This window comes from Klebsiella indica, from assembly GCF_005860775.1.
GTDB classification, from domain to species: Bacteria; Pseudomonadota; Gammaproteobacteria; order Enterobacterales; family Enterobacteriaceae; genus Klebsiella; species Klebsiella indica.
This window is the reverse complement of the sequence record NZ_VCHQ01000003.1, coordinates 114801-171467: the sequence shown is the minus strand read 5'-3', so window position 1 is coordinate 171467 and position 56667 is coordinate 114801. Positions and strand designations below refer to the sequence as shown.

Here is a 56667-nt window from a genome sequence, read left to right as displayed (position 1 = left end):
CGGTCTTTTGACTGATTTGTGAAATGGAGAGCAGCGGACGCTGCGGCGTAAACGCCTGGATCACTTCCAGCCCGCGCGCCAGCGACGCCATGAAGTTCGGATCGCCCTTAAACGGTTCGCTATCGCCCGTCAGTAAATCGCCTGGATGTTTCGCCATTTTCGTCTCCGTATTTGCCGCCGATCACATTCTTTCGCTAAAGATACACGATGTTCGATTATCGCACCATATTTCGATTATCGCCCTTGACCGGCATCGTTAAGCGGGTCACATTTTGTGCGAACAACGAATAAAAGTGCGATTACCGCACATACAGGAGCGACCTGATGATTGATAAAAGCGTGTCGACATTATGTGATGCCATTGCCGGGATCCACGATGGCGCGACCATTATGATTGGTGGTTTTGGCCCTGCCGGTCAGCCGACATACCTGATAGATGCCCTGATTGAACAGGGAGCCCGCGACTTAACCATTATCAACAACAATGCGGGTAATGGCGAAGTCGGCCTTGCGGCGCTGCTGAAAGCCGGGCGGGTGCGCAAAATGATCTGCTCTTTCCCGCGTCAGGTCGACTCACAGATTTTTGACGACCTGTATCGTCGCGGCAAAGTGGCGCTGGAACTGGTCCCGCAGGGCAATCTCGCCGCGCGTATTCAGGCGGCAGGCGCGGGGCTTGGCGGGATATTTACCCCCACCGGTTACGGGACGCCGCTGGCTGAGGGCAAAGAAACCCGCCAGATCGATGGCCGTCATTACGTTCTCGAATATCCGATCAAAGCCGATTTCGCGTTAATTAAAGCCTATCAGGCAGACCGCTGGGGCAACCTGGTTTATCGCAAAGCGGCGCGTAACTTCGGCCCGATTATGGCCACTGCCGCCAGAACCACTATTGTCGAAGTTTCGCACCTGGTGGCCCTGGGCGATCTCGACCCGGAAAGCATCATCACGCCGGGTATTTTTGTCCAGCGCGTCTATTCCCTGGAAAACCTGAATGCCGCTAAAAGCGCCTGAGGAGCCCGTAATGCAAAAACTCACTCGCGATGAGATGGCCCAGCGTGTGGCCCGTGATATTCCTGAAGGCGCTTACGTCAATCTGGGGATCGGTTTACCGACCCGTATCGCCAACTATCTCCCGGCCGATAAGGAGATCTTCCTGCACAGTGAAAACGGCCTGCTGGGGATGGGGCCGGAACCGTTGCCGGGGGAAGAGGACCCGGATCTGATTAACGCCGGGAAAGAGTACGTGACGTTGCTTAAGGGCGGCTGCTATTTCCATCACGGCGACTCCTTCGCCATGATGCGCGGCGGTCATCTTGATATCTGCGTTCTTGGGGCCTACCAGGTTTCCGCCAGCGGCGATCTGGCGAACTGGAGCACCGGCGCGCCCGATGCGATACCCGCGGTCGGCGGCGCGATGGATCTGGCCATCGGCGCCCGTCAGGTGTTTGTGATGATGGATCATCTCACTCGCAACGGCGAATGTAAGCTGGTGGAGCACTGCACTTACCCGTTGACCGGCGTTCGCTGCGTAAGCCGTATCTATACCGATCTGGCGGTGATCGATATCAGCGAAAATGGCCCGGTGGTGCGGGAAATCTTTAACGGCCTCTCTTTTGAGGAACTGCAGCGTATCACCCCGGTGGCGCTGACCTTTGAACAACTGGCGGAAATCGCATAAGGAACCTAAGATGAATCAGGCGTTTATCTGTGATGCGGTACGTACGCCGTTCGGCCGTTTTGGCGGCACTCTGGCGACCGTACGCGCCGACGATCTCGCTGCGCTGCCGCTCAACGCGCTACTGGAACGCAACCCAGGCCTCGATCCGACACGTATTGATGATGTGATTTACGGTTGTGCTAACCAGGCCGGGGAAGATAACCGTAATGTCGCCCGCATGGCGTTGCTGCTGGCAGGGCTGCCGGATAGCGTGCCGGGCAGTACCGTGAACCGCCTGTGTGGTTCCAGTCTTGATGCGATCGGCATTGCTGCGCGGGCGATTAAAAGCGGTGAAACTCAACTGATGATCGCCGGCGGCGTCGAAAGCATGTCGCGTGCGCCCTTTGTGACGGGCAAAGCCGAAAGCGCTTTTAGCCGTACAATGCGGATGGAAGATACCACCATCGGCTGGCGCTTTATCAACCCGCAGATGAAAGCGCTGTATGGGGTGGATTCCATGCCGGAAACAGCGGAAAACGTGGCGGACGATTTTGCTATTTCGCGCGCGGACCAGGATGCCTTTGCGCTGCGTAGCCAGCAGCGTACGGCGGCGGCGCAGGAGGCCGGGCGTTTTGCCGACGAGCTAATCGCCGTTTCGGTTCCGCAGCGTAAGGGCGACGCGTTGCTTTTTACCCGCGATGAGCATCCGCGCAGCACTTCGGCGGAAGCGCTGGCGAAGCTACGTGGAGTCGTCCGCGCCGACGGCACGGTGACGGCGGGTAATGCGTCCGGGGTAAACGACGGCGCCTGTGCGCTGCTGTTAGCCAGCGAACAGGCGCTGGCGGCGAATGATTTACAACCGCTGGCGCGCGTAGTTGGCGTCGCGACGGCAGGGGTGGCGCCGCGTATTATGGGGTTTGGCCCGGCACCGGCGGTTCGCAAGGTACTGGCGCAAACCGGGCTGACCCTTGGTCAAATGGATGTCATTGAACTGAATGAAGCCTTTGCCGCTCAGGCGCTGGCGGTGATGCGCGATCTGGGGCTGCCCGATGATGCGGCGCAGGTGAACCCTAATGGTGGCGCAATTGCGCTCGGTCACCCGCTGGGGGCTTCAGGCGGCCGTCTGGCGATGACCGCGGCATATCAGCTACGTCGTACCGGCGGGCGCTATGCGCTGTGCACCATGTGTATCGGCGTCGGTCAGGGGATCGCGCTGATTATTGAACGCGTTTAAGGAGCCGGAATGAGTTTGTTGACCCCGATGATGCGCACCAGTCCGTTGACCGCCTGGTTCAGCGATGCGCAGCGGGTACAGGGAATGCTGGATTTTGAAGCCGCGCTTGCCCGCGCGCAGGCTGAGTGCGGGCTGGTGCCGCAGGCGGCGCTAAACCCTATTCTCGAAGCGTGTCGGCACCAGCAAATCGACTTTGAGGCGTTAGGGCAGGCTGCTGCCAGTGCGGGCAACCTTGCCATTCCGCTGGTAAAACAGCTTACCGCGCGGGTTAAGGCGCAGGATGACGCGGCGGCGCGTTATGTCCACTGGGGAGCCACCAGCCAGGATGTGATTGATAGCGGTTTTATTCTGCAACTGCGCGGTGCGCTGGCAGACACGGAGGCGTTATTACAGCGCCTGCTCGATGCTTTAGCCAGCCAGGCCGAACGTTATCGGGGCACGGTGATGCCCGGACGGACCTGGATGCAGCATGCGCTGCCGGTAACTTTTGGCCTCAAGCTGGCTGGGACCCTGGATGCGCTGCTACGCTGGCAAGTCCGTTTGCGTGAGATGCGCTCGCGGGTGCTGGTGCTGCAATTTGGCGGCGCCGCGGGAACGCTGGATTCCCTCAAGACGCAGGCGCCGCAGGTTGCCGTCGCGCTGGCGAAAGCACTTAACCTGCCGCTTCCCGATACGCCGTGGCACAGCCAGCGCGATCGGTTGTTAGAAGTGGGGGCGTGGTACGCTGGCGTTTGCGGCACTCTCGGTAAATTCGCCAATGACTTCTCCCTGCTGATGCAAACCGAAGTCGCGGAAGTGGCCGAACCGATTGCCGAAGGGCGCGGCGGATCGTCCACGATGCCGCATAAACGCAATCCTGTCTCCTGCGCGGCGATTTTGACCGCCGCCCAACGCACGCCGGGGCTGGTGGCGACACTGTACGCCGCTCAGATTCAGCAGCACGAACGGGCGCTTGGCGGCTGGCAGGCGGAGTGGGAAACACTGCCTGAACTGATTACTTTGGTCGGCGGCGCACTGGCGCAGAGCGACGCGCTGGTGCGCGATATGCAGGTGTATCCGCATAAAATGCGCGCCGACCTGGATATCACTCATGGTCTGATTATGGCGGAAGCGGTGACGCTGGCGCTGGCGGAATTTACTGGCAAAGCCGAAGCCCATCGCCGCATTGAAGCCCTGTGTCGTCAGGCGCTGGATCAATCGTACTCACTATTAAGCGTGCTGGAAAACGATCCGCTGGTCAGTGAGCACCTTACCCCCAGCCGTTTAACGCAACTGCTGGATCCGGCAACGGCAACCGGCAGCGCTGAACGCTTCGTGCGCCAGGTTGTGGCGCGCTATAAGGAGCAACGTAATGAATGTTGATTATCAGATTGACGGGCCGGAAGACGGGCCGGTCATCGTACTGTCTAACTCGTTGGGTACTACCCGGGCGATGTGGCAGCCGCAGCTCGACGCCCTGACCCGGCATTTCCGCGTCCTGCGCTACGACACCCATGGTCATGGTGAAACGCGGAAAAACGGCAAAGTGACGCTGGCGCAGCTTGGGGAAGATGTGATTGCGCTGCTCGATCATCTTAATATCGACAAAGCCTGGTTCTGCGGGATTTCGATGGGCGGATTGACCGGCCTGTGGCTGGGGCGCTTTGCGCCAGAGCGTTTTTACGGTCTGGCTGTTGCTAATACTGCGGCGCGGATCGGTGACCAGGCGGGCTGGCTGTCGCGTGCCCGGGCGGTTCGTCAGGAAGGCATGGATGTGGTAGCCGCAGGCGCGGCCGATCGCTGGTTTACCCGCCAGTTTCGCCAGCAAGCTCCGGACGTGGTGGAAGCCCTATGCCACCAGTTAACCCGCAGCGACGCTGAAGGTTACGCGGCCTGCTGTGAAGCGCTGGCTGCTGCCGATCTGCGCGGCGAGGTGGCGCAGATTCCTGTACCGGTATTGATTATTGCCGGTGAAAGTGACCCTGTCACTACTGTGGACGATGCGCATTTCCTGCAACAACAGATCCCTGTCGCTGAAATAACGGTACTGGCGGCGTCGCATTTATCCAACATTGAAGCGCCGGAGGCGTTCAGCGCCGCGCTGTTGTCTTTTATTCAGGGGGCGCGGGATGGACGATAAACAGCGTTATCAGCAGGGTATGTCGGTGCGGCGCAAGGTTCTCGGCGACAGCCATGTCGATAAAACTCTGCAAAAACTGACGCCGCTTAATGAAGAGTTTCAGGATTTTATCACCCGCTACGCCTGGGGAGAAACCTGGACCCGTCCAGGACTGGATCACCATACCCGTAGCATGATCACCATCGCCATGCTGATTGCCCTGAACCGCGAAGCTGAGCTGAAAATGCACCTGCGCGCGGCGTTTAATAACGGCGTCACGCGCGATGAGCTAAAAGAGCTGATTATGCACGCCGCGCTATACTGCGGCCTGCCTGCCGCTAATGCCACGATGCACCTGGCGCAGCAGGTTTTTGATGAGAGGGAAGGATAAATCCCCGGTAGTCTATTTCACCCCACCGGGGATCGCACGTTAGTTTACCGAGGCCGGACGCGCGTCAGCGTTCGGCGCTTCAGCATCAACCTCCGCATTTTGTCGGCGTAGTGCCAGCAGCCGACAGATCTCCGCATGTTTCTCTTCAGTGAAGGTAAAACGGGACATACAAAGCAGGCGAATTAACGACCCGATGGCCGGAAGAAGGCAGATTCCGAAGAACAGTCCGGTGAGTACGCTGTCGCTCTGGCTTTGTGCTTGCGGAATGTAGCCTATCATGGTTAGCCAGATGCCAATCAGGCCGCCGCCGACGGCGACAGACATTTTGCCGGTAAACGTCTGGCCAGAGAAGGTGATGGCCGCACAGCGGCGATGAGTGTGGTATTCGGCGTATTCGATGGTATCAGCAATCATTGATGACGTCAGGATGTTGCTCATCATGACAAACAGTGTACTCAGACCAAGTAGCAGGAACAGTATTGCCACATGCTGGTAACCGATAAACCACATCAGCAAACGAACGAGGATATCCAGCGCGCAAAGGATCATAAACAGGCGGCGTTTCTGCATATGTCGGGTGAGAAGCGGGGCAATCAGGCAGAGCACGGCGGCAACAATTCCCATTATGCCGATCGCCATTTGCAGGCTGGCATCACCCAGGTTATAGATAAAGAAGTAGATGTAAATGCCGTTGGCGACATTGTGAAAAACGCAAAAGAAAAACGACAGCAGAATAATAAACAGTGGCTTATTGCGGCGCAGGTTGCGGAAGGTATCTCGCATTGTGACTTTTTCCGGGCTGGGCGGCACGCGCTCCTTAATCTGCATAAATCCGTTTAGCATCAGCGGCAACCCCACCATCATCATCACCAGTGCGGCCATAAAATAGCCTTTGTCATTGCTGTACTGGGCGAAAAAGGCCGCCAGTTTGGGGAAGAATATATTTGCGCAGGCGATGCCCGCGTTCACCCCAAGCATCGCCGCGGTCACTGCGCGCGTACGCTGGCCGGAGTCGTTAGTCATCACGGATGACATCGACCAGAACGGAATGTCGGAAATAGCGTACAGAGTCCCCCATAAAATATAGGTAACGCCGGCATAGAGGATCTTTGTGGTGAGATCGGCTTCAATTTTGTAAAACGCCAGCAGGGTAACGCCGGTTATCAGCAGCGGGGCGATCAGCAGGAAGTGGCGAAACTTACCGAAGCGGCTGTTGAGCGTGTCCATAATGCTGGCGAAGAGCGGGTCGTGGATCGCATCCCATGCGCGGGCGATCAAAAAGATGGTGCTTGCCGCCAGGGCGGAGATCCCCAGCACGTCAGTATAAAAATAGTTAATAAATGAACCGACTAAGCCAAAACTAAAACACTGGCCTAAACCATAGCCAAAATAGGACCATAATTCACGAGAAGGTATTTTCATGGTGTGTTCCCTCAAGCGCCGACCATTGTAGGGCGGCGCATCTGTAGAGATATTGTTTTTATGCTTTATCTGAAGACAGGCCGATCCGGCTCAGTTTATGCACCAGCGCCATTTCGGCTTTGGAAAACGGAATGCCGTTTTCGTCAAATACATCGTGGAACCACAGACGGCAGTAGTCCGCCGAGTTTTTCATCACCACAGGCCACGGTAGCCAGGTCTGGGTTTTGCCGCGTACGAGTCCCCACTGGTAGGGGGCAACTTTGGCGGCGAACATCAGGGGGAGCTGTTCCTCTATCAGACTGCCAACATGACGTGCCAGCCATTCGGTGCAGAATAGCGGCCGCCCGAGTTGCTGTAGCTGGTGAATAATGGCGACCATCCGGGCAGTATTGGTGTAGGCGTGGAAGCTGATCACATCGGAGAGCGCCAGCGCCGTCTGGTCTAACGGGTGCTGATAGAAAACTTCATTTTCCATTTCTTCAGCTAATTTCCATACGCAGACGGTAAGCGGCTGCGTCGGATCCTCTTCCCGTACCCAACGAAATGCTTCCTGCATGAGCTGCAGGGCGTAATGCTCCAGTTTTTCGTCGTACAGTATTTCGACGGTGCCGGTTGAAAAAATGCCGCGATTGCCCGGTTCGTTATACAGATCCCAGAGCAGCACGCGACGGTCGTCGCGAAACCGGCGCACAATATCACGTAAATAGCGTTCGACTTCCGGCCAGGCGTTACGGTTACAGACGATTTCTCGTCCCGGGCTGGCGGCCGCCTGGCTGTTGTGTTTCCCGGGGACCGGCGCTTTTTGCGGCCCAAGATAGGGTTCATCGCCGGAGAATCCACAGTCGTCCATCAGCGTCAGCATTGTACGAAAGCCGTGTTTATCGGCCAGAGCCAGAAACTGGTCGATACGGGCAATCAATCCATCACGATCATGCTGCCAGACAATAAACGGCAGATTGATGCGCAGGGTGTTATAGCCGACGTTTGCCGCCCATCCGAGCTCACGGTCGATGGTCTGCGTATCGAAAGTGTCTGCCTGCCAGATATCGGTCCAGTTCACCGCCGTTGACGGAAGATAGTTAAAGCCGCATAGCCATCCCTGCTGCGCATACCACGATTGTGCTTCGTCTTGTGTCCACTGCTTTTTCATTGTTGCCTCAGTAGTTGATAATAATTAGCTAATAAATATTAGTTGGTGTAGTAATGAGCAAATCGCGAAATGAAAAAATGCGAAAATGGTCACAATACTGGCGGCATCAAGGTGAAGAAACGTGAGCGAGAGCGCAACTGAGGCAAACTGCGGTTATGATGTTGATTCCATGGGCAAAGGGAAGGGATGATGAAGCGTAAAACGAAAGTGACGATGAACGATATTGCCAGAACCGCAGGCGTTTCTCAGGCCACGGTATCGTTGGTGCTCAATCAGTCACGCAATATTAAACTCAGCGAAGAGACGCGCCAGAGGGTGATCGAAGTGGCGACGGCGCTGGGGTATGCCCGCTTGCCTGCGATCCACTCTCCGCGTAATCAAGAAGAGATCGCGCTGCTGATCGGATCATTGCAAAGCTATGATCCGTTTATTGATGCCATTAGCCAGGCTCGCGAAGCGGCATGGCGCAATGAAATCCTGTTGACGGTATATGAATATGGTGATGATGCGGAGCTGGCGCTCAACATAATCCGCCAACTGGAGAAACGTAACTGTGTGGGGATTATCCTGGCTTCGCCGGTGACCGCCGTTAGCGATATGTCTCAGTTTCGCGATTGTACTGAACTGCCTTTGGTGCTGCTTAACCAGCGGGACCCCGACTCGCCGTTGCTGCCGTCTTTTGTGCCGGATGATTACGCCAACGCCTTCCAGATGACACGCCACCTGATTCATCAGGGCGCACGGCGCGTGGCGCATATTACCGGTGAAGCATGGATGGATGCCACAAAGCAGCGTCTGGCAGGATGGCGTGCGGCGCTGGAGCAGGCGGAAATTACCGTATTGAATGAATGGGTTTGCGAAACTAACTGGCAGTTCAGTGAATCTTATCAGGCGACGCTAAAGCTGTTGGCGCTGGAAACACCACCTGATGCTATTTTTTGCGCCAGTGACTGGCTGACGATTGGATGCTATCAGGCGCTGGCGAAGCAGGGCATAGTAATTCCCGACGATATTCTGGTGGCGGGTTACGACGATCAAAAAATTTCCGAACAGTTGACACCGCCATTAACCAGTATCCAGTTACCTTACAGCGAACTGGGGCGGCTTGCCGTGGAGTATTTGTGTAACGAAGAGGATGCGGCCACCCACGTAACGCTTGCCGGGCGGTTGAAAACGCGGAAATCGAGTTTGCGGGAATAGGGGATAAAGCAGGCCGCCATGTGGCGGCCCTGAGCGTCAGGCTAACCTGACGCTAACGTTGTGAACAACCTGCGCACTGCTTATTCTGGATCTGCTGGAAGAAGTCGTTACCTTTATCGTCTACCAGAATAAAGGCCGGGAAATTTTCCACTTCGATTTTCCAGATGGCTTCCATTCCCAGTTCCGGGTACGCCACGCACGCCAGGCTCTTAATGCTCTGCTGCGCCAGCACCGCTGCCGGGCCGCCGATGCTGCCGAGATAGAAACCGCCGTGTTTATGGCAGGCGTCAGTCACCTGCTGGCTGCGGTTGCCTTTGGCCAGCATCACCATGCTTGCACCGTGCGCCTGAAGCAGGTCCACATAGGAATCCATGCGCCCGGCGGTGGTCGGACCGAGCGAGCCGGAAGCATAACCCTCCGGCGTTTTTGCCGGGCCCGCGTAGTAGATGGGATGGTCTTTTACGTACTGCGGTAGCGCTTCACCGTTATCAATCAGCTCTTTCAGCTTCGCGTGGGCGATATCCCGCGCCACGATAATCGTCCCGCTCAGCGACAGACGCGTCGACACCGGATGGGCGGAAAGCTGGGCCAGAATCTTGCTCATTGGCTGATTGAGATTGATGCTCACCACTTCGCCTTCACCCTGCTGGCGCAGATGTTCGGGAATATACTGGCCCGGATTGCTCTCCAGCTTCTCAATCCAGATCCCCTCACGGTTGATTTTCGCCTTAATATTGCGGTCCGCCGAGCAGGAAACCCCCATGCCCACCGGGCAGGAGGCCCCGTGGCGCGGCAGACGGATGACGCGAATATCGTGCGCGAAATATTTGCCGCCGAACTGTGCGCCGAGGCCGAGATTCTGCGCCTCAAGCAACAGTTCCTGCTCCAGCTGCACATCGCGGAATGCCTGGCCGTGCTCGTTGCCTTCAGTCGGCAGCCCGTCATAATAGTGGGTGGACGCCAGTTTGACCGTTTTCAGGGTCGCTTCCGCCGAGGTGCCGCCAATCACAAAAGCGATATGGTACGGCGGGCAGGCGGCGGTACCCAGCGTGCGCATCTTCTCTACGAGGTAGTTTTTCAGCTTTGCCGGGGTAATCAGCGCCTTCGTTTCCTGATAGAGGTAGGTCTTGTTGGCCGAGCCGCCGCCTTTGGCGATGCACAGAAACCTGTACTCGTCGCCATCAACGCTGTAGAGGTCGATTTGCGCCGGCAGGTTGGTGCCGGTATTGACCTCTTTATACATATCCAGCGGCGCGTTCTGCGAATAGCGCAGGTTGTCCTCGGTATAGGTGTTATAAACCCCCTGCGCCAGGGCGGCCTCATCGCCGCCGCCGGTCCATACGCGCTGGCCTTTCTTGCCCATAATAATCGCGGTGCCGGTATCCTGGCAGGTCGGCAGCACGCCTTTGGCGGCGATATCCGAGTTGCGCAGGAACTGCAGGGCCACGTATTTATCGTTTTCGCTGGCTTGCGGGTCGTTAAGGATATCGGCAACCTGCTGCTGATGAGCGGGACGAAGCATAAAGGAGGCGTCGTGGAAAGCGTGTTGTGCCAGTAGCGTTAGCGCCTGAGGTTCAACTTTCAGAATCTCCTGGCCTGCAAATTCGGCGACGGAGACGTAATCACTGCTGAGAAGATAATACTCGGTATCGTCCTTTTTCAGTGGAAAAGGATCCTGATATACAAATGGTTTATTCGACATTGTGCTCTCACTTACTGCCTGGATGATTATAATTCGGGCAGACACTCCATTTGCCCGTAGAAAAGCGAGTTAGTTGATTTTACACAATTCTTTAACAAAAACTGAGACAAAGACGACTTTTTCTTCTCCCCGGTTGCTTATCGCCCGTTTGCTGGTTTAATAGAGAGAATAATTATCAAGTGGAACAGGGATTGAGAATGCAAAAACTCATCAACTCAGTGCAAAACTACGCCTGGGGAAGTCACACCGCCTTAACCGAACTGTATGGAATTGCCAATCCAGACAACCTGCCGATGGCCGAACTGTGGATGGGAGCGCATCCGAAAAGTAGCTCGCGGATTCTGGATACTACCGGTCACCAGCGTTCGTTGCGCGAAGTGATCAACAGCGACAAAGCGGCCCTGCTCGGCGCTAAAGTGGCTGAGCGCTTCGGTGAACTCCCTTTCCTGTTCAAAGTTCTTTGTGCTTCACAGCCGCTGTCGATTCAGGTTCATCCAAACAAACAAGCTTCAGAGGTGGGATTCGCGAAAGAGAATGCCGCCGGGATCCCGCTTGATGCCGCTGAGCGTAACTATAAAGATCCGAATCACAAGCCGGAGCTGGTTTTCGCCCTGACGCCGTTCCTCGCGATGAACGCCTTCCGCGAATTTGCCGAGATCGTGAACCTGTTGCAGCCAGTGGCCGATGCTCATCCGGCTATTGCCCAGTTCCTCGCACAGCCGGACGAAGAGCATCTACGTAAGCTGTTTGCCGGCCTGCTGAATATGAAAGGCGAACAGAAGACGCATGCGCTAAGCGTCCTGCAGGTCGCGCTGGATAACGAACAGGGCGAGCCGTGGCAGACTATTCGCCTGATTGCCGAATTCTATCCGGACGATAGCGGCCTGTTCTCTCCGCTGTTGCTCAATGTCGTCAGGCTTAATCCGGGTGAGGCGATGTTCCTGTTCGCGGAAACGCCGCACGCCTACCTTCAGGGCGTGGCGCTGGAAGTGATGGCCAATTCAGACAACGTCCTGCGCGCGGGGCTGACGCCAAAGTACATCGATATTCCTGAACTGGTGGCTAACGTCAAATTTGCAGCAAAACCGGCGAACGAGCTGCTGACTCAGCCGGTCTCCCACGGAGCGACGCTGGATTTCCCGATTCCGGTTGATGATTTTGCCTTCTCCCTGCACGATCTGTCAGCACAGGCGACCACTATCGCTCAGGATAGCGCGGCGATTCTGTTCTGCGTTGAGGGTGAAGCGGTTATCACTAAAGGCGAGCAGAGTCTGGCGCTGAAGCCAGGCGAATCGGCCTTCATCGCGTGTAACGAATCGCCAGTGCAGGTGAGCGGCTCCGGGCGTGTGGCGCGCGTGTTCAATAAGCTCCAGTAATATACTGAACTTTTTAGCCACAGTTGCCAGACTTTCCCATCATGACAACACAACCAGGTGGTACCCTCCGCCTGGTTTCATTTATGGATAAATACTATGAAAAAATCGCTGGTCGTAGCAGGAGTTATCATCGCGCTGGGCGTCGTCTGGACAGGCGGAGCCTGGTACACCGGGAAACAGCTGGAAAGCCATATTGCTGCTATGGTGCAGCAGGCTAATGCCCAGTTGCAAAATAGCTTACCGCAGGCAGGCGTGGAGCTGACTTACCAAAACTATCAGCGAGGCCTGTTCAGCAGCCATTTGCAACTGGTGGTTAAACCCATTTCCGGAAAAGAGACCGGCTGGCTCGCCGCCGGGCAATCGCTGCTTTTTGACGACGTTGTCGATCACGGCCCCTTCCCGCTGTCTTCACTCAGAAACGGCAATCTCGTCCCATCAATGGCTGCCGTCAAAACCACGTTAGTCAACAATGACACCAGCAAGGCGCTGTTCAATATTGCGAAAGGCGATACGCCATTCACCATTGATACGCGTATCGCATGGAATGGCGATAATCAGTCCGCAATTGTGCTCAAACCACTGGATTACACCAACGGTGAGGAAAAAGTCACCTTCAGCGGCGGCCAGTTCCAGTTGGATGCCGACCGCGAGGGCAAAACCATCAGTCTGACCGGCGAGGCGGACAGCGGGCAGATCAACGCAGTCAACGAATATAACCAGAAAGTCCAGTTCACCTTTAATAACCTGAAGGCTGATGGCAAGACCCAATTGACCAGTTTCAACGAGCGCATTGGCAAACAAACCCTCGCGCTGGAAAAGATGTCAATTGGCGTTGAAGGCAAAGAGCTGGCGCGGTTTGAAGGAATGAAAATCGATGGCAATTCTTCGCTGACCACCGATGGTAAAGGCATTAATAGTCAACTGGATTACACCGTGAACAGCCTGAAACTGCAAAATCAGGATATCGGTGGCGGCAGGTTAACCGTGAAACTGGACAATATTGATGGCCAGGCTTTCCATCAGTTCAGTCAAAAATACAATGCCGAAGCGCAGGCGCTGATGGCGGACCCGCAACTGGCGCAGAACCGCGATCTGTATAATCAGGCGCTGGTAAAAACGTTTTTAAATTTGCTGCCGATGATGCTCAAAGGCACTCCGTCACTGACCATTTCGCCGCTGAGCTGGCACAATGCGAAAGGCGAAACCACCTTAAACCTTTCGGTTCTGTTGAAAGATCCGTCGCTGATCACCGCGCCGCCGCAAACCCTGGCGGATGAAGTGGATCGTAGCGTTAAGTCCCTCGACGGCAAGCTGGTGATCCCGGTAGCGATGGCGACAGAGTTTATGACCCGAATTGCCGGGCTTGAAGGCTACCAGCCGGCAGACGCCGCCAAACTGGCAGATCAGCAGGTGAAAGGCCTGGCGGCTATGGGGCAGATGTTCCGTATTACCACCATGGAAGATAACGCCATTACCACCAGCCTGCAGTACGCTGATGGCCAGGTGACGCTCAACGGGCAGAAAATGCCGCTGGATGAGTTTGCCGGGATGTTTGGATTAGGGCTTCCGGTATCTGAGCCAGCAGCGCCGCAAGAAGCGGTTCCGCCAGCCGCTTCACAGCAGTAAGCAACGAATAGCCCCTTACGAGGGGCTATTTCCGGGTAACCAGTCGGGGGGACATTATCTGATTTCTGGCCGTTCCCTGCCCCTCTGTCATACGCCGTAAAATACAATCCGCCAGGCTTTTTCCCATTTCACGCGCAGGGGTTATCACCCAGGTCAGCGGCAGATCGTCCAGCGCGGCTTCGGGTAATTCGGCAAATGCCGCCAGCGCGACGCGCTGTTCAAAATAGCTTTCAACACCATCTTCGCCGCTCTGCCGCCCGGCGCGCATCAGGCCAAACCATGCACCGGTAGCAATCACGCTGTTGTAGCATAACACCGCGCTAATCGTTGGATTTTTCCGTAACAGAGCCGTCATCGCTTCTGCCGCCTGCTTCTGGCTCGCATCACACTCAATCACCCATTCGCTATGAAACGGCAGACCATATTTCAGCAAAGTCGCACAGTAGCCGCCTACCCGCTCGGCACGAGTTAAAGATGAACTTTGTCCTCCCAGCCATGCAATGCGCTGATGCCCACGGCGGATCAGATGTTCGGTGACGATTTGAGCCGCCTGCATGTTATCCGGACGGATCAGATCGACATCGTCGAGATAGCTGGCTCGGGAAGCAAATACCAGCGGCATGCCAGCCTCCGCCGCCCGATCGCGCAGTTCCGCGCCCTGGTCAATCGCCCCGGCAATCACAACGCCATCAACGCCTTGCGATACCAGGGTATCAAAACGCTGGAGCATTTTTTCACCACAATGCCCTCCCTGAGTCAGGAAAACCATTTTGCCCTGAGACTCAAGCGCATCGGTCAATCCGGCAGTCATTTCCGCATAGAACGGTTTCGACAGATCGCTGACAATCAGGCCGATAACGCCACTCTGCCCGCCGCGCAGAGATGCCGCCTGCCGGTTACGCACAAAGCCTAATTGCTCAATCGCATGATTGACACGCTCGCCGGTTGCCGACGAGATACGTCCTTTGCCGCTCAGCACCAGCGATACCGTACTGACCGATACCCCCGCCGCCTGCGCGACATCATTAATGGTGATTTTCTTCGCGATAGCCATAACTTCAGGCCGACTCCCTTTGGCTGTCGATAAAACGTTTTATCATCATGCTCTCTTTATAAACCTTATTATCGCTTGAATATGTGATTTTTATCGCACTAAAAAAAGGTAAAACGTTTTATCTTGCCGTCACGTTACCTCCTACCAATAACATAAAGAACCGGGATTCGTGTTATGACGACGAAAACAGCAACCAAAATTACGATGTGGGAATTTTTCCAGCAGTTAGGGAAAACCTTTATGTTGCCCGTGGCGCTCCTCTCCTTTTGCGGGATCATGCTGGGGATCGGCAGCTCTTTAAGTAGCCATGATGTTCTTACTCTCCTGCCATGGCTGGATCTGCCGCTGCTACAGGCGGTGTTTGTGTGGATGAGTAAAATCGGCTCATTCGCCTTCAGCTTTCTGCCCGTGATGTTCTGTATCGCCATTCCATTGGGTCTGGCCCGTGAAAACAAAGGCGTTGCCGCTTTCGCTGGTTTTGTTGGTTATGCCGTCATGAACCTCGCGGTTAACTTCTGGCTGACAGCAAAGGGGATTCTGCCAACCACCGATGCTGCTGTTCTTAAAGCCCATAACATTCAGAATATTATTGGCATTCAATCCATCGACACCGGGATCCTCGGCGCGGTGATCGCCGGGATCATCGTCTGGATGCTGCATGAGCGTTTTCACACTATCCGTCTGCCGGACGCGCTCGCCTTTTTCGGCGGCACCCGTTTTGTGCCGATCATTACCACCGTGGTTCTCGGCTTAATCGGCCTCGTTATTCCTCTTGTATGGCCGGTATTCGCTATGGGCATAAATGCTCTCGGCCGCATTATCAATAGTGCGGGTGATTTTGGCCCGATGATTTTCGGCACCGGGGAACGGTTACTCCTCCCTTTCGGCCTGCACCACATCCTGGTGGCGCTGATTCGTTTTACCGAAGCGGGAGGAACGATGGACGTTTGCGGTCACAGCGTCAGCGGCGCGTTGACTATTTTCCAGGCGCAGCTGAGCTGTCCGACCACCCACGGCTTCTCTGAAAGCGCAACCCGTTTCCTTTCACAAGGAAAAATGCCGGCATTCCTCGGCGGTCTGCCGGGTGCGGCGCTGGCGATGTATCACTGCGCTCGCCCGGAAAACCGCCATAAAATTAAGGGGCTGTTGATTTCCGGCGTCATCGCCTGCGTGGTTGGCGGCACCACTGAACCGCTGGAGTTTTTATTCCTGTTTGTCGCTCCGGTGTTGTACGTTATCCACGCCTTGCTGACCGGTCTTGGCTTCACCATGATGGCTGTCCTCGGGGTTACTATCGGCAACACCGACGGTAACATTATCGACTTTGTGGTCTTCGGCATTCTCCATGGCCTGTCCACCAGGTGGTACATGGTACCGGTTGTCGCGGCAATCTGGTTTGCGGTTTACTACGGCATCTTCCGTTTCGCCATCACCCGCTTTAACCTGAAAACGCCAGGGCGCGATGTTGAAACTCATAGTACATTTGAGAAGGCCGTCACCAGCGTCACCGGAAAATCAGGTTATAACGTTCCGGCAATTCTGGCGGCGCTCGGCGGCGCGGAAAATATCGTTTCTCTCGATAATTGCATTACCCGTCTGCGCCTGTCAGTGAACGATATGAGCAAAGTCGATAGTGCTGCGCTGAAAGCGAATCGCGCTATCGGTGTTGTGCAGCTTAACCAGCACAACCTGCAGGTGGTTATTGGCCCGCAGGTACAGTCTGTGAAAGATGAAATGGCCGTCCTGATGAATACCGTCGAGGCATAAGCTCCGCCCCCTCTGTCATGAGGGGGTGATGATTAAGGAAATTCTGATGTTTGATTTTTCAACACCGGTTGATCGTCATGGAACCTGGTGTACGCAGTGGGATTATGTTGCCGATCGCTTTGGCGCGGCCGATCTGTTGCCGTTTACTATCTCAGATATGGATTTCACCACCGCGCCTTGCATTCTTGATGCCGTCAGCAAACGGCTGGCGCACGGCGTTTTTGGTTATAGCCGCTGGAAAAACGAGGAATTTCTCAACGCGGTGACGCATTGGTTCGCCAGCCGTTTTCATAGCCCAATCGACCGCGAAGTCATTGTTTACGGGCCATCGGTTATCTATATGGTGGCGGAGATGATTCGCCAGTGGTCAGAGATCGGTGACGGTATCGTGGTACACACGCCGGCCTACGACGCCTTTTATAAAACCATCGAAAGCAACCAGCGGCGCCTTGTCCCGGTTCCGCTAACGCGCAATAACAATCAGTGGCACTGCGATATGGCGCAGATGGAACGGGTACTGGCTGAGCCGCGCAATACCGTACTGCTGCTGTGTAGCCCACACAACCCGACCGGCAAGGTGTGGACCGGCGAAGAGCTCGCAATCCTGTCACGGCTGTGTGAAAAGCACGGCGTGAAAGTGATTAGCGACGAGATCCATATGGATATGGTGTGGGACGGGCATCAGCACACGCCGTGGTGCGATGTCGCCCGCAGCCCGTGGGCGCTCTTCACTTCCGGCTCGAAAAGCTTCAATATACCGGCTTTTACTGGCGCATACGGGATGATTGACGATCCCGCCGTGCGTGAAAGCTATCTACATGCGCTTAAAAACCGCGATGGCCTCTCTTCTCCTTCCGTGCCGGCGCTGGTCGCGCATATTGCTGCCTATCGCGAAGGCGCGCCCTGGCTGGATGCCCTGCGTGGATACCTGCAAGAAAATATGCGCTATATCGCCCACCAGCTGAATCAGGCGTTTCCTGAACTGAACTGGCGCCCACCGCAGGCAACTTATCTGGCGTGGATTGATCTGCGGCCGCTGGCCATTGATGACCGCTCCCTGCAAAGAGCGTTAATTGAGGAGCAGAAGGTCGCCATCATGCCCGGCGACACCTACGGAGATGAGGGAAAGGGTTTTGTCCGCCTGAACGCCGGGTGCCCGCGCGCGAAGCTGGAAAAGGGTGTACAAGGGTTGATTGCCGCCCTGCGCGGGTTGCATTAACTGAGGAACGCGGAGACGGTTCAGCGCTTAACTCATCGCGCAAACGGTGATTGATATCAGGGTTTGTAAAGGCCACCAACAACAGTGAGTGGCCTTTGGTATGCGCTTTATTGTTCAATTTGATCCTGTCGAGTGTTTTTAGGCACTAAGCAGCGTATTATCGCATCTCTTCAACCCGCTACGGGTAATACCTTCTGAGTTCAGAGGCATTTTCATGAAATGGCAACAATTCAAACAAACATGGATGATTAAATTCTGGTCACCCGTTCCCGCTGTTATCGCTGCAGGCATTCTCTCCACCTACTACTTCGGCATTACCGGCACCTTCTGGGCCGTGACCGGTGAATTCACCCGCTGGGGCGGGCAATTACTGCAACTGGTCGGCGTGCATAGTGAAGAATGGGGCTACTATAAACTGATTCATCTTGACGGCACACCGCTCACCCGAATCGATGGCATGATGATTATCGGCATGTTTGGCGGCTGTTTCGCCGCCGCACTGTGGGCGAATAACGTTAAGCTACGTTTTCCCCGCAGCCGGATTCGTATTCTTCAGGCCGTCGCTGGCGGGATTATCGCCGGTTTCGGCGCCCGTCTGGCAATGGGCTGCAATCTGGCCGCCTTCTTCACCGGTATTCCGCAATTTTCTCTGCACGCCTGGTTTTTTGCTATCGCGACCGCCATCGGCACCTGGTTCGGCGCTCGCTTTACGCTCCTGCCCGTCTTTCGTATCCCGGTTAAGATGCAGAAAGTGTCGCAAGCGTCACCGCTGACGCAAAAACCTGACCAGGCTCGACGTCGTTTCCGCTACGGGATGGTGGTCTTTTTCGCCATGATCGCCTGGGGGCTGTTGACTGCGGCTAACCACCCCAAACTCGGTATGGCGCTGTTGTTTGGCGTAGGATTCGGGCTGCTTATCGAACGGGCGCAAATTTGTTTTACTTCCGCCTTCCGCGACATGTGGATCACCGGTCGCACCAATATGGCGAAAGCGATTATTTTCGGTATGGCCGCCAGCGCTATCGGTATCTTCAGCTACGTGCAACTGGGTATGGAACCGAAAATTATGTGGGCGGGGCCGAATGCGGTTATCGGCGGTCTGTTATTTGGTTTCGGCATTGTGCTGGCAGGCGGTTGCGAAACCGGCTGGATGTATCGTGCGGTAGAGGGCCAGGTGCATTACTGGTGGGTTGGTCTGGGCAACGTTATCGGATCAACTATCCTCGCATACTACTGGGACGGACTCTCTCCGGCGCTGGCCACGCACTGGGATAAAGTCAACCTTCTGGCGGCCTTTGGCCCTTTCGGCGGCCTGCTGGTGACCTATCTTTTGTTACTGATCGCGCTGATACTGGTTATCGTCTGGGAAAAGCGTTTTTTCCGCCGGAAACCCTTTGCCACAACGGCCATTAAGGAGACAGCATGAAAACTTTCGTTCCTGATTATCGCCTTGATATGGTTGGCGAACCCTGCCCTTATCCGGCTATCGCCACCCTTGAAGCCTTGCCTTCATTAAAGAAAGGCGAGATTCTGGAAGTGGTCAGCGACTGTCCCCAGTCGATTAACAATATTCCGCTGGATGCGAAAAATCACGGCTATACGGTACTTGATATTCAACAGGACGGGCCAACCATCCGCTATTTGATTCAAAAATAGCGATAAAAAGCCGGTAGCGAGCTACCGGCTTCAGATTGCTAAAAAAGTGTCTTTTTCTGTAATTTCCCGGCAGCGCTTCGCTTGCCGGGCCGACAAAAAATCCTGTATTTAACCTTAACGCTACCAGCCTTTAACCGCATCGCCTTTGTACAGTGTTTCTGCAGCGGTTGCGACTTCATCGCTTTGATAGGCTTTAACCAGATTTTTCACTTTTTCGCTGTCTTTATTTTCGATCCGGCTGGCAAAAATATTCACATAAGGTGAATCTTTACTTTCAACAATCAGACCGTTACGCGACGGCGATAACCCCACCTGACTGGAAAAAGTGGTGTTAATAATCGCCAGCGTTATCTGCTTATCGTCCAGCGAACGAGTGAGCTGCGGCGCTTCGATCTCGATGATTTTTAGCTTTTTCGGGTTGCTAATGATATCCAGCGACGTTGGCAACAGCCCTACGCCATCCTTAAGCTTTATAAGCCCCTGTTTTTGCAAAAGAAGCAGTGAACGCCCGAGATTGGTGGGATCGTTCGGCACCGCGACCTGCGCACCATCCGGCAGTTGCGCGATCGCGCTGATTTTCTTCGAGTAGGCAGCTATCGGATAAACGAATGTCCTGCCGACCGGAACCAGCTTATAACCGCGCTCCTGAATCTGTTTGTCGAGATAGGGCTTGTGCTGGAAAGCGTTGACATCCAGATCGCCATTGTTGAGCGCCTCGTTGGGCTGAACGAAATCAGTAAAGGTCACCACCTCAACGTCGAGGTTGTACTTCTCTTTCGCCACCTTCTGCGCCACCGCCCATACATCCTGGTCAACGCCAGCCATGATGCCGACTTTGATATGATTAGGGTCCTGCTCTCCCGGTTTGCAGGCAGCCAACAGCAGCGTACTGGCTACAACCAGCGGTACCGCGAATTTCTTTAACGTGAAAATCATATTCCCAGAGTCCTTTTTAAAATAGCCCGCTACTCAGCGCGGGGAAAAATAGCACTGGAGACTATAGAAAATTTGACAGGCAAAATTAAATACGGATTGACTATGATTAATAGCGTTTTGCTATGAACAATTTCCTTGCCAGAATAATTTTCATCCTGGCTATCCGCGCCACCGCCGGCATACAGATAACGTGAAGTATGACGACGATATGACTCTGATGTACAATGGTGCGCACTTTAACTAAAAAGAGTGCGCCCATGATTGATTTAACTTTGCCATTAACCGACATCCATCGCCACCTTGATGGCAATATCCGGGCCCAAACCATCCTCGATCTTGGCCGTCAGTTTAACCTGCCTCTTCCGGCAACCACTCTCGACACACTGCGTCCACATGTACAGGTCACCAGCAATGAGCCTGACCTGGTCAGCTTTCTCTCTAAGCTTGACTGGGGGGTGAAAGTGCTGGCCTCTCTGGAAGCCTGCCGCCGCGTCGCTTATGAAAACCTCGAAGATGCCGCGCAAAACGGCCTGCATTATGTCGAACTCCGCTTCTCTCCACGCTATATGGCAATGACCCACCAGCTCCCGGTAGCGGGCGTTGTGGAAGCGGTGATCGCTGGCGTAAAAGAAGGCAGCCGCGACTTTAACGTCGAAGCGCGGCTGATCGGTATCCTGAGCCGCACCTTCGGTGAAGCGGCCTGTCAGGAAGAACTGGAAGCCCTGCTCGCCCATCGTGAAGGCATTACCGCCCTTGATCTGGCCGGGGATGAACTCGGCTTCCCTGGACATCGGTTTATCGACCACTTTAGCCGCGCGCGTGATGCAGGCTGGCGTATCACCGTACATGCGGGCGAAGCGGCTGGACCGGAAAGCATCTGGCAGGCAATTCGCGAACTCGGTGCGGAACGTATTGGTCACGGCGTAAAGGCGGTGCAGGATCCGGCGCTGATGGATTTTCTTGCCGCACAGAGAATCGGTATTGAGTCCTGCCTGACGTCAAATATTCAGACCAGCACCGTGCCATCGCTGGCTCAGCATCCGCTGAAAACCTTCCTGGAACAGGGTGTACTGGCCTGTATTAACACCGATGATCCCGCCGTTCAGGGCGTCGATATTATCCACGAATATACCGTCGCTGCCCCGGCTGCCGGGCTGAGTCAGGAGCAGATTCGCCAGGCGCAGATCAATGGCCTGGAACTGGCGTTTTTAAGCCAGCAAGAAAAAAACGCGCTCATTGCGCACGTACGGCAAAGCGCATAGTCGCGCCATTCCCCGTTCCTGGACGGGGAATGCGCTTTTCAGGAGCGAGAGGCACGCCGTACCGTTAATTCAGGCACAGCGTCGCCCGGTGCCTTGCCGACTCCAGCCCAAGTTCTATCAACTCCATTATCTGGATAGCCTGACTCGCCGGGACCGGATTATCACCTACGCCATTAAGGGCGTCGCGAATGGCGGCATAATATGCGGGATAATTTCCCGGCTGCGTGAGCCACGACGCTTCGGTTCGCTCTTCACCGTCTACCCGAGTCAATACCCCATCGCGCATATCGTATCCCCAGTCCTCTTGCGGCAGGCGTTCACCGCTTTTCAGCCGCGCCTCCTGCGGGTCGAGGCCATATTTAACATAGCTTCCCCGTGAGCCATGAATAATATAACGAGCCGTTTCCGCCGCTGCCAGCAACGTGCCGTGCAGCACCACACGGCGCTGTGGATAAGCTAACACGGCATGAAAATAGTCGGTGGACTGGGAGCCCGGCCGCAATTGCGCCAGATCGACGCTCAAGCTGACCGGCAGGCCAAAGAGATTAATCGCCTGATCGAGGAGGTGCGGGCCAAGATCGTACCAGATACCGCTACCTGGCCCGCCTTGTTCGCGCCAGCGATTACGCACCTGCGGACGATAGCGATCAAAATGCGATTCAAAATAGCCGATTTCACCGAGTAAACCGTCATTAATCAGCGCCTTCACCGTGAGAAAATCGCTATCCCAGCGACGATTATGGAAGACGGACAGCAGCCGCCCTGTAGCTTTCGCAATAACCTCAAGCTCACGAGCTTGTGACAGTGTCACGGTAAAAGGCTTATCCACCACAACGTGCTTCCCCGCTTCCAGCGCGGCTCTGGCCAGCGGAAAATGGGTATCGTTTGGCGTAGGAATAACCAGTAGATCCAGCGTTGGGTCGTGAAAAAGTTGCGCTGGCTGCGACACCACCTTCACCATCGGCCAGTCAGCCAGAACCTTGCTTTCATCACTGCTGGAAATCGCTGCCAGCGTCATTCCCGGTGTACCGCTGATCAGTGGCGCATGAAAAGTTTTACTTGCATAACCGTAACCGATTAATCCCACCCGAATAGCATCACTCATTTCTCGGCCCCTTTATCGAAAGATAATTTTGTCACCATAACCTCCGCATCAGCCAGCTCCTGCCGACGGGTTAGACTAATTGCAATTGCTCACCTTTACGCCAGTTGTGCAACAATAATCCGCTAACACTTGCGTTGTTTCAGTCATTTAGTACCATTCTGGTCTGGTTCACTGCTGTTGTAGAGTTATGGAAAACGTTTTTAATCGTATTGTAGAACTTATTGGCTGGATTGTTTTGGGCGTTTCATCCTTGCTTTTAGTTATTGCTCACCATATTGATAACTACCAATCTCCGCCTGCCGTTGATGCTGCCCGGACAACGCCGTTAGCGAAATAAAGCCGTTCCGCTTCGCCGCCGGGCAATCGCTTCAGAAACGGACTGTCCGGCGGCGTGCTTAATGGTGACAACAGCGGTATACGCCGTTCAACAACCAAACCTGGCGCGCAAATGGAAAAAGCGTTTTTTGCGACCAAAACGTTATTGCCAGCCGAGGCGAACAGCGTTAATCTTCTCTTCCAGGCGCCACCCGGCGCCTGATTCAGTTCTGGAATATTCTTAAATTTCTTTTTACCAGGCCAGAAACATCATCTGTTCTTGTCATAGGTATTTACAACCGAAATAATTCCATACAGTCAGCCCGAAAAGGAACTGCTGGTTGAGAACAGGTTTACTAAGAATTGGTATATTCTACTTTTTATTCCCATTATAAAATGGATACGCAAATGACCGTTCAGGACTACTTATTAAAATTCCGTAAAATCAGTTCACTGGAAAGTCTGGAAAAACTTTTTGACCATCTCAACTATTCCCTTACCGACAGTGAAGAGATCGTCAACATGTATCGCGCCGCCGATCATCGTCGGGCGGAGCTGGTTTCCGGCGGTAAATTGTTCAACATAGGCGAAGTCCCTAAATCCGTCTGGCGCTACGTGCAATAAAAGACGGTAATCATTCATGCCCGTTGCTTATACTTTCCGTCCGGCGTTTTATTTACATTGACTAAATAATTTACCTTTGCGGACAAAAAATACGCAGGCGCTTTTTAAACAACGCGGTGCACCCCAAAAACGAGAAGGGCATCACCGGCCGAACGGCATGATAAATCAGCCGGAAGCGGATTAAACACGACTTGCGGCGGCCCGAAGGGCGAAACCCATGGATGGGGTGAATAACCGTAATCAAGAAACACCACACCCCGCAACCCGAAGTATGGCGGGAATCATTTGCATTGAATTCAGGAGTCACAATGTCCTCGCACTCTGCGGAACGTATTGGCGGATGGCTACTTGCGCCGCTGGCATGGCTACTGGTTGCCTTACTTAGCGCCTCATTATCATTGCTTATTTTTGCTCATGCGCTGATCTCTTCTCAGACTTATGCATTACTGAGCGATATGAGTAGCGGACATCTTGCGCTGTGGATTGCATCGCTGATATTCGCCGCTGCCATGTGGTATTATACGCTGTGGCTGACCATTGCCTTCTTCAAACGGCGGAAAATTGTGCCAAAACACTATATCATCTGGTTACTGATAACCCTGTTGCTGGCGATAAAAGCTTTCGCTTTCTCTCCGGTGACGGATACTCTGGCGCTGCGCCAGCTACTGTTCCCCCTGCTTGCGGCGGCGCTGCTGGCGCCTTACTTCAGGCGCTCCCGGCGCGTTAAGCGAACCTTTGTGAATCCGTAATAACCACACAGTTAACCTATTGTCGCCGGTATTGATTTATTCGATAATAGCGGGCTATTTCTATTTCAGGTCGAATGATGGCTGATTATTTACTGCTCTTTATTGGCACTGTCCTTGTTAACAACTTCGTGCTGGTGAAGTTCCTTGGATTGTGCCCGTTTATGGGGGTTTCCAAAAAACTGGAAACCGCGATGGGGATGGGTCTCGCCACCACATTTGTGATGACCCTGGCCTCGATTTGCGCCTGGCTGATCGATACCTGGATCCTTATCCCGCTCGACCTGATCTACTTGCGCACGCTGGCTTTTATCCTCGTCATCGCCGTCGTGGTGCAGTTCACCGAGATGGTGGTACGCAAAACCAGCCCGGCACTGTATCGCCTGTTAGGCATTTTCTTGCCGCTAATCACCACCAACTGTGCGGTGCTTGGCGTTGCGCTGTTAAACATTAACCTTGGACATAATTTCCTGCAATCAGCGCTGTACGGCTTCGCTGCCGCGGTAGGCTTTTCATTGGTGATGGTGCTGTTCGCCGCCATTCGCGAACGTCTGGTGGTTGCGGATGTTCCGGCCCCCTTTCGCGGCAATGCGATTGCATTGATTACCGCCGGTTTAATGTCTCTGGCATTTATGGGCTTTAGTGGTTTGGTGAAGTTGTAATGAACGCTGTCTGGATAGCCGTGATCGCGCTTAGCCTGCTTGGTCTGATTTTCGGCTTAATTCTGGGATACGCCTCACGCCGTTTCGCGGTGGAAGATGACCCGGTGGTTGAAAAAATCGATGCGTTGCTCCCGCAGAGCCAGTGTGGTCAGTGCGGTTACCCTGGCTGCCGCCCCTACGCGGAGGCCGTTGGCACCCAGGGAGAGAAAATTAACTGTTGCGCACCCGGCGGCGAAGCGGTGATGCTCAAAATCGCCGAACTGCTGAACGTTGACCCGCAACCCATTGATGGCGATGAACAAGAGTCAGCGCCTGCCCGAATGCTGGCAGTAATCGACGAAGCGAACTGCATCGGCTGCACGAAATGCATTCAGGCCTGTCCTGTCGACGCCATTGTCGGCGCGACCCGCGCCATGCATACGGTGATGAGCGACATCTGCACCGGGTGTAATCTTTGCGTGGCCCCTTGTCCGACGCAATGTATCGAATTGCGCCCGGTTGCCGCGATGACAGCAAGCTGGAAATGGGATCTTCAAACCATTCCGGTACGCAATATTCCTGTGGAACAACATGTTTAAGTTATTTTCCGCTTTTCGCAAAGACAACATCTGGGATTTCAACGGCGGCATTCATCCGCCTGAAATGAAAACCCAGTCCAACGGTACGCCGCTGCGCCAGGTTCCTCTGCCGCAGCGTTTTGTCATTCCGTTGAAACAACATATTGGCGATGAAGGGGTTCTGTGCGTACAGCCCGGCGATCGTGTGCTGCGCGGCCAACCATTGACGCGCGGCTGGGGCAAAATGCTGCCCGTTCACGCCCCGACCTCCGGTACGGTGACGGCTATCGCGCCCCACTCGACCGCCCATCCTTCTGCGCTGGCGGAGATGAGCGTCATTATTGATGCCGACGGCGAAGATCGCTGGATTGAACGCGACGGCTGGAGTGATTACCAGAATAGATCCCGTGAAGAGCTGATTGAGCGCATTCATCAGTTCGGCGTCGCCGGTCTGGGCGGCGCCGGTTTCCCGACCGGATCGAAGCTGCGCGGTGGCGGCGATAAAATTGAGACATTAATTATCAACGCCGCCGAGTGCGAGCCCTATATCACCGCCGATGATCGCCTGATGCAGGACTGTGCGGCGCAGATTGTTGAAGGTATCCGCATCCTTGCCCATATCCTGCAACCGCGTCAGGTGCTGATCGGTATTGAGGATAATAAACCGCAGGCGATTTCAATGCTGCGGGCGGTACTGGCCAACACGCATGGTATTTCACTGCGCGTGATCCCGACAAAATACCCCTCCGGCGGCGCGAAACAACTGACGCAAATTCTGACCGGGAAACAGGTACCTCACGGTGGCCGCTCCTCCGATATCGGCGTGTTAATGCAAAACGTCGGCACGGCCTATGCGGTAAAACGCGCGGTGGTGGACGGTGAACCGCTGACAGAACGCGTTGTAACGCTCACTGGTGAAGCGGTTGCGCGTCCGGGTAACGTCTGGGCGCGTCTCGGTACCCCGGTCAGCCATCTGCTAAAAGACGCCGGTTTCTGTCCCGGCACTGAACAAATGGTCATTATGGGCGGCCCGTTAATGGGCTTTACCCTGCCCTGGCTCGATGTGCCGGTGGTAAAAATCACCAACTGCCTGCTCGCGCCATCGGCCAGCGAAATGGGTGAAGCGGCGGAGGAAAAAGGCTGCATCCGTTGCAGCGCTTGCGCTGACGCCTGCCCGGCCGATCTCCTGCCGCAGCAATTATACTGGTTCAGTAAAGGCCAGCAGCACGACAAAGCCATCAGCCACAATCTGCAAGACTGCATTGAGTGCGGCGCCTGCGCCTGGGTATGCCCGAGTAATATCCCGCTGGTACAGTATTTCCGTCAGGAGAAAGCCGAGATCAGCGCCATTGCGCAAGAAGAGAAGCGCGCAGCGGAAGCAAAAGCGCGCTTCGAAGCGCGACAGGCGCGTCTGGAGCGAGATAAAGCAGCGCGTCTGGCGCGTCATAAGCAAGCAGCCGTACAACCGGCAGCCAAAGATCAGGATGCCATCAATGCCGCCCTCGCCCGCGTGCGCGACAAGCAGCGTGATGCTGCGCAGCCGATAGTGGTGCAGCCAGGTGCAAAACCGGATAACAGTGAAGCTATCGCCGCGCGTGAAGCCCGTAAGGCCGAGGCTCGCGCCCGCAAGGCGGCGCAGCTGACGGCTGCGGCTGAACCCGCCGCAACCGAACTGCCCGCTGCCGACGTTGACCCGCGTAAAGCCGCCATCGAAGCCGCCATTGCCCGGGCGAAGACGCGTAAAGTAGCGCAGCAGACCGAGGCGGCTGAGCCTGCTGCAACCGAACCGCCCGCTGCTGACGTTGACCCGCGTAAAGCCGTCGTCGAAGCCGCCATTGCCCGCGCTAAAGCGCGTAAAGCAGCGCAGCAGGCCGAGGCGGCTGAGCCCACCGCAGCTGAACCGCCCGCTGCTGACGTTGACCCGCGTAAAGCCGCCGTCGAAGCCGCCATTGCCCGCGCTAAAGCGCGTAAAGCAGCGCAGCAGGCCGAGCTAACTGAGCCCGCCGCAACCGAACCGCCCGCTGCCGACGTTGATCCGCGCAAAGCCGCCGTCGAGGCCGCCATTGCCCGGGCGAAGGCGCGTAAAGCAGGGCAACAAAATGCAGTTCCCACGTCGGCAGCCAATGACGACGCCCGTAAAGCGGCAGTCGCTGAAGCAATCGCCCGCGTTCAGGCCCGGAAAGCATCCCGGCAGGCAGTTAACGAGGATTAAATGGTTTTCAGAATCGCAAGTTCCCCTTATACCCACAATCAGCGCCAGACTTCCCGCATTATGCTGCTGGTGCTGCTCGCCACCGTACCTGGTATTGTGGTTCAGACCTGGTTTTTCGGCTGGGGCACGGTATTACAAATTATCCTCGCCGCTTTAACGGCCTGGGGCGCCGAAGCCGCCATCCTCAGGCTGCGTAAACAAAATATTCCCGCGATCCTTGCTGACAATTCAGCGCTGCTGACCGGTCTGCTGCTGGCGATCAGTATCCCACCCTTTACCCCATGGTGGATGATTATCTTAGGTACAGCCTTCGCAGTGATTATTGCCAAACAATTGTACGGCGGTTTGGGTCATAACCCATTTAACCCGGCGATGATTGGCTATGTAGTGCTGCTGATCTCCTTCCCCGTACAGATGACATCCTGGCTCCCGCCGCACGAGATCGCCGCGACTATTCCGGGCTTCCGTGATGCACTGCATATTATTTTTACCGGGAGCACCACCACGGGCGGCGATATCAATAGCCTGCGGATCGACATTGACGGCATCAGCCAGGCGACGCCGCTGGATACCTTTAAAACGTCGCTGCATGCGGGTCATCAGGTAAAAGAGATCCTGCAATATCCTATTTATGGCGGTGCACTGGCTGGCCTCGGCTGGCAATGGGTCAATGTGGCCTGGCTGGCGGGCGGCGTGTTCCTGCTTTGGCAGAAGGCCATCCGCTGGCATATTCCGCTGAGCTTCCTGCTAAGCCTTACCGTTTGCGCCACATTGGGATGGTTATTTTCACCGGATAGCCTCGCCTCGCCGCAGATTCATCTGTTGTCCGGCGCGACCATGCTGGGCGCATTCTTTATCCTGACCGACCCGGTGACAGCCTCCACCACCAATCGGGGACGTCTGATTTTTGGCGCCCTGGCAGGGCTTTTGGTATGGTTGATTCGCAGCTTTGGCGGTTATCCTGACGGTGTGGCCTTTGCCGTGCTGCTGGCGAATATTACCGTTCCGTTGATCGATCACTACACGCGCCCGCGCGTGTACGGCCACCGCTGAGGACCCGAACATGTTAAAAAGCATGCGTAAACACGGTATCACGCTGGCGCTCTTTGCCGCAGGGTCTACCGGGCTGACGGCGGCCATCAATGAACTGACCAAAAGTACAATTGAAGGCCAGGCCAGCCTGCAGCAAAAAGCCCTGTTCGACCAGGTGATGCCCGCGAATCTTTACAACAACGATTTGCTGAAAAACTGCTACCTGGTTAGCGCGCCGGCACTGGGTAAAGGCCAGCATAAAATATGGATTGCGCAAAACGATGGGCGGCCAGTAGGGGCAGTGATGGAAGCCACCGCGCCGGACGGCTATTCTGGCGCTATTCAGCTCCTGGTCGCCGCTGATTTTAACGGTACGGTGCTGGGAACCCGCGTCACAGAGCATCACGAAACGCCGGGGCTGGGTGATAAAATCGAACTCAGAATTTCTGACTGGATCACCCTGTTTGCCGGTAAAGTGATCCACGGGCCCAGCGACAGTCACTGGGCGGTAAAAAAAGATGGCGGCGATTTTGACCAGTTTACCGGGGCCACGATTACTCCCCGCGCGGTGGTCAACGCCGTTAAGCGCGCCGGGCTCTATGCCCAAACGCTGCCGACGCAGATTTCCGCATTCACGTCCTGTGGAGACTAGACCATGAGTGAAGTAAAAGACGTTATTGTTCAGGGGTTGTGGAAAAACAACTCCGCACTGGTCCAGTTGCTGGGGATGTGCCCTCTGCTGGCCGTCACCTCTACCGCCACCAACGCCCTTGGGCTTGGGCTGGCGACCACCCTGGTACTGACGCTGACGAACCTGACCATCTCCAGCCTGCGCCGCTGGACGCCTGCGGAAATCCGTATTCCGATTTACGTGATGATCATCGCGTCGGTGGTGAGCGTGGTGCAGATGTTGATTAATGCTTACGCCTTTGGCCTTTACCAGTCGCTGGGGATCTTTATCCCGCTTATCGTCACCAACTGCATTGTGGTCGGGCGCGCGGAGGCCTTCGCCGCGAAAAACAACCCGGCGCTGTCAGCGCTGGATGGATTTTCAATCGGAATGGGGGCAACCTGCGCCATGTTTGTCCTCGGTTCAATGCGCGAAATTCTTGGGAACGGCACCCTGTTTGACGGCGCCGATAGCCTGCTCGGCAGTTGGGCCAAAGCGCTGCGGATCGAAGTATTTCATACCGACACGCCGTTCCTGCTGGCGATGCTGCCGCCGGGCGCATTTATTGGCCTCGGCATGATGCTGGCGGTAAAATATCTCATTGATGAACGTAGCAAACAGCGCAAAGCAAACGCGGTACAAACCGGTATCGCCGCACCTACTGATGTGACGGGAAAAGCATAGGATGAATAAGAGTAAACGCCTTGAGATCCTCATCCGACTCAGGGATAACAACCCGCACCCCACTACCGAACTGAATTTTAACTCGCCGTTTGAGTTACTCATCGCCGTACTGCTCTCAGCACAGGCGACCGATGTCAGCGTCAATAAAGCGACGGCAAAACTTTATCCACGCGCCAACACCCCTGCGGCGATGCTGGAGCTGGGCGTTGAGGGTGTAAAATCGTATATCAAGACCATCGGTCTTTTTAACAGCAAAGCGGAAAATGTCATTAAAACCTGCCGGATCCTGCTTGAACAGCATAATGGTGAAGTACCGGAGGATCGGGCGGCGCTTGAGGCGCTACCTGGCGTCGGGCGAAAAACCGCCAATGTAGTGCTGAATACCGCTTTCGGCTGGCCGACGATTGCCGTCGATACGCATATTTTCCGCGTTTGTAATCGGACACAATTTGCGCCGGGCAAGAACGTTGAGCAGGTCGAAGAAAAACTGTTAAAAGTCGTTCCTGCCGAATTCAAGGTAGATTGCCACCATTGGTTAATTCTGCATGGTCGTTACACCTGCGTTGCCCGCAAACCGCGCTGCGGCTCCTGCCTGATTGAAGACCTTTGTGAGTTCAAAGAGAAGGTTTATCCCTGAAAGCAGACAGAGCCATCACCCGCCGTTTGGCAATGGCTCTGTTTAGCGACGCATTTTTATGCTGCTTTCGCAATAAAGCCGTTTTAAACCGGCGATTATTCTCTTATATAACCAATTATCAGATTATTGGTTTTTTTAAGAGATAAAATTTCTATGCATTTGTCCCCCTCTTCATTCTGCACAAGTATTGTTGATATCTTGTTACTGAACTCAGAGGCAGCATGACCGATTACAGTTCCTACAGGCCACAATCCGAAATAATAAACCATTAATTTTTTCTATTTCAACTCATATCCCTGGATAAACACCTTATCAGCAGAATATATACCCACCACATAGAAAAAATTCCATCCAATAAGATAAAAACGCTATCATTAGCACATGGTCGAAATTTAACTCTGCATAACATTTAAATCAGCCGAGTATTATAACGTTAAAGAGATATGTAACAGATCATTACAAAACACTTGCCTGAACCACCAGGATAGTGAACATTACCTGCCGTTTTTCCTCCAGAATAACTATAAAGGCGATGCGCTTCGCAGACGTCGCCCTGAACACCCCCCTTAAGACGGGACGTAAAAAAAGAGGTATTTGTGTCTACTGCAAACAATAAACCAACAGAAAGCGTGAGTTTGAACGCTTTCAAACAGCCACGCTCGTTCTATCTCATCTTCTCTATTGAGTTATGGGAGCGTTTTGGTTTCTATGGCCTACAAGGAATTATGGCCGTCTACCTGGTTAAGCAACTGGGTATGTCAGAAGCGGACTCGATCACCCTGTTCTCCTCCTTTAGCGCGCTGGTCTACGGCCTCGTCGCCATCGGCGGCTGGCTGGGGGACAAAATACTGGGTACCAAACGCGTTATTATGCTCGGCGCCATCGTTCTGGCTATCGGCTATGCTCTGGTCTCCTGGTCGGGTCACAATACTTCCATTGTGTATGTCGGCATGGCGACTATCGCCGTCGGCAACGGCTTGTTTAAAGCCAACCCGTCATCACTGCTCTCCACCTGCTATGATAAGAACGACCCCCGTCTGGACGGCGCATTTACGATGTACTATATGTCCGTCAATATTGGTTCCTTCTTCTCTATGCTGGCAACGCCCTGGCTGGCCGCAAAATTTGGCTGGAGCGTGGCGTTCGCGCTGAGCTTTGTTGGACTGATGATTACCATCGTAAACTTTGCTTTTTGTCAGCGCTGGGTTAAGCAGTACGGTTCCAAACCTGATTTTGAACCGCTGCATGTGGGTAAACTGCTGGCCACTATCGCTGGCGTCGTGGTTCTGATTACCGTGGCGACCTGGCTGCTGCACAACCAGGGAATCGCGCGTATGGCGCTGGGCGTCATTGCGCTGGGCATCATCTTTATCTTTGCTAAAGAAGCCTTTGCGATGCAGGGCGCGGCCCGTCGTAAAATGATCGTCGCGTTTATTCTGATGCTGCAGGCGATCATCTTCTTCGTGCTCTACAGCCAGATGCCAACGTCTCTCAACTTCTTTGCGATTCGTAACGTTGAGCACTCCCTGCTGGGTATCGCTTTCGAACCCGAGCAGTACCAGGCGCTGAACCCATTCTGGATCATTATCGGCAGCCCAATTCTGGCCGCCATTTATAATAAAATGGGCGACACCTTACCGATGCCAATGAAGTTTGCTATTGGCATGGTCCTCTGTTCCGGCGCGTTTCTCGTGCTGCCGCTGGGCGCTAAATTCGCCAGCGACGCAGGCATTGTGAATGTCAGCTGGCTGGTTACCAGCTATGGCCTGCAAAGCATTGGTGAGCTGATGATTTCCGGGCTGGGCCTGGCAATGGTCGCCCAGTTGGTGCCGCAGCGTCTGATGGGCTTCATTATGGGGAGCTGGTTCCTGACCACCGCGGGCGCGAACATCATCGGTGGCTATGTTGCAAACATGATGGCAGTGCCGGAAAACGTCACAGACCCGCTAATGTCTCTCGACGTGTATAGCCGTGTGTTCCTGAACATCGGCGCCACAACCGGCGTTATCGCGCTTCTGATGCTGCTGACGGCACCGAAGCTCAACCGGATGACCCAGGACGAGGACAAAGCGGCAAGCGTCAGCGATACCGCTACGGCGTAAGCTATCCAGGGGCACATCAATTTAACCCGTTAACCCGCTTGTGTTTGTGAGGCATCTTCGTCACTCAGGCCAGCGGGTTTTTCACACATTTTTCTCTGCAACGTGAGCCGCATTTCCGCTTACCTGGCGACGGATAGCGTACTTTTGTTTTGCCCCATCTTACTTCTCGTGCCGTTGACCATAAAACCTCCCCATCTATGCAAGGCGTGAACGACGCGCGACCCCCCCGTATCACTCGCGCGCGGTTAGCAGTTTTTTTTTATTACAGGGAGGACTAACATACACAGAACTGCAGCCACGAGGAATTACCGATGAAACTGTTCTACAAACCCGGCGCTTGCTCTCTTGCTTCGCATATCGCCCTACGCGAAAGTGGTCTGGATTTCACTTTGCAAGGCGTCAACGTCATGACAAAACGCCTCGAAAACGGGGGAGATTATCTGCAGATCAACCCGAAAGGTCAGGTACCGGCGCTCCTGCTTGACGATGATGTGCTGCTGACAGAGGGCGTCGCCATTATGCAATATATTGCTGACCGGGTAGCCGATCGTCAACTGCTGGCACCGGTGGGAAGCATCGCCCGCTACCAGACGCTGGAATGGTTAAACTACGTGGCGACAGAGCTGCATAAAGGCTTTACGCCCCTGTTTCACCCGGATACTCCGGAGGATTACAAACCCGTCGCGCGCGCGCAGCTGGATAAAAAAATGCGCTATGTCGATGAGTGTCTGCAGGACAAAGAGTGGATTAACGGACACCGTTTTACCATCGCCGATGGCTATCTGTTCACCGTACTGCGCTGGGCGTATGCCGTGAAGCTGGATATGTCTGGCTACGGCAATATTGCGACGTGGATGCAGCGCGTTGCCGCGCGCCCTGCTGTTGCCGCGGCCATGGAAGCGGAAGGTCTGAAGTAAGAAGAATACTTGCCCGACGCGGGTCGGGCAATTTCCCGATGCTTATAGCTGCGTAGCGCTAAAATCATGTTCGGGACAGGCGATACGATCCTGCGCCGCCACAACCTGCAGTTCATACTCTTGCATATTTTTCGTCGCCAGCATAATTTCATATACTGCTGCGGTAACGTGCTCCAGCGCATCGCGCAAGTTCGCGCCCTGCAACAGTTTTACCAGCAGCAATCCGCTGGTCACGTCGCCAACGCCTACCGGCTGACGCATACCAAAATCCACCAGCGGACGGCTAATGTGCCAGGACTCCTGAGCCGTCACCAGCAACATCTCGAAGCGATCCATACTCAGGCCAGCACGGGAAAGATGTTTTACCAGCACCACTTCCGGCCCCTGGGCAATTAACTCGCGCGCGGCTGCAACCGCGTCACGCACGTTAACCACCGGGTGTCCACAGAGGATCTCCAGTTCAACTAAATTTGGCGCAATGATATCACTTGCCGGTAGCGCATAGCGCACGTGAAACTCCGCCACACCGGGCGCCACAATGCATCCCTTTTCCGGGTGCCCCATTACCGGGTCGCAAAAATATTTCGCCGCCGGATTTGCAGCCTTGACCTGACGCACGATCCCGAGAATATGTTCGCCCTGTTCAGCCGATCCAAGATATCCGCTTAACACCGCATCGCAGCGCTGTAGCTGATTAATATCGGCGATCCCCTGCACAATTTCCGTTAAATGCGCTGGCGGCATCACGCATCCCGTCCATTTGCCGTATTGGGTATGGTTAGAGAATTGTACGGTATTAAGCGGCCACACATTGGCGCCGAGACGGCGCATCGGAAATTCAGCGGCGCTGTTGCCCGCGTGGCCAAAAACGACGTGAGACTGGATGGCGAGAATATTCTTCATTTTGATTACCTGAGAGCAAAAATAAGGGGCGTGGTTTCCCACACCCCTGCCTTTACGCAACTACTTCCAGCAAACCAGACAGTAATTTTTCTTACCGCGACGGAGTAAGGTATAGCGGCCAAACAGGCGATCGCTATCGGCAAAGACATATTCCGGATCGGACTGTTTTTCACCGTTGATGGTCACCGCATTAGAGGCGATGGTTTTACGCGCCTGACCACGAGACGGTTGCAGTTCGGAATCCACCAGCGCCTGCATCAGATCCGCGCCTTTGTCCATCTCGATCATCGGCACGCCATCTTGCGCCAGTTGTTCGAAATCAGCTTCGCTGAGATCGCTCAGATTACCGTTGAACAGGCTTTCAGTAATACGTTTCGCCGCAACCAGACCATCTTCGCCATGCACCAGGCGCGTGACCTGCTCTGCCAGCACATACTGGGCGCGCGGCGCTTTACCGCTGTTCTTATCTTCTTCTTCCAGCGCATTGATCTCGGCAATGTCCATGAAGGTGAAGAATTTCAGGAAGCGGTACACGTCAGCATCTGCGGTGTTGATCCAGAACTGGTAGAACTTGTACGGACTGGTCTTTTTCGGGTCCAGCCATACCGCGCCGCCTTCGGTTTTACCGAACTTGGTGCCATCCGCTTTGGTGATCAGCGGAACGGTCAGACCAAACACCTGGTTCTGATGCAGACGACGGGTCAGATCGATACCGGAGGTGATGTTGCCCCACTGGTCAGAGCCGCCGATTTGCAGCGTAACGCCGTGCAGTTTATTCAGGCAGGCAAAGTCATAACCCTGCAACAGGTTATAGGAGAACTCGGTAAAGGAGATGCCCTGATCGTCACGGTTCAGACGCTGCTTCACCGCTTCTTTGTTGATCATCTGATTGACGGAGAAGTGCTTGCCGATGTCGCGCAGGAAGGTCAGCACATTCATGCCACCAAACCAGTCGTAGTTATTCGCCGCAATGGCGGAATTATCACCACAGTCAAAATCGAGGAACGGTGCAACCTGCTTGCGGATTTTATCCACCCACGCCTGCACCGTCTCTTCGGTGTTCAGTTTACGCTCAGCGGCTTTAAAACTCGGATCGCCAATCAGACCGGTCGCGCCGCCCACCAGCGCAACGGGCTTATGGCCCGCCAGTTGAAAGCGTTTCAGGCATAACAATGGAACAAGATGCCCCAAGTGCAAGCTATCGGCGGTAGGGTCGAAGCCGCAATAGAGCGCGATCGGGCCTTGCGCCAGTCGCTCTGCTAACGCTTCTTCGTCCGTCACCTGGGCTATCAGCCCCCGTTCCTGCAATTGTTTAATCAAGTTACTGCTTGCCATCAAATTCTCCATGTATAAAACGACTGCACCTTGGCCGGTACACGACTTTTCGCCAGACGCGAAAAAATATCTACATAAAATTATTCAGGTTGCATTGCGCGGCGGGCATGTAAGACACCGGGACCTGGATCAGGAAAGTCCCCGGTGGACAAGCGCAGCTGACGAAGATGCAGCATGAAAAATGAAGCGTATAGAATAAAGCGCCGGGCCACATAGCACCAGCGCTTAACACAACATTTTTGTGCCCTTTATGGCGCCAGACGGTCGATCTGCCAGCCGCTGTTTTGCTGCTGGTACAAAAAACGATCGTGCAGTCGATGTGCGCCGCCCTGCCAGAACTCCATTTGTTCAATGCTGACGCGGAATCCGCCCCAGAAGCTCGGCAGGGGGACCTCACCCTGTTGGAATTTTTGCTTCAGCTCAAGGAACTTACTCTCGAGGATACCGCGCGCCGAAATGCGGCTGGACTGCTGCGACACCCAGGCGCCAATCTGGCTGTCACGCGGACGACTGTGGAAATACTTGACCACGTCCAGCGTCGACAAACGTTCCGCTTTGCCGACAACCATCACCTGCCGCTCCAGCATATGCCAGGGGAAAAGCAGACTGACACGGGGATTTTTTTCAATCTGATGCGCTTTGCGACTTCCCATATTGGTATAAAACACCAGCCCTTTTTCGTCATAGTGTTTTAACAAAACGGTACGCTGGTAAGGCTGCAGATTTTCATCAACGGTCGCCACCACCATCGCCGTCGGGTCAGCGAGTTTGGCATCGCAAGCCTGGCGCAGCCAACGCTCAAATAGCGCCAGCGGTTCGGCAGGAAGGTCGCGGCGACGCAGGCCGCCACGGGTATATTCACGGCGCAGATGCGCAATTTGCTGCAATTCGTCGTAATCAGGCATGGCAAATGAGAAAGTAGTCAACGGGTGGCGCCATTGTGCGCTCCCCAGGCTGAAATCTCAACGGCTGGCGGTCTGCAACCGGCAGTTTTCCAGCACAATGCGATCGCGTTTATAGACGGTGGCGCTGTCGCCTTTCGACCAGAAGACATAAATTCCATCGGTATAGCGCGCGCCCGAGGCGGATAACCCCTGCTGCAAATTTAACAACTGGTTATCGTAAATAAAGCTGACCTGCTGGCGGACATTATTGAGGTGAACGGTTAACGGTTTCTGGTCGCACTGATACGCCAGGGTATCCGTATTCATCCGCTCCACAAACTGGTTGTAGTAGCTACAACCCGCGAGCATAAAAGGTACAGCAAGGATAAGTATTTTTTTCATCAATTTTCCTTCAACTTTCCCGGCCCGGGAGAACATCATGCTCTCTCACAACGCCATCCAGTTTACGGACAAACCCGCGCGGATAATTTCAGTTAACTCTTATTCTGTGCTGGATTGGCCGGGAAAATGGCACCCAATATTGACGCTTGCGACGCACCGGTAACCGACGGGAGATTCCCGGGTAACCCGGCGAGCGTCCGCCAGGCCAGCCATGCAAAAGCCAGTGCTTCCATATCGTCACCGCGAATGCCTGCTTCATCGGTGGTCGACACTTCGGTTCCCGGCAGCAGCGCCGCCAGACGCGCCATCAGCAGCGGATTGCGCGCACCGCCGCCGCATACCAGCAAACGCTCGCAGCCACCGCTTAGCAATACCTGTTCACTGATACTTACCGCCGTCAGTTCAGCCAGTGTCGTCTGTACGTCCTGGGCGCGAAGCGCCGGATAACGTGTCAAATGCTGCGCGAGCCAGCCATAGTTGAAGTATTCCCGGCCGGTGCTCTTTGGCGCGGGGAGCGCAAACCACGGATCGCTTAACATATCCTGCAGCAATGGCAGAATAACTTTCCCTTCGCTGGCCCACTGGGCATCTTGATCGTAGGGCTTACCGCACTGACGCCAGATCCACGCATCCATCAACATATTGCCGGGGCCGGTATCGTAGCCGCGTACCGGCTGCCCCGGCACCAATAAAGAGAGATTGGCGATACCGCCAATATTGAGAATCATGCGGCGCTCCACCGGATGCGCCAGCAGCGCATGGTGGAATGCCGGAACCAGGGGCGCTCCCTGCCCGCCCAGCGCCATATCGCGGCGGCGAAAATCGCCAACCACCGTTACGCCGGTGCGCGCGGCGATCTGATTATTATCGCCAATCTGCATGGTATTCGGCGCATCGCCTGTCGGCTCATGCCAGACCGTCTGCCCGTGGCACCCAATCGCGACGATTTCCGCTGCCTGCAACTTCTCCTGCCGCATCAGAGCCAGAACCGCATCAGCGAACAGTCGCCCCAGTCGCGTATCAAGTTGCCCGAGCTGTGATAGCGTCAGCGACTGTCCCTGGCAAATAGCCAGAATCTCATCTTTGATGGCGATCGGGATGGGGTACGTCAGGCTGGCCTGCTGGGCGACCAGGTTTTCATTAATTGCCGCGAGAACAACATCAATACCATCAAGGCTGGTGCCGGACATGACGCCGATAAAACGACCCGATTTCATACGCGTTCCTTCATTCCATGATTGTCGTAGAACTCACACTCCACCATAAAGCGGGGGGCAATACTACGCCGCGATAATATTTTTTAACAATGATGTACCGTGATAATTCTTCGCGTAAAGATAGGATGTTTAGTTCATGTTGAGACAACTCTGATTATTATTTTTTGTATAGTCACTGCATCTGCTATGCCAGCAGACGCTTAAATGCCATATAATTGGCTACAAGGAAGTTCAACAGAACGCTTCTTGGTGAACAGGAGATTCATAAATGATTTTACGTGTTTTGGCTGTCTCGATGATTGGTTTTACGCTTGCAGGCTGCGTCAGTAGCAGCGGCCTTTCTGGTGATGTTTACTCCGCATCTGAAGCTAAACAGGTCCAAAGCGTGACCTACGGCACCATCGTGCATACCCGCGCAGTCCAGATTCAGGGCGGCGATGAGAACAACGCGATTGGCGCTATCGGCGGCGCGGTACTGGGCGGCTTCCTGGGTAATACCATTGGCGGCGGCGCAGGTCGCTCGCTGGCAACGGCGGCAGGCGCCGTCGCGGGGGGCGTCGCTGGCCAGGGCGTTCAGAGCGCCATGAACAAAACCCAGGGCGTCGAGCTGGAAATCCGCAAAGATGATGGTAATACCATCATGGTGGTACAGAAACAAGGCGACACCCGCTTCTCCGTCGGCCAGCGCGTAGCAATTGCCGGCAGCGGCAGCCAGGTCACCGTATCGCCACGTTAAAACATGCTGGTGCGGCCCTCTTCGGGCCGCGTAACGTTGCCAGTGGCTTAATGGCTTCGCTGTGGATTTCCCCTCAGGCAACCGCCAGACGCTTCGACACCCCACCCTCTGCGGTGAAATCCGGCCTTGAGCACACGCCAGGCCACATGAGCTTAATCTTTTGCCTGAAGATCAAGGATATTTTGTTCGAGCTTACGAATTAAATTCAGCAATGTTTCCACTTCTTGCGACGAGACGCCTGCCAGAATTTCATGGCGCGTTTTCCCGATGACCTCTTCCATTTTATCGATCAACGGTTCCGCTTTATCTGTAAGCCTGATGCGCTTCGCACGGCGATCGTTTGCGCATGTCTGCCGAGAAATAAGCCCTTTCTCCTCCAGCTGATCGAGCGTGCGAACCAGTGACGGTTGCTCGATACCAATGGCTTTCGCCAGCTGAATCTGCGACTGCTCAGGCGGGAGCTGATGAATGTTATGCAGCGTGACCCAGTGCGTCTGCGTTAACTCCAGAGGTTTCAGGCGATGGTCGATTAGCGCACGCCAGACGCGGACTAAACGAGCCAGATCAGAACCAAGTGGCGATTCCAATTTCATCTCCTTATAATTAGCTTGCTAAGTTATTATGCTGATTTTAGAATAGTGTGCAGCATTTAAATTACCAAAACAAATGAATTACCAGATTCATTAAAATCAAAATAATGATTTATCATGTAAATAGTCGCATCGCATTAACATTCATCCTGCAACGGCAAAGGATTTTTGCTTGTGAAACTGAGTCTTAACACTGACGGATTGTCGCTCCAGGACCTGGTGTTCGGCGCTTCGGTCTACTTCCCTCCTTTCTTTAAGGCAGTGCTGTTGGGCTTTTTTATCTGGTTGATCATCCATCGCCAGCTTCGCGACTGGATGTACGCCGGTGAGATCTGGCACCCGCTGCTCATGGATCTGTCGTTCTTTGCGCTCTCAGTCTGTCTGGCGCTGGTTTTACTGACCATCTGGTAATGTTCATTGCATGAAAACACTAAAATATCTCTCCACGCTGCTGATCACCGCGCTTGCCATTATTGCCGCCTGGCTGGTCTGGAACTACTACACTCAATCGCCATGGACAAGGGACGGCAAGGTACGCGCCGAACAAGTCAACATTACGCCCCAGGTTTCCGGCAGCATCATGCAACTGAATGTGCACGACAACCAGTTGGTTAACGCTGGCGACGTGTTGTTCAGAATTGATGACGCTCCCTATAAAATTGCCATTCTCAACGCCCAGGCACAACTGGCTAAGGCCCAGGCGGACGTCGCCACGGCCCAGGCTGAACAGAAAAATGCCGCCAGCGTTGCCGGGCGCAGGCGTCATCTTACGCAGAACGCCATCTCAGCGGAAGATCTGGAAAACGCCAATACCGCACTGAATACCGCGAACACGAATCTTGAAGCGGCGAAAGCGGCGGAGGATGTGGCCCGCGCCACGCTCAAACACGCCCAATGGCAGTTGGCGCAGACCGAGATCACTGCACCGGTTGATGGCTGGGTAACCAATCTCTCGACCCGTGTCGGTGATTACGCCACCACCGGCACCCCGGTTTTCGCGCTCATCGATAGCCACTCCTTCTACGTAATAGGTTATTTTGAAGAAACGAAATTGCGTAATATTCATTCCGGCGATCGGGCGCAAATTATTCTCTACAGCAATCAGAAAAAGTTACAGGGTCACGTAGAGAGTATCGGTCGCGCGATTGTCGACCAAAGCGTAGAGAGCAGCGATGCGCTGGTGGCGGATATTAAGCCGAATATTCCATGGGTTCGTCTTGCCCAGCGCGTACCGGTTCGTATTGCGTTTGACTCTCTCCCGCCCGATACCACACTGGTCTCAGGCACCACCTGTACCGTGGCAATTGGCGCGCCATAATGAAACTGCAGGCGCTGACATGGCGCTCGCTGCCGTGGGTTAAAGCCAGTCGTGCGCAGTGGCGCTATGCCCTGCGTAACGGCATCGCGATGTGTCTGGCGCTGAGTATCGCCTACTGGCTGGATCTTGATGAGCCCTACTGGGCGATGACCTCTGCTGCCGTCGTCAGCTTTCCCACCGTCGGTGGCGTGATCAGTAAAAGTTTTGGCCGTATTGCCGGTAGCCTGCTCGGCGCCGGAGCGGCGCTGCTGCTGGCCGGGCATACGCTCAACGATCCCTGGCTGTTTCTCTTTAGCATCTCAGCGTGGATAGCCCTCTGCACCTGGGCCTGCGCAATGTTCACCAATAACGTCGCCTACGCCTTCCAGCTTGCCGGCTACACCTGTGCGATTATCGCCTTCCCGGTGATTAATATCACTGACGCAAACGAACTTTGGACCATCGCCCAGTCTCGCGTCTGCGAAGTTATCGTCGGTATTCTCTGCGGCGGACTGATGATGATGATATTACCCAGCACCTCCGATGGCACAGCCCTGCTGAGCGCGCTAAAGAACATGCATGCCCGTCTGCTGGAACACGCCAGCCTGCTATGGGTCCCGGAAACCACCGAGGCGATCCGCGCCGCGCACGAAAGCGTCATTGGGCAAATAATGACCATGAATCTGCTGCGTATTCAGGCATTCTGGAGCCACTATCGTTTTCGTCGGCAAAACCCGCTGCTGAATTACTTGCTGCACCGGCAGTTGCGCATGACCAGCGTTATTTCAAGCCTGAGACGCATGCTGCTCAACTGGCCCACGGCACCCGCAGGCACACGCCAGATCCTGGAAACCCTGTTAAGCGAACTGGCCAATTCACATACCGACAGCTATAGCATTTCCCGTCTTATCGCGCCTCTGGCTCCGCCTGCCGACGCAGACTACCGGCATATTGCCTTCTGGAAGCGCCTGCGCTATTTCTGCCGCCTCTATCTGGAAAGCAGCCGCTGGCTTACGCGTATCGAAAACGCAACCGCCATCACCGAATTTAATGTCCCTTCCGCACCTGCGCTGACCCGCCACACCGACCAGGCCGAAGCCCTGTGGAATGGCGTACGTGCTTTTTGCGCGCTGGTCATGGTCGGCGCGTGGGGGATCGCCACCCAATGGCAATCCTGCGCCGCGGCGTTAACCCTCGCGGCTATCTGCTGCGTGCTCTATTCGCTGTCACCCTCTCCGTTCAAATCATTAACGCTGTTAATGCGCACCCTGATCCTGCTGTCATTGTTCAGCTTTATCGTTAAATTCGGGCTGATGGTGCAGATAACCGATTTATGGCAGTTTCTGCTGTTCCTCTTTCCATTGCTGACGACCATGCAGTTACTTAAACAGCAGATGCCGACGCTGGCTGGCCTATGGGGACAGCTTATTGTTTTTATGGGATCTTTTATTTCGGTGACCAATCCACCGGTTTATGATTATTCGACATTTCTCAACGACAATCTCGGGAAAATTATTGGCGTCGGCCTTGCGTGGCTGGCGTTCGCGGTTATCAGCCCCGGTTCCGATGCCCGTAAAAGTCGCCGCCACATCAGAACGTTACGGCGTCACTTTGTTGACCAGCTTAGCCACTATCCGCAGCATAGTGAACATGAGTTTGAATCGCTGGTTTACCATCACATCAGTCAGTTAAGTCATAGTCAGGATGCGCTGGCGCGCCGCTGGCTGCTGCGCTGGGGCGTGGTATTACTTAACTGCTCCCATGTCGTCTGGCAATTGCGCGAATGGGAAACCCGCTCCGACCCACTCTCGCAAGTGCGCGATTTGTGTATTAGCCTGCTGCGGGATGTGATGAGCGAGCGAGGCGTGCAACAGCGGCCCCTCGCCGCAACGCTTGAAGAACTACAGAAAATCTGCGATGCCCTTAACCACCACCACCAGCCAGCGGCAAAAGCGCTGGCGGCGATTATCTGGAGACTGTGGTGCGCACTCTCGCAGCTTGAACAGGCGCCGGTGGCCGGGACGATTAGCGAAAGAACACGCTAATGTGCCCGAACCCGGAATGCTCAACGCACAATGCGCCGAAGCAACGCCTGCTTCAGATGATTACGGCACGTCGTAACCCAGCGCCGCCTTACGGATGCGGAACCACTGCTGGCGGGACATCTTCAGTCTCTCCGCGACAATGGCGGCACTCACGCGCTCAATTTTTCCTGACCCAATAATCGGCAGCGGCAGCGAAGGCAAACGCAGGATCCAGGCGTAAATGACCTGCTCGATACTTTCCGCATTAAGCTCCCCGGCAACCCTGACCAGCTCATCACGCAGCGGCTGGAAGCTTTCGTCGCTAAACACTCGCCCACCACCAAGACATGACCAGGCCATTGGCCGGATACGCAACTGCTGGAGCTGATCCAGCGTACCATCAAGCAGCAATGATTGATGCACCGGAGAAATTTCCACCTGGTTAGTTGCCAGCGTAAACGGCAGTCGCGACTGCAACAGGCTAAATTGGGCGGGTGTGAAGTTGGATACGCCGAAATGACGCACCTTCCCGCTATGATGTAAACTGAGAAAAGCTTCTGCCACTTCATCGGCATCCATCAGCGGGTCAGGCCGATGAATAAGCAGCAGGTCGAGACGATCGGTTGCCAGATTGCGTAACGATTGCTCTGCGCTGAGCATAATATGATTGCGGTCGGTAATATAGTGACCGATGGTATTTTCCGCCCGCGCCCTGGTGGCAATCCCGCATTTGGTGACAATTTCCATCCGTTCACGCAGGTGCGGGGCCCGCTTCAACGCTTCGCCAAACGCCGCCTCACAGCGATAGTCACCATAAATATCGGCGTGATCGATGGTTGTGATCCCCAGATCCAGGTGTTGCTCAACAAAGCTCACCAGCGCTTCGGGGGACATATTCCAGTCCATCAAACGCCAGTAGCCCATCACAAAACGAGAGAATTCCGGCCCCTGCGGGGCCATAGCAATACGCTGAACCATAACCGCTTCCTCAACAAAAAAGTCTCCTGAGTATACGCAATTTTATGCTTAAAACAGTGAGGGTTGCTGAGGTTCTTCCGCACTATCCTGTTTCGCTGCACGCAGTTTGCGCAGCAGCCGCTGGCGGCATAAACGCAGAACCTCCTGCTTCTGCGCATCGCTCATCTTCAGCCAGTTAAAACGCTCATCCCGACTACGCAGACACCCCCGACAGTAGCCGCGTTCATCAGACTGACAAATCCCCCGGCACGGGCTTTGTATCGGGAAGAATTCCAGTTGTTCAGGCACCATACCTCTCCTGTCAGCGCGTACTTATTTTATTGAAGACGTTTCAGCCGTCGTTCGCAAATTTTGTTTATCATCACTCGCGTCAGACGACATTTTATTTATCACTTGTAATAGACCAATCGGTCTATTACAGTGGGCGCTATGAATAGATACAGCGAATGTAATACCCGAGAACATATCCTGGCCACGGGCGAGCAACTCTGCATGCACCGTGGTTTTACGGGTATGGGTCTGAGCGAACTACTGAAAACAGCGGAAGTGCCGAAAGGCTCTTTCTACCACTATTTTCGCTCCAAAGAGGCCTTTGGCGTCGCGCTGCTAGACCACCATTACGCCGGGTATCTTCAGCGCCTGGTGGCACTTTTTAACCACGGCGAAGGTAACTATCGCGACCGCCTGCTGGCCTACTATCAGCAGACGCTGACGGAATTTTGCCTGACGGGGGTAATCAGTGGGTGTCTGACGGTAAAACTGTCGGCTGAGGTGTGTGATTTATCGGAGGATATGCGCACCGCGATGGATAAAGGCGCCAGCCAGATTATCGCCCTGCTGAGCGACGCGCTGGAGAAAGGCCGCCAGGAAGGGAGCCTGGCGTTTAATGGTGATGCATTGATGCTCTCTCGGGTGCTTTACTCCCTGTGGTTGGGAGCCAACCTGCAGGCCAAGATTACGCGCTGCGCAACGCCGCTGGAAAGCGCGCTTGCCCACGTCAAAAATATTATTTCGTCGCCAGGCATGTAACAGGCGTTTTTATTTAATCAATTTCAAGACGACCGGTCTACTCAGGAGTTATTATGTCAGAATCAACGTTGTTTACCCCGTTGCAAGTGGGTGCGGTAACCGTAGCCAATCGCGTATTTATGGCTCCGCTGACACGTCTGCGGAGCATTGAACCCGGCGATATTCCAACCCCGCTGATGGGCGAGTACTATCGCCAGCGCGCCAGTTCCGGCCTGATTATTTCCGAAGCCACCCAGATTTCAGCGCAGGCCAAAGGCTACGCGGGGGCGCCAGGTCTGCATAGCCCGGAACAAATTGCCGCCTGGAAAAAAATTACCGCTGGCGTGCACGCCGAAAACGGGCATATGGCCGTTCAACTGTGGCATACCGGACGCATTTCACATAACAGTCTGCAACCCGGCGGCGCAGCCCCGGTTGCGCCATCCGCCATTAGCGCCGGTACCCGGACCTCACTGCGCGATGAAAACGGTCACGCTGTTCGCGTTGATACCTCAATGCCGCGCGCGCTCGAAACCGAAGAGATCCCGGGGATTGTCGATGATTTTCGCCAGGCGGTGAGAAACGCCCGCGATGCCGGTTTCGATCTTGTCGAACTGCACTCCGCCCACGGCTACCTGCTGCACCAGTTTTTGTCCCCTTCTTCTAACCATCGTACCGACCAGTATGGCGGCAGCGTTGAAAATCGCGCTCGCCTGGTGCTGGACGTGGTTGATGCGGCCTGCAAAGAGTGGAACGCCGATCGTATCGGTATTCGCGTCTCGCCAGTCGGCAGCTTCCAGAATGTCGATAACGGCCCGAATGAAGAAGCCGACGCGCTGTATCTGATTGAAGAGCTGGCTAAACGCAACATTGCTTATTTGCACATGTCTGAACCGGACTGGGCTGGCGGTCAACCGTACAGCAATGAATTCCGCCAGAAAGTGCGCGACCGTTTCCCTGGCGTGATTATTGGCGCGGGCGCGTATACGCTTGAGAAGGCCAATAACCTTATCGGTAAAGGGTTGATTGATGCGGTAGCCTTTGGTCGCGACTATATTGCCAACCCGGATCTGGTCGCTCGCCTGCAGAACAAGGCCGCACTGAATCCGCAACGCCCGGAAAGCTTCTACGGCGGCGGCGCGGAAGGCTATACCGATTACCCGACGCTGTAATCGCTTAATTGATAGCGGCGGGCTATCGCCGCTATACTCAACGTTCTGATGTATCAAAACTCATTGCATAGGGGACATTATGCGCCTACTTCACACCATGCTGCGCGTTGGCGATCTACAACGTTCAATTGATTTTTACACCAATGTACTGGGCATGAAACTGCTGCGCACCAGTGAAAACACGGAGTATAAATACTCGCTGGCATTCGTGGGTTACGGCGAAGAAAGCGATACCGCTGTTATTGAGCTGACCTATAACTGGGGTGTTGATAAGTACGACCTCGGTAGCGCCTATGGTCATATCGCGCTGAGCGTCGAAAACGCAGCGGAAGCCTGCGAGCGTATTCGTCAGAATGGCGGTAATGTGACGCGTGAGGCGGGCCCGGTTAAAGGTGGCACCACGGTCATCGCTTTCGTCGAAGATCCGGACGGTTACAAAATCGAGCTGATTGAAGAGAAAGATGCCGGCAAAGGCCTCGGCAACTGATCTGCTTCGGGCACCCAGGGTGCCCGCTGTTTTCTCCCCTTCCTGCTGCAAGGCGCGACAAAATTTGCCATAATGCGCGCTACTTTTTTTCCGCTAAGAGAATCTGATGTCCGAGAACGCTCAACTTAATGGTCTGTGCGACCGCTTTCGCGGTTTTTATCCCGTGGTAATTGATGTTGAAACCGCCGGATTTAATGCCAAAACCGACGCCCTGCTGGAGATCGCCGCTATTACGTTGAAGATGGATGAGCAAGGCTGGCTGAAGCCGGACGAAACGTTGCATTTTCATGTTGAACCTTTCGCGGGCGCGAATCTGCAGCCCGAAGCCCTGGCGTTTAATGGGATAAATCCAAACGACCCAGAACGCGGTGCGGTGAGCGAATATGATGCGCTGCACGCCATTTTCAAGATGGTACGTAAGGGGATGAAAGAGAGCGAGTGCAGTCGCGCCATTATGGTGGCGCATAATGCCACGTTCGATCACAGTTTTACGATGGCGGCGGCAGAACGCGCGGCCCTGAAACGTAACCCATTCCACCCGTTTGTTACCTTCGATACCGCCGCGCTAAGCGGGCTGGCGCTCGGTCAGACGGTCTTGTCAAAGGCCTGCATTGCCGCGGGAATGACTTTTGATAGCGCCCAGGCGCACTCGGCGCTGTATGATACTGAGCAAACCGCGCAGTTATTTTGCGAAATCGTTAACCGCTGGAAGCGTCTTGGCGGCTGGCCACTGGCCAAAACTGAAGAATAAGCGATAAAAAAGCGACTACATCAGCAGTCGCTTTTTTATTATTGGCAGCCGAATTACTCTGCTTTCGGCTCGTCGGTCTTGTACTTCGCGGCCGTTTCTTTGATCAACTGCTGCAGTTCGCCGCGCTGATACATTTCAATCACGATGTCACAACCGCCGACCAGCTCTCCATCAACCCACAACTGCGGGAAGGTCGGCCAGTTAGCATATTTCGGCAGCTCTGCGCGAATATCCGGGTTCTGCAGGATATCAACATAGGCAAAACGTTCGCCACAGGCAGAGAGCGCTTGTACAGCCTGGGCGGAAAAACCACAGCTCGGTAGTTTCGGCGACCCTTTCATGTACAGCAGGATTGGGTTTTCAGCGATTTGACGCTGGATTTTTTCTACAGTCGTACTCATTGTCGTGCTTCCTTAAACTTCTCTACGGCAGTAATCTGTCATTGTAGCGCTCTGAACGCAGGACCGATAATAACATTTTTTTCACTTGTCATATCTTATCTTCTGTCGACAAAAGTTGCCTTAAAAATATTATTTTATTGCCATCGGCGGCAACGCATTGCGTACTTTTCACCCGGCGAAACGGCTGCCGGACGTATTTTTTTGCAAATGTTAACCAAACGAGACTTTAGATACAAAAGAGTATTAACTTTCCGGGATTTTATGTTTTAGAATCGATGCGTTTTGTCTTTCATCGTCAGGCATCTGTATGTGTCTGTAATTTAACCAGAGGATTGCTCAGTGGCGCGTCTTAATAAAACCGCGATTTCGCTCTGTGCATTACTTTTCACATCGTTTTCTCTTACCCCCCTGGCGCATGCTTCCGGGCATACGCACACTTCTGCTTCGCTAAAATCACATCAGGCCAAAGGCACCACCCCGGAGCGTAAGAAAAAAGCCGTAAGTTCCAGAAGCAAGAGCAGCGCCAGAACCTCCAGCAAGAAAACCTCGACCACCAGACGGATAACACACCCCACTTCCGGTACGCCATCAACCCAAACCGCGCTTCATCGCCAGGTCGCCAGCGCCACGAAAAAATGTGTGCTCCGCAAAGGCTATAAAAAATTGTGCGCAGGCCCGGCAAAACCGGTGGCTGAAAACAGGGTTGTCCGGGCCAGCGTCCAGAAAAAGTGCATCGTGCGTAAGGGGTATAAAACCCGCTGCCGCCCCATCGCCGACGAACGGAAGATCACCCTTTCCGAAGCGCACAAAATTCGGGTACAAAAAGCACAGAACACCGCCATGTCAAAACTGATGAATCAGATTGGCAAGCCCTATCGCTGGGGCGGTACCTCGCCGCGCACCGGGTTTGACTGCAGCGGTCTGGTGTATTACGCCTATAAAGATCTGGTAAAAATCCACATTCCGCGCACTGCCAATGAGATGTATCACCTGCGCGATGCCCGTCCGGTCGATCGCGACGAGCTGCAAAGTGGAGATTTAGTCTTCTTTCGTACCCGTGGGCGCGGTACCGCCGATCACGTCGGCGTCTATGTGGGCAACGGCAAGTTCATTCAGTCCCCGCGCACCGGTCGCGATATTCAGATAACCTCATTAAGTGAAGATTACTGGTTACGTCACTATGTTGGCGCCCGACGCGTTATGACGCCAAAAACGATTCGCTGATTCTGCCCCGTCGTGACGACGACGGGGTAACGTTCTCTTTTGTCACATCTTTTAATTTGCTACTATCACCTTGCGAAATACATGGTTATTACGCGTCCAATGCCCTGAATAATTTGCGTTGCATAACGAAGCGGGGAGCCGTTTTGTACAACGCCCGCGCGGTCCTTCATAGGGCACGCCTGGAACGGACAAACTGCACGGGATGCAGCCGAAGTATGACGGGTATAACGATAAAAAGGAGAGTAGCAATGTCGTTTGAATTACCTGCATTACCATATGCAAAAGACGCCCTGGCGCCGCACATTTCCGCAGAAACCCTGGAATACCATTATGGCAAACACCACCAGGCCTATGTCACCAACCTCAACAACCTGATCAAGGGGACTGCGTTTGAAGGCAAAACCTTAGAAGAGATCGTGCGTTCTTCCGACGGCGGCGTCTTTAATAACGCAGCCCAGGTCTGGAACCACACCTTCTACTGGAACTGCCTGGCACCCAATGCGGGCGGCGAACCGGAAGGCGCACTGGCGGCAGTTATCGCTAAATCCTTCGGCAGTTTTGCGGATTTCAAAGCCAAATTCACCGACGCAGCCGCTAAAAACTTCGGCGCAGGCTGGACCTGGCTGGTGAAAAACGCCGACGGCAGCCTCGCTATTGTCTCCACCAGCAACGCGGGCACGCCGCTGACTGGCGATGCCACGCCGCTGCTGACCGTGGATGTCTGGGAACATGCTTACTATATCGACTACCGTAACGCTCGCCCGAACTATCTGGAACACTTCTGGGCGCTGGTAAACTGGAAGTTTGTTGCCGCTAATCTGGCCGCCTAAAAGCAAACCGCAGAAAGATTGCCCTTTCTGCGGTTATTTTTTCAGTTCATGCAATATTAGTGGTTGGCGAAGGCTTCTTCCTGTTGCGTCCCGCCGCTGAACAGCACCAGCAAGAACGCGAGGCCAGCAATAATCGCGCCCATCACCGGGACAAACGCGTACCCCAGACCAGCGGAAATCACCGCGCCGCCGACAGCCGCGCCCAGCGCATTCCCAAGATTGAAGGCACCGATATTCACTGATGAGGAGAGCCCTGGCGCCTCGTGAGCCAGCCGCATTACGCGCATCTGTAAAGGCGGCACCACCGCAAAGGTCGCCATGCCCCAGACAACCATACTGATAGCCGCGCCAGTCTGCGATTTGGCCAGCAGCGGAATGGCCAGCATAATCGCCATCAGCAACAACAAAAAGCCTTTTAACGTTCCGGTGACAGAACGGTCCGCAAATTTCCCGCCAAGGTAGTTACCCAATGAGAAGCCCACGCCAATCAGCACCAGCATGGCTGTAATAAACAGCGGAGACGCATTGTTGATCGTCCGCAGCACGGGCGAAATATAGGTATAGAGCGTGAACATCGCGCCAGCCCCCAGTACGGTCGTGAGCAAGGCCGATAGTACCTGCGGGCGCATCAGCACCGACAGTTCCTGCTTCACGTTCGGACGCTCCCCACTACTGCCTTTCGCCAGGGAAAACCACAGGCCTGTCATCGCCACGATACCCAGACCCGCCATAGCCAGAAACGACATACGCCAGCCGATGGTCTCACCCAGCCAGGTTGCTGCGGGAACACCGCCGATATTGGCAATCGTCAGCCCCATAAACATTGTCGCCACAGCGCTGGCCTGTTTATGTTTTGGCACCACGCTCGCCGCCACCACCGAGCCTAAGCCAAAGAACGCGCCATGATTAAGACTGGTGATAATACGCGACAGCAGCAGCATGGTGTAATCCGGCGCAATTGCCGAGAGCACATTGCCTAAAGTAAAAATAGCCATCAGAAAAACCAGCGCATTTCTGCGCGCCCGATGAGAGAGCAATAACGTCATCAGCGGCGCACCGATCATGACGCCGATGGCATAGGCGCTAATCAACATTCCCGCCACCGGAATTGAAACATCCACGCCTTTGGCAATAACCGGTAACATGCCCATTGGGGAAAACTCGGTCGTACCGATACCGAAAGCCCCGATCGCCAGAGCAAGCAAGGGGAAATTAATTTTCATGCAAAACACTCCATCAGGCCGCCTTCTACAACGGCATTGCGTCAGAAGCTAAAAGCATGACATCAATCACAGAAAAGCAGAAGTAAACGAAATGGCAAAAGATTTTTGCAAAACGGATAATAATCGTCAGATAAAAAAGGGAGCGCGATGTCTCCCTGACGTGAAATTAGTGCAATACTGCGGTTAATCCTGCAGCAACAATCAAGCCCAGGACAATAATCGTTGTTGTCAGCGAATACCTTAAATTTGTATCCATCAATTTTCCCCCTGATTATCCCAACATAAAAAGTGAGTACGATCATTTTTGCACAGAATAGCGTAAAAATCTTCCGAGATTTAGCATGATGCACATTTTTACTCTTCCCCTTTGCCCCAAGATCGGACAAAATTCCACGCTAATTTGAAAGCGTATCGGCCATTGACCCCTTCCTGTCGTTCTGTGTCGTTTTCCCGACGTGATGCAATGATGATTTTTAGCATCAGGGTGTGTGCAGGCAAACGTTTACGTAGCGATACACAGACGATCAGGTCAAGGTCTGGAGTGAGGAATAATGGCAACTATTAAAGATGTAGCGAAGCGCGCAAACGTTTCCACTACAACTGTTTCACACGTAATTAACAAAACGCGTTTCGTTGCGGAAGAGACGCGCAATGCAGTATGGGCGGCGATTAAAGAACTGCACTACTCTCCCAGCGCTGTCGCCCGTAGCCTGAAGGTGAATCACACCAAGTCTATTGGTCTGCTGGCTACCAGCAGCGAAGCGGCCTATTTTGCGGAAATTATTGAATCAGTTGAGAAAAGCTGCTTCCAGAAAGGCTACACCCTGATCCTCGGCAACGCCTGGAACGATCCTGAGAAACAGCGCGCCTATTTGTCAATGATGGCGCAAAAACGCGTAGATGGTCTGCTGGTGATGTGTTCTGAATATCCGGAATCGGTGTTGAGTATGCTGGAAGAGTACCGCCATATTCCCATGGTGGTAATGGACTGGGGGGAAGCAAAAGCCGATTTCACCGACGCGGTGATCGATAACGCCTTTGAAGGCGGCTACCTTGCCGGACGCTATCTGATTGAGCGCGGCCATCACGATATTGGGGTCATCCCCGGCCCGCTGGAGCGCAACACTGGCGCCGGTCGGCTGGCGGGCTTTATGAAAGCCATGGAAGAGGCGCGAATTACTGTTCCTGAAAACTGGATTGTACAGGGTGATTTTGAGCCGGAATCCGGCTATCGCGCAATGCAACAAATTCTCAGCCAGCATCACCGCCCGACGGCAATTTTCTGCGGCGGGGATATTATGGCAATGGGTGCAATCTGCGCAGCGGACGAAATGGGCCTGCGCGTACCGCAGGATATTTCGCTGATCGGTTATGATAATGTGCGCAACGCTCGCTACTTCAGCCCTGCGCTGACCACCATCCATCAGCCAAAAGACTCGCTGGGCGAGGCTGCATTCAACATGCTACTGGACCGTATCGTCAATAAACGTGAAGTCTCCCGGTCGATTGAAGTGCATCCGCGCCTTGTCGAGCGCCGTTCGGTGGCCGATGGCCCGTTTATCGATTACCGTCGTTAACACCATGTGCGGCGTCGGTTATTCCGGCGCCCGCAACCATTCACGGTTCAGCGTTTCGCTGTCGCCAAGATAATCCAGCAGCCACAGCAGCGCAGGAGATGCATCGCTTTGTTGCCAGGTCAGGCAACAGGCGGCGTCCGGGAATGGATTTTCCAGCGCCAGCGCAGCCCATTTACCGCTATCCAGCCACGGACGCGCCAGATGTTCTGGCACCATGCCGACACACAGTCCGGCGGAAAGGCAGGTTGCGGAAGCATCCCAGTCCGGCACCACTACCCTCTTCTGATTATCCAGCAGCCAGGTCGTGCGCTTCGGCAACGAACGTGACGTATCCTCTCTGACCAGCGATGGCCAGTTGCGTAATACATCGTCGCTCAGTGGGCCCGCCATTTTTGCCAGCGGATGGTGGCTGGCGACAACGCAACTCCAGCTCAGCATCCCCATATCACGGAAGGCATAGCGCCCCCCGACCGGAATCGAACGCGTCGCCCCGATCGCTAATTCCGCACGGCCATCGGCCAGCGCGTCCCAGACGCCGTTGAAAACCTCCTGAGAAACAATCAGCTCAACGTCGTCAAAATGGCGATAAAAATCAACGATCATTTGCCGCATACGCGTGGGTTTGACGATGTTATCGACTGCGATGGACAACTGCCCGCGCCAGCCGTTGGCTATCTGCTGGCACTGCTGACGGGTGATCTGCATTTTTTTGATAACAGAGCGCCCTTCCTGCAGAAACCAGACTCCGGCGGGCGTTAATTCCACATCCCGATGACGACGTTCAAACAGCGGAACCGCCAGCCACTCTTCCAGTTGACGAACGGTATAGCTGACAGCAGAAGGCACACGATGCAACTCCTGCGCTGCGGCGCTAAAGCTGCCATTGCGGGCAACAGCATCAACAACTTCAAGCGAGTATTCCGACCACATTTTTTGCCTGCAAAATTTTTGAAATGAACGAACAAATATTAGCGTTTCACAAGCCGGAATGCACTCCCTACACTCTGCCGCATCATCGCCGTATCACTGAAATGAGAGTTTTATGCAACAACCTGGGAAAGGATTTTTAGTCTGGCTGGCGGGGCTTAGCGTGCTCGGTTTCCTCGCCACTGATATGTATTTGCCGGCGTTTGCCGCCATTCAACAGGATTTGAATACCTCCGCGTCCGCGGTCAGCGCCAGCCTGAGCTTATTCCTTGCCGGCTTTGCTATTGGACAACTGTTCTGGGGGCCCGTCTCTGACCGCTACGGTCGTAAGCCGGTGCTGTTCTGCGGCCTACTGATTTTCGCCCTCGGCTGTCTGGGCATGCTCTGGGTTCAGGACACCCGGCTGATGCTGGCGCTGCGTTTTGTCCAGGCCATTGGCGTTTGCGCCGCCGCAGTCACCTGGCAGGCGCTGGTCACCGATTACTATCCGGCGCATCGCACGAACCGTATTTTTGCCACCATTATGCCGCTGGTCGGACTCTCTCCCGCGCTGGCGCCGCTGCTCGGTAGCTGGCTGTTGGTACATTTCGACTGGCAGGCTATTTTTGCTGTCCTGGCCGCTGTGGCTCTGGTGCTGATCCTGCCGACCATTCGTCTGAGATCTGTTAATAAGCCATCCGTCAATACACAGCAAAAGCTCACTTTCTTTACCCTGCTTCGCTCACGTGAATATAGCGGTAATGTGCTGATTTACGCCGCCTGCTCCGCAAGCTTTTTTGCCTGGCTGACCGGCTCACCTTTTATTCTCCATGATATGGGCTATGGCCCAACGGCGGTCGGTCTGAGCTACATTCCGCAAACTATCGCTTTTCTGGTGGGCGGTTACGGCTGCCGCGCGGCCCTGCAAAAGTGGTCAGGCGGGCAAATCCTGCCCTGGCTGCTGGCTATCTTCACTATCAGCGTTGCCGCCATCTGGATGACCGGCCTGCAGGATAATGTCACGCTGGTCGGATTGATGATCCCGTTCTGCGCCATGGCGGCGGTAAATGCGGGAATTTATCCCATCGTTGTCGCTCAGGCCCTGAAGCCCTTTCCACAGGCCACCGGCCGCGCCGCCGCGTTGCAAAATACCTTACAGCTCGGTCTCTGTTTCGTTACCAGTCTGCTTGTCTCGGCACTCATTGCGCATCCGCTGCAAACCACCACCCGCGTGATGCTGGTCTCCATTGTGCTTGCCGGCATCGGTTATCGTCTGCAACACAACGCTGCGCGGCGGGTAACTGACACGTCGCATGCCTAAAATAGACGCCTGACTTGGCCCCCGGATTTAGTCATTAGCTGGCTAAGATATTTTTATTGAAAGCCCGTTTTTAGCGGCCTATACTGAATCCGGTATCACATAAATAGAATATTCAACAAATCTTAACGGGAGCAGGATGCATCCCGTTTCACCATGGATGGCCTTTCGGCAAGGGTTATCTCCCTTCCTCTGTTCTACGTCGGATAGCAGTCTCGCGGTTAATCCGTGGGATTTCTCACAAAACCAAAAAAACGTCTACGCTGTTTTAAGGTTCTGATCACTTGGGCGTGATGGAGAAGCTATGAGTTCATCGTGTATAGAAGAAGTAAGTGTACCAAATGATGACTGGTACCGGATTGCAGCTGAATTGTTAGGCCGTGCCAATATTGAGATCAACGGCCCCGCCCCCTCCGATCTGCAGATTAAAAATCCGCATTTTTTTAAACGCGTCCTGCAGGAAGGGTCACTGGGATTAGGCGAGAGTTATATGGACGGCTGGTGGGATTGTGAGCGACTGGATATATTTTTCTATAAGGTCCTGCGGGCCGGTCTGGAGAATCAACTCCCGCACCATCTTAAAGATACGCTACGTATTGCTGGCGCTCGTTTGTTCAATCTGCAAAGCAAAAAAAGATCATGGATTGTCGGTAGAGAACACTACGATTTAGGCAACGATCTCTTTAGCCGCATGCTCGATCCTTATATGCAATATTCCTGCGGTTACTGGAAAGATGCGCAGAATCTGGACGCCGCTCAGCAGGCAAAATTAGATCTTATCTGCCGAAAATTACAGCTTGAACCCGGAATGCGGGTACTGGATATCGGCTGCGGCTGGGGCGGGCTGGCGTACTACATGGCGAAAAACTACCAGGTCAGCGTTGTTGGCGTCACGATCTCTGCGGAACAGCAGAAGATGGCTCAACAGCGTTGCGCAGGGCTGGACGTGACGATTTTACTCCAGGACTATCGGGATCTGCACGATAGTTTCGACCGTATCGTTTCGGTCGGGATGTTCGAGCATGTCGGGCCTAAAAACTACAATACCTATTTTGAAGTGGTCGATCATAACTTAAAACCTGATGGTCGCTTCCTGCTGCATACGATCGGTTCGAAAAAAACCGGCCACAGCGTTGATCCGTGGATCAATAAATATATCTTTCCTAACGGGTGTCTGCCGTCGGTACGTCATATTGCCGAAGCCAGTGAAACGCATTTCGTGATGGAAGACTGGCATAATTTCGGCGCCGATTATGACACTACCCTGATGGCCTGGTATGAGCGTTTCCTTAATAGCTGGCCGGAAATTGCCGATAACTATTCGGATAGATTCAAACGCATGTTCAGTTATTATCTAAATGCCTGTGCCGGCGCTTTCCGCGCGCGCGATA

The 56667-nt window shown here is 54.4% G+C and carries 58 protein-coding genes (2 of these 58 running past the window's edge); 39 read left to right on the top strand and 19 right to left on the bottom strand.

Features of this window, described 5'->3' with window-relative positions; all coding sequences use genetic code 11:
• Positions 1-157 carry the 5' end (the start) of an IclR family transcriptional regulator domain-containing protein gene (locus FE839_RS02925; protein WP_138358957.1) on the bottom strand. It extends 650 nt beyond the left edge of the window, so the window shows 157 of its 807 coding nt (coding positions 1-157); it begins with the start codon at positions 155-157; its stop codon lies beyond the left edge, outside the window.
• A 167-nt stretch (positions 158-324) separates the two neighbouring features.
• Here FE839_RS02925 and FE839_RS02920 point away from each other — a divergent pair, with 167 nt between their 5' ends.
• Genes FE839_RS02920 through pcaC form a run of 6 tightly spaced genes read left to right on the top strand, consistent with a single transcriptional unit; the run spans position 325 to position 5380 of the window.
• Positions 325-1011 (top strand): 3-oxoacid CoA-transferase subunit A, encoded by a 687-nt coding sequence (locus FE839_RS02920; RefSeq protein ID WP_138358955.1) that lies wholly within the window; start codon positions 325-327, stop codon positions 1009-1011.
• 10 nt (positions 1012-1021) lie between these two features.
• A complete protein-coding gene (locus tag FE839_RS02915; protein WP_138358953.1) occupies positions 1022-1678 on the top strand; it encodes a 3-oxoacid CoA-transferase subunit B in 657 nt (218 codons plus the stop codon).
• 10 nt (positions 1679-1688) lie between these two features.
• The gene (gene pcaF, locus FE839_RS02910) at positions 1689-2891 is read left to right on the top strand and encodes a 3-oxoadipyl-CoA thiolase (protein ID WP_138358951.1); all 1203 of its coding nucleotides are present in this window, start codon (positions 1689-1691) and stop codon (positions 2889-2891) included.
• Between the two features lie 9 nt (positions 2892-2900).
• Positions 2901-4253 (top strand): 3-carboxy-cis,cis-muconate cycloisomerase, encoded by a 1353-nt coding sequence (locus tag FE839_RS02905; protein WP_138358949.1) that lies wholly within the window; start codon positions 2901-2903, stop codon positions 4251-4253.
• Complete coding sequence (gene pcaD / locus FE839_RS02900) at positions 4243-5010, top strand: 3-oxoadipate enol-lactonase (RefSeq protein ID WP_138358947.1); 768 nt, start codon at positions 4243-4245, stop codon at positions 5008-5010. The genes FE839_RS02905 and pcaD overlap by 11 nt, the downstream gene beginning before the upstream one ends.
• Positions 5000-5380: a 4-carboxymuconolactone decarboxylase gene (pcaC, locus tag FE839_RS02895; protein ID WP_138358945.1), complete on the top strand. Its 381-nt coding sequence runs from the start codon at positions 5000-5002 to the stop codon at positions 5378-5380. The genes pcaD and pcaC overlap by 11 nt, the downstream gene beginning before the upstream one ends.
• Before the next feature lie 39 nt (positions 5381-5419).
• Here pcaC and FE839_RS02890 read toward each other — a convergent pair whose 3' ends face one another.
• Together FE839_RS02890 and FE839_RS02885 are read right to left on the bottom strand one after the other, a co-directional pair.
• The gene (locus FE839_RS02890; protein WP_138358943.1) at positions 5420-6802 is read right to left on the bottom strand and encodes an MFS transporter; all 1383 of its coding nucleotides are present in this window, start codon (positions 6800-6802) and stop codon (positions 5420-5422) included.
• Positions 6803-6860: 58 nt separating this feature from the next.
• A complete protein-coding gene (locus FE839_RS02885) occupies positions 6861-7952 on the bottom strand; it encodes a cellulase family glycosylhydrolase (protein ID WP_138358941.1) in 1092 nt (363 codons plus the stop codon).
• A 189-nt stretch (positions 7953-8141) separates the two neighbouring features.
• Between FE839_RS02885 and FE839_RS02880 the strand changes: the two genes are divergently transcribed.
• Positions 8142-9152: a LacI family DNA-binding transcriptional regulator gene (locus FE839_RS02880; RefSeq protein WP_138359027.1), complete on the top strand. Its 1011-nt coding sequence runs from the start codon at positions 8142-8144 to the stop codon at positions 9150-9152.
• 52 nt (positions 9153-9204) lie between these two features.
• Here FE839_RS02880 and fumA read toward each other — a convergent pair whose 3' ends face one another.
• A complete protein-coding gene (gene fumA, locus FE839_RS02875; RefSeq protein ID WP_138358939.1) occupies positions 9205-10854 on the bottom strand; it encodes a class I fumarate hydratase FumA in 1650 nt (549 codons plus the stop codon).
• Positions 10855-11051: 197 nt separating this feature from the next.
• Here fumA and manA point away from each other — a divergent pair, with 197 nt between their 5' ends.
• Both manA and FE839_RS02865 read left to right on the top strand, forming a co-directional pair.
• Entirely contained in the window at positions 11052-12230 is a 1179-nt protein-coding gene (manA, locus tag FE839_RS02870; RefSeq protein WP_138358937.1) for a mannose-6-phosphate isomerase, read from the top strand.
• A 96-nt stretch (positions 12231-12326) separates the two neighbouring features.
• The gene (locus FE839_RS02865) at positions 12327-13856 is read left to right on the top strand and encodes a YdgA family protein (RefSeq protein WP_138358935.1); all 1530 of its coding nucleotides are present in this window, start codon (positions 12327-12329) and stop codon (positions 13854-13856) included.
• 25 nt (positions 13857-13881) lie between these two features.
• On the opposite strand, the gene FE839_RS02860 is transcribed toward FE839_RS02865, so the two are convergent.
• Entirely contained in the window at positions 13882-14910 is a 1029-nt protein-coding gene (locus FE839_RS02860) for a Mal regulon transcriptional regulator MalI (RefSeq protein WP_138358933.1), read from the bottom strand.
• A 174-nt stretch (positions 14911-15084) separates the two neighbouring features.
• On the opposite strand from FE839_RS02860, the gene malX reads away from it, so the two are divergent.
• The 4 genes from malX to yedF all read left to right on the top strand — a co-directional run bounded on the left by malX (position 15085) and on the right by yedF (position 19552).
• Complete coding sequence (gene malX / locus FE839_RS02855) at positions 15085-16677, top strand: maltose/glucose-specific PTS transporter subunit IIBC (protein ID WP_138358931.1); 1593 nt, start codon at positions 15085-15087, stop codon at positions 16675-16677.
• 46 nt (positions 16678-16723) lie between these two features.
• Positions 16724-17896 (top strand): MalY/PatB family protein, encoded by a 1173-nt coding sequence (locus tag FE839_RS02850; RefSeq protein WP_138359025.1) that lies wholly within the window; start codon positions 16724-16726, stop codon positions 17894-17896.
• A 214-nt stretch (positions 17897-18110) separates the two neighbouring features.
• Positions 18111-19322, top strand: coding sequence for a selenium metabolism membrane protein YedE/FdhT (gene yedE / locus FE839_RS02845; RefSeq protein ID WP_138358929.1), 1212 nt, complete (start codon positions 18111-18113; stop codon positions 19320-19322).
• Positions 19319-19552 carry a sulfurtransferase-like selenium metabolism protein YedF gene (yedF, locus tag FE839_RS02840; RefSeq protein ID WP_138358927.1) on the top strand — a complete coding sequence of 78 codons (234 nt, stop codon included), beginning with the start codon at positions 19319-19321 and terminating at the stop codon, positions 19550-19552. The genes yedE and yedF overlap by 4 nt, the downstream gene beginning before the upstream one ends.
• A 120-nt stretch (positions 19553-19672) precedes the next feature.
• On the opposite strand, the gene metQ is transcribed toward yedF, so the two are convergent.
• Positions 19673-20488, bottom strand: coding sequence for a methionine ABC transporter substrate-binding lipoprotein MetQ (metQ, locus tag FE839_RS02835; RefSeq protein WP_138358925.1), 816 nt, complete (start codon positions 20486-20488; stop codon positions 19673-19675).
• A gap of 257 nt (positions 20489-20745) precedes the next feature.
• On the opposite strand from metQ, the gene add reads away from it, so the two are divergent.
• Complete coding sequence (gene add, locus FE839_RS02830) at positions 20746-21750, top strand: adenosine deaminase (RefSeq protein ID WP_138358923.1); 1005 nt, start codon at positions 20746-20748, stop codon at positions 21748-21750.
• Between the two features lie 64 nt (positions 21751-21814).
• Here add and FE839_RS02825 read toward each other — a convergent pair whose 3' ends face one another.
• On the bottom strand, positions 21815-22855 hold the full coding sequence (locus FE839_RS02825) for an oxidoreductase (protein WP_138358921.1): 1041 nt from the start codon (positions 22853-22855) through the stop codon (positions 21815-21817).
• A 187-nt stretch (positions 22856-23042) separates the two neighbouring features.
• Between FE839_RS02825 and blr the strand changes: the two genes are divergently transcribed.
• The 12 genes from blr to gstA all read left to right on the top strand — a co-directional run bounded on the left by blr (position 23043) and on the right by gstA (position 34013).
• Positions 23043-23192, top strand: a complete 150-nt coding sequence (gene blr, locus FE839_RS02820; RefSeq protein WP_138358919.1) for a division septum protein Blr — start codon at positions 23043-23045, stop codon at positions 23190-23192.
• A gap of 386 nt (positions 23193-23578) precedes the next feature.
• Positions 23579-23794 carry a transcription modulator YdgT gene (gene ydgT, locus FE839_RS02815; protein WP_138358917.1) on the top strand — a complete coding sequence of 72 codons (216 nt, stop codon included), beginning with the start codon at positions 23579-23581 and terminating at the stop codon, positions 23792-23794.
• A 308-nt stretch (positions 23795-24102) separates the two neighbouring features.
• On the top strand, positions 24103-24543 hold the full coding sequence (locus FE839_RS02810; RefSeq protein ID WP_138358915.1) for a DUF2569 domain-containing protein: 441 nt from the start codon (positions 24103-24105) through the stop codon (positions 24541-24543).
• 77 nt (positions 24544-24620) lie between these two features.
• Complete coding sequence (gene rsxA / locus FE839_RS02805; RefSeq protein ID WP_138358913.1) at positions 24621-25202, top strand: electron transport complex subunit RsxA; 582 nt, start codon at positions 24621-24623, stop codon at positions 25200-25202.
• Positions 25202-25780 (top strand): electron transport complex subunit RsxB, encoded by a 579-nt coding sequence (gene rsxB / locus FE839_RS02800; RefSeq protein WP_138358911.1) that lies wholly within the window; start codon positions 25202-25204, stop codon positions 25778-25780. Before rsxA ends, rsxB begins: the two co-directional genes overlap by 1 nt.
• Complete coding sequence (gene rsxC / locus FE839_RS02795; RefSeq protein WP_138358909.1) at positions 25773-27971, top strand: electron transport complex subunit RsxC; 2199 nt, start codon at positions 25773-25775, stop codon at positions 27969-27971. The genes rsxB and rsxC overlap by 8 nt, the downstream gene beginning before the upstream one ends.
• The gene (rsxD, locus tag FE839_RS02790) at positions 27972-29024 is read left to right on the top strand and encodes an electron transport complex subunit RsxD (RefSeq protein WP_138358907.1); all 1053 of its coding nucleotides are present in this window, start codon (positions 27972-27974) and stop codon (positions 29022-29024) included.
• 10 nt (positions 29025-29034) lie between these two features.
• On the top strand, positions 29035-29655 hold the full coding sequence (gene rsxG, locus FE839_RS02785) for an electron transport complex subunit RsxG (RefSeq protein ID WP_138358905.1): 621 nt from the start codon (positions 29035-29037) through the stop codon (positions 29653-29655).
• A gap of 3 nt (positions 29656-29658) precedes the next feature.
• Positions 29659-30357: an electron transport complex subunit E gene (locus FE839_RS02780; RefSeq protein WP_138358903.1), complete on the top strand. Its 699-nt coding sequence runs from the start codon at positions 29659-29661 to the stop codon at positions 30355-30357.
• A 1-nt stretch (position 30358) separates the two neighbouring features.
• Positions 30359-30994, top strand: coding sequence for an endonuclease III (gene nth, locus FE839_RS02775; protein WP_138358901.1), 636 nt, complete (start codon positions 30359-30361; stop codon positions 30992-30994).
• Between the two features lie 596 nt (positions 30995-31590).
• Entirely contained in the window at positions 31591-33096 is a 1506-nt protein-coding gene (dtpA, locus tag FE839_RS02770; protein WP_138358899.1) for a dipeptide/tripeptide permease DtpA, read from the top strand.
• A gap of 311 nt (positions 33097-33407) precedes the next feature.
• Positions 33408-34013, top strand: a complete 606-nt coding sequence (gstA, locus tag FE839_RS02765; protein WP_138358897.1) for a glutathione transferase GstA — start codon at positions 33408-33410, stop codon at positions 34011-34013.
• A gap of 42 nt (positions 34014-34055) precedes the next feature.
• Here gstA and pdxY read toward each other — a convergent pair whose 3' ends face one another.
• The 5 genes from pdxY to anmK form a co-directional block, all read right to left on the bottom strand.
• Positions 34056-34916: a pyridoxal kinase PdxY gene (pdxY, locus tag FE839_RS02760; RefSeq protein WP_138358895.1), complete on the bottom strand. Its 861-nt coding sequence runs from the start codon at positions 34914-34916 to the stop codon at positions 34056-34058.
• Positions 34917-34976: 60 nt separating this feature from the next.
• Positions 34977-36251 (bottom strand): tyrosine--tRNA ligase, encoded by a 1275-nt coding sequence (tyrS, locus tag FE839_RS02755; RefSeq protein ID WP_138358893.1) that lies wholly within the window; start codon positions 36249-36251, stop codon positions 34977-34979.
• Between the two features lie 248 nt (positions 36252-36499).
• The gene (pdxH, locus tag FE839_RS02750) at positions 36500-37156 is read right to left on the bottom strand and encodes a pyridoxamine 5'-phosphate oxidase (protein ID WP_138359023.1); all 657 of its coding nucleotides are present in this window, start codon (positions 37154-37156) and stop codon (positions 36500-36502) included.
• Positions 37157-37213: 57 nt separating this feature from the next.
• A complete protein-coding gene (mliC, locus tag FE839_RS02745; protein ID WP_138358891.1) occupies positions 37214-37537 on the bottom strand; it encodes a C-type lysozyme inhibitor in 324 nt (107 codons plus the stop codon).
• A 92-nt stretch (positions 37538-37629) separates the two neighbouring features.
• On the bottom strand, positions 37630-38754 hold the full coding sequence (gene anmK / locus FE839_RS02740) for an anhydro-N-acetylmuramic acid kinase (protein ID WP_138358889.1): 1125 nt from the start codon (positions 38752-38754) through the stop codon (positions 37630-37632).
• A 268-nt stretch (positions 38755-39022) separates the two neighbouring features.
• Between anmK and slyB the strand changes: the two genes are divergently transcribed.
• Positions 39023-39490: an outer membrane lipoprotein SlyB gene (gene slyB / locus FE839_RS02735; RefSeq protein ID WP_138358887.1), complete on the top strand. Its 468-nt coding sequence runs from the start codon at positions 39023-39025 to the stop codon at positions 39488-39490.
• A 152-nt stretch (positions 39491-39642) separates the two neighbouring features.
• Here slyB and slyA read toward each other — a convergent pair whose 3' ends face one another.
• Positions 39643-40083, bottom strand: a complete 441-nt coding sequence (slyA, locus tag FE839_RS02730) for a transcriptional regulator SlyA (RefSeq protein WP_138358885.1) — start codon at positions 40081-40083, stop codon at positions 39643-39645.
• A gap of 171 nt (positions 40084-40254) precedes the next feature.
• Between slyA and FE839_RS02725 the strand changes: the two genes are divergently transcribed.
• Genes FE839_RS02725 through FE839_RS02715 form a run of 3 tightly spaced genes read left to right on the top strand, consistent with a single transcriptional unit; the run spans position 40255 to position 43422 of the window.
• On the top strand, positions 40255-40491 hold the full coding sequence (locus FE839_RS02725; RefSeq protein WP_138358883.1) for a DUF1656 domain-containing protein: 237 nt from the start codon (positions 40255-40257) through the stop codon (positions 40489-40491).
• Between the two features lie 10 nt (positions 40492-40501).
• Positions 40502-41398, top strand: coding sequence for an efflux RND transporter periplasmic adaptor subunit (locus FE839_RS02720; RefSeq protein WP_138358881.1), 897 nt, complete (start codon positions 40502-40504; stop codon positions 41396-41398).
• Positions 41398-43422, top strand: a complete 2025-nt coding sequence (locus tag FE839_RS02715; RefSeq protein WP_138358879.1) for an FUSC family protein — start codon at positions 41398-41400, stop codon at positions 43420-43422. Before FE839_RS02720 ends, FE839_RS02715 begins: the two co-directional genes overlap by 1 nt.
• Before the next feature lie 60 nt (positions 43423-43482).
• Here FE839_RS02715 and FE839_RS02710 read toward each other — a convergent pair whose 3' ends face one another.
• A complete protein-coding gene (locus FE839_RS02710) occupies positions 43483-44379 on the bottom strand; it encodes an aldo/keto reductase (RefSeq protein ID WP_138358877.1) in 897 nt (298 codons plus the stop codon).
• Between the two features lie 48 nt (positions 44380-44427).
• Complete coding sequence (locus FE839_RS02705) at positions 44428-44670, bottom strand: DUF1289 domain-containing protein (RefSeq protein ID WP_171034808.1); 243 nt, start codon at positions 44668-44670, stop codon at positions 44428-44430.
• Between the two features lie 138 nt (positions 44671-44808).
• Between FE839_RS02705 and FE839_RS02700 the strand changes: the two genes are divergently transcribed.
• The 4 genes from FE839_RS02700 (at position 44809) to rnt (ending at position 47797) form a co-directional block, all read left to right on the top strand.
• Positions 44809-45408: a TetR/AcrR family transcriptional regulator gene (locus FE839_RS02700; RefSeq protein WP_138358875.1), complete on the top strand. Its 600-nt coding sequence runs from the start codon at positions 44809-44811 to the stop codon at positions 45406-45408.
• A 53-nt stretch (positions 45409-45461) separates the two neighbouring features.
• A complete protein-coding gene (nemA, locus tag FE839_RS02695; protein ID WP_138358873.1) occupies positions 45462-46559 on the top strand; it encodes an alkene reductase in 1098 nt (365 codons plus the stop codon).
• Between the two features lie 79 nt (positions 46560-46638).
• Complete coding sequence (gloA, locus tag FE839_RS02690; protein WP_138358871.1) at positions 46639-47046, top strand: lactoylglutathione lyase; 408 nt, start codon at positions 46639-46641, stop codon at positions 47044-47046.
• Positions 47047-47152: 106 nt separating this feature from the next.
• Positions 47153-47797, top strand: coding sequence for a ribonuclease T (gene rnt, locus FE839_RS02685; RefSeq protein WP_138358869.1), 645 nt, complete (start codon positions 47153-47155; stop codon positions 47795-47797).
• 53 nt (positions 47798-47850) lie between these two features.
• Here the strand turns inward: rnt and grxD are convergent, their stop codons facing one another.
• The gene (gene grxD, locus FE839_RS02680; protein WP_004862717.1) at positions 47851-48198 is read right to left on the bottom strand and encodes a monothiol glutaredoxin 4; all 348 of its coding nucleotides are present in this window, start codon (positions 48196-48198) and stop codon (positions 47851-47853) included.
• Between the two features lie 339 nt (positions 48199-48537).
• On the opposite strand from grxD, the gene FE839_RS02675 reads away from it, so the two are divergent.
• Positions 48538-49422, top strand: coding sequence for a C40 family peptidase (locus FE839_RS02675; RefSeq protein ID WP_138358867.1), 885 nt, complete (start codon positions 48538-48540; stop codon positions 49420-49422).
• Positions 49423-49670: 248 nt separating this feature from the next.
• Positions 49671-50252 (top strand): superoxide dismutase [Fe], encoded by a 582-nt coding sequence (gene sodB / locus FE839_RS02670; protein ID WP_138358865.1) that lies wholly within the window; start codon positions 49671-49673, stop codon positions 50250-50252.
• Positions 50253-50308: 56 nt separating this feature from the next.
• Here sodB and FE839_RS02665 read toward each other — a convergent pair whose 3' ends face one another.
• Both FE839_RS02665 and cydH read right to left on the bottom strand, forming a co-directional pair.
• Positions 50309-51475 (bottom strand): MFS transporter, encoded by a 1167-nt coding sequence (locus tag FE839_RS02665; protein WP_138358863.1) that lies wholly within the window; start codon positions 51473-51475, stop codon positions 50309-50311.
• Positions 51476-51641: 166 nt separating this feature from the next.
• Positions 51642-51731 (bottom strand): cytochrome bd-I oxidase subunit CydH, encoded by a 90-nt coding sequence (gene cydH, locus FE839_RS02660; protein WP_138358861.1) that lies wholly within the window; start codon positions 51729-51731, stop codon positions 51642-51644.
• Positions 51732-52026: 295 nt separating this feature from the next.
• Between cydH and purR the strand changes: the two genes are divergently transcribed.
• Positions 52027-53052 (top strand): HTH-type transcriptional repressor PurR, encoded by a 1026-nt coding sequence (gene purR, locus FE839_RS02655; RefSeq protein ID WP_138358859.1) that lies wholly within the window; start codon positions 52027-52029, stop codon positions 53050-53052.
• A gap of 18 nt (positions 53053-53070) precedes the next feature.
• Here the strand turns inward: purR and punR are convergent, their stop codons facing one another.
• Positions 53071-53982 carry a DNA-binding transcriptional activator PunR gene (gene punR, locus FE839_RS02650; protein WP_138358857.1) on the bottom strand — a complete coding sequence of 304 codons (912 nt, stop codon included), beginning with the start codon at positions 53980-53982 and terminating at the stop codon, positions 53071-53073.
• A 112-nt stretch (positions 53983-54094) separates the two neighbouring features.
• On the opposite strand from punR, the gene punC reads away from it, so the two are divergent.
• Complete coding sequence (punC, locus tag FE839_RS02645; protein ID WP_138358855.1) at positions 54095-55279, top strand: purine nucleoside transporter PunC; 1185 nt, start codon at positions 54095-54097, stop codon at positions 55277-55279.
• A 301-nt stretch (positions 55280-55580) separates the two neighbouring features.
• On the top strand, positions 55581-56667 hold the 5' portion of the coding sequence (cfa, locus tag FE839_RS02640; RefSeq protein ID WP_138358853.1) for a cyclopropane fatty acyl phospholipid synthase. Its footprint extends 62 nt past the window's final position; 1087 of the gene's 1149 nt are visible here — the first part of the coding sequence; its start codon is at positions 55581-55583; its stop codon lies beyond the right edge, outside the window.

What these genes read in the sequence shown, in the direction of transcription:
- FE839_RS02920 (WP_138358955.1), top strand. Translation starts at nt 325, where the DNA reads ATGATTGATAAAAGCGTGTCGACATTATGTGATGCCATTGCCGGGATC.
- FE839_RS02915 (WP_138358953.1), top strand. Translation starts at nt 1,022, where the DNA reads ATGCAAAAACTCACTCGCGATGAGATGGCCCAGCGTGTGGCCCGTGAT.
- pcaF (WP_138358951.1), top strand. Translation starts at nt 1,689, where the DNA reads ATGAATCAGGCGTTTATCTGTGATGCGGTACGTACGCCGTTCGGCCGT.
- FE839_RS02905 (WP_138358949.1), top strand. Translation starts at nt 2,901, where the DNA reads ATGAGTTTGTTGACCCCGATGATGCGCACCAGTCCGTTGACCGCCTGG.
- pcaD (WP_138358947.1), top strand. Translation starts at nt 4,243, where the DNA reads ATGAATGTTGATTATCAGATTGACGGGCCGGAAGACGGGCCGGTCATC.
- pcaC (WP_138358945.1), top strand. Translation starts at nt 5,000, where the DNA reads ATGGACGATAAACAGCGTTATCAGCAGGGTATGTCGGTGCGGCGCAAG.
- FE839_RS02890 (WP_138358943.1), bottom strand. Translation starts at nt 6,802, where the DNA reads ATGAAAATACCTTCTCGTGAATTATGGTCCTATTTTGGCTATGGTTTA.
- FE839_RS02885 (WP_138358941.1), bottom strand. Translation starts at nt 7,952, where the DNA reads ATGAAAAAGCAGTGGACACAAGACGAAGCACAATCGTGGTATGCGCAG.
- FE839_RS02880 (WP_138359027.1), top strand. Translation starts at nt 8,142, where the DNA reads ATGAAGCGTAAAACGAAAGTGACGATGAACGATATTGCCAGAACCGCA.
- fumA (WP_138358939.1), bottom strand. Translation starts at nt 10,854, where the DNA reads ATGTCGAATAAACCATTTGTATATCAGGATCCTTTTCCACTGAAAAAG.
- manA (WP_138358937.1), top strand. Translation starts at nt 11,052, where the DNA reads ATGCAAAAACTCATCAACTCAGTGCAAAACTACGCCTGGGGAAGTCAC.
- FE839_RS02865 (WP_138358935.1), top strand. Translation starts at nt 12,327, where the DNA reads ATGAAAAAATCGCTGGTCGTAGCAGGAGTTATCATCGCGCTGGGCGTC.
- FE839_RS02860 (WP_138358933.1), bottom strand. Translation starts at nt 14,910, where the DNA reads ATGGCTATCGCGAAGAAAATCACCATTAATGATGTCGCGCAGGCGGCG.
- malX (WP_138358931.1), top strand. Translation starts at nt 15,085, where the DNA reads ATGACGACGAAAACAGCAACCAAAATTACGATGTGGGAATTTTTCCAG.
- FE839_RS02850 (WP_138359025.1), top strand. Translation starts at nt 16,724, where the DNA reads ATGTTTGATTTTTCAACACCGGTTGATCGTCATGGAACCTGGTGTACG.
- yedE (WP_138358929.1), top strand. Translation starts at nt 18,111, where the DNA reads ATGAAATGGCAACAATTCAAACAAACATGGATGATTAAATTCTGGTCA.
- yedF (WP_138358927.1), top strand. Translation starts at nt 19,319, where the DNA reads ATGAAAACTTTCGTTCCTGATTATCGCCTTGATATGGTTGGCGAACCC.
- metQ (WP_138358925.1), bottom strand. Translation starts at nt 20,488, where the DNA reads ATGATTTTCACGTTAAAGAAATTCGCGGTACCGCTGGTTGTAGCCAGT.
- add (WP_138358923.1), top strand. Translation starts at nt 20,746, where the DNA reads ATGATTGATTTAACTTTGCCATTAACCGACATCCATCGCCACCTTGAT.
- FE839_RS02825 (WP_138358921.1), bottom strand. Translation starts at nt 22,855, where the DNA reads ATGAGTGATGCTATTCGGGTGGGATTAATCGGTTACGGTTATGCAAGT.
- blr (WP_138358919.1), top strand. Translation starts at nt 23,043, where the DNA reads ATGGAAAACGTTTTTAATCGTATTGTAGAACTTATTGGCTGGATTGTT.
- ydgT (WP_138358917.1), top strand. Translation starts at nt 23,579, where the DNA reads ATGACCGTTCAGGACTACTTATTAAAATTCCGTAAAATCAGTTCACTG.
- FE839_RS02810 (WP_138358915.1), top strand. Translation starts at nt 24,103, where the DNA reads ATGTCCTCGCACTCTGCGGAACGTATTGGCGGATGGCTACTTGCGCCG.
- rsxA (WP_138358913.1), top strand. Translation starts at nt 24,621, where the DNA reads ATGGCTGATTATTTACTGCTCTTTATTGGCACTGTCCTTGTTAACAAC.
- rsxB (WP_138358911.1), top strand. Translation starts at nt 25,202, where the DNA reads ATGAACGCTGTCTGGATAGCCGTGATCGCGCTTAGCCTGCTTGGTCTG.
- rsxC (WP_138358909.1), top strand. Translation starts at nt 25,773, where the DNA reads ATGTTTAAGTTATTTTCCGCTTTTCGCAAAGACAACATCTGGGATTTC.
- rsxD (WP_138358907.1), top strand. Translation starts at nt 27,972, where the DNA reads ATGGTTTTCAGAATCGCAAGTTCCCCTTATACCCACAATCAGCGCCAG.
- rsxG (WP_138358905.1), top strand. Translation starts at nt 29,035, where the DNA reads ATGTTAAAAAGCATGCGTAAACACGGTATCACGCTGGCGCTCTTTGCC.
- FE839_RS02780 (WP_138358903.1), top strand. Translation starts at nt 29,659, where the DNA reads ATGAGTGAAGTAAAAGACGTTATTGTTCAGGGGTTGTGGAAAAACAAC.
- nth (WP_138358901.1), top strand. Translation starts at nt 30,359, where the DNA reads ATGAATAAGAGTAAACGCCTTGAGATCCTCATCCGACTCAGGGATAAC.
- gstA (WP_138358897.1), top strand. Translation starts at nt 33,408, where the DNA reads ATGAAACTGTTCTACAAACCCGGCGCTTGCTCTCTTGCTTCGCATATC.
- pdxY (WP_138358895.1), bottom strand. Translation starts at nt 34,916, where the DNA reads ATGAAGAATATTCTCGCCATCCAGTCTCACGTCGTTTTTGGCCACGCG.
- tyrS (WP_138358893.1), bottom strand. Translation starts at nt 36,251, where the DNA reads ATGGCAAGCAGTAACTTGATTAAACAATTGCAGGAACGGGGGCTGATA.
- pdxH (WP_138359023.1), bottom strand. Translation starts at nt 37,156, where the DNA reads ATGCCTGATTACGACGAATTGCAGCAAATTGCGCATCTGCGCCGTGAA.
- mliC (WP_138358891.1), bottom strand. Translation starts at nt 37,537, where the DNA reads ATGAAAAAAATACTTATCCTTGCTGTACCTTTTATGCTCGCGGGTTGT.
- anmK (WP_138358889.1), bottom strand. Translation starts at nt 38,754, where the DNA reads ATGAAATCGGGTCGTTTTATCGGCGTCATGTCCGGCACCAGCCTTGAT.
- slyB (WP_138358887.1), top strand. Translation starts at nt 39,023, where the DNA reads ATGATTTTACGTGTTTTGGCTGTCTCGATGATTGGTTTTACGCTTGCA.
- slyA (WP_138358885.1), bottom strand. Translation starts at nt 40,083, where the DNA reads ATGAAATTGGAATCGCCACTTGGTTCTGATCTGGCTCGTTTAGTCCGC.
- FE839_RS02720 (WP_138358881.1), top strand. Translation starts at nt 40,502, where the DNA reads ATGAAAACACTAAAATATCTCTCCACGCTGCTGATCACCGCGCTTGCC.
- FE839_RS02715 (WP_138358879.1), top strand. Translation starts at nt 41,398, where the DNA reads ATGAAACTGCAGGCGCTGACATGGCGCTCGCTGCCGTGGGTTAAAGCC.
- FE839_RS02710 (WP_138358877.1), bottom strand. Translation starts at nt 44,379, where the DNA reads ATGGTTCAGCGTATTGCTATGGCCCCGCAGGGGCCGGAATTCTCTCGT.
- FE839_RS02705 (WP_171034808.1), bottom strand. Translation starts at nt 44,670, where the DNA reads ATGGTGCCTGAACAACTGGAATTCTTCCCGATACAAAGCCCGTGCCGG.
- FE839_RS02700 (WP_138358875.1), top strand. Translation starts at nt 44,809, where the DNA reads ATGAATAGATACAGCGAATGTAATACCCGAGAACATATCCTGGCCACG.
- nemA (WP_138358873.1), top strand. Translation starts at nt 45,462, where the DNA reads ATGTCAGAATCAACGTTGTTTACCCCGTTGCAAGTGGGTGCGGTAACC.
- gloA (WP_138358871.1), top strand. Translation starts at nt 46,639, where the DNA reads ATGCGCCTACTTCACACCATGCTGCGCGTTGGCGATCTACAACGTTCA.
- rnt (WP_138358869.1), top strand. Translation starts at nt 47,153, where the DNA reads ATGTCCGAGAACGCTCAACTTAATGGTCTGTGCGACCGCTTTCGCGGT.
- grxD (WP_004862717.1), bottom strand. Translation starts at nt 48,198, where the DNA reads ATGAGTACGACTGTAGAAAAAATCCAGCGTCAAATCGCTGAAAACCCA.
- sodB (WP_138358865.1), top strand. Translation starts at nt 49,671, where the DNA reads ATGTCGTTTGAATTACCTGCATTACCATATGCAAAAGACGCCCTGGCG.
- FE839_RS02665 (WP_138358863.1), bottom strand. Translation starts at nt 51,475, where the DNA reads ATGAAAATTAATTTCCCCTTGCTTGCTCTGGCGATCGGGGCTTTCGGT.
- cydH (WP_138358861.1), bottom strand. Translation starts at nt 51,731, where the DNA reads ATGGATACAAATTTAAGGTATTCGCTGACAACAACGATTATTGTCCTG.
- purR (WP_138358859.1), top strand. Translation starts at nt 52,027, where the DNA reads ATGGCAACTATTAAAGATGTAGCGAAGCGCGCAAACGTTTCCACTACA.
- punR (WP_138358857.1), bottom strand. Translation starts at nt 53,982, where the DNA reads ATGTGGTCGGAATACTCGCTTGAAGTTGTTGATGCTGTTGCCCGCAAT.
- punC (WP_138358855.1), top strand. Translation starts at nt 54,095, where the DNA reads ATGCAACAACCTGGGAAAGGATTTTTAGTCTGGCTGGCGGGGCTTAGC.